The organism is Clostridium sp. ZBS2, assembly GCF_023845855.1.
In the GTDB taxonomy this organism is placed as follows: Bacteria; Bacillota; Clostridia; order Clostridiales; family Clostridiaceae; genus Clostridium; species Clostridium aquiflavi.
On record NZ_JAMQIF010000010.1, the window covers coordinates 260,054 to 317,724 of the forward strand.

55 protein-coding genes, 1 pseudogene and 1 riboswitch (1 of these 57 cut by a window edge) are annotated in these 57,671 nt (G+C 27.8%); of the genes and pseudogenes, 18 read left to right on the forward strand and 38 right to left on the reverse strand.

The features are described from left to right. Window positions 1–155: 155 nt before the first annotated feature. Window positions 156–1,202: a YdcF family protein gene (locus NG918_RS07565; protein ID WP_252212066.1), complete on the forward strand. Its 1,047-nt coding sequence runs from the start codon at window positions 156–158 to the stop codon at window positions 1,200–1,202. 343 nt (window positions 1,203–1,545) lie between these two features. Here NG918_RS07565 and surE read toward each other — a convergent pair whose 3' ends face one another. After that, entirely contained in the window at window positions 1,546–2,301 is a 756-nt protein-coding gene (surE, locus tag NG918_RS07570) for a 5'/3'-nucleotidase SurE (RefSeq protein ID WP_252225535.1), read from the reverse strand. Between the two features lie 218 nt (window positions 2,302–2,519). Next, complete coding sequence (locus tag NG918_RS07575) at window positions 2,520–4,202, reverse strand: HAMP domain-containing methyl-accepting chemotaxis protein (protein WP_252212062.1); 1,683 nt, start codon at window positions 4,200–4,202, stop codon at window positions 2,520–2,522. A gap of 461 nt (window positions 4,203–4,663) precedes the next feature. On the opposite strand from NG918_RS07575, the gene NG918_RS07580 reads away from it, so the two are divergent. Next, window positions 4,664–5,302 (forward strand): glycosyltransferase, encoded by a 639-nt coding sequence (locus tag NG918_RS07580; RefSeq protein WP_252212060.1) that lies wholly within the window; start codon window positions 4,664–4,666, stop codon window positions 5,300–5,302. Between the two features lie 187 nt (window positions 5,303–5,489). Here NG918_RS07580 and NG918_RS07585 read toward each other — a convergent pair whose 3' ends face one another. After that, on the reverse strand, window positions 5,490–6,284 hold the full coding sequence (locus tag NG918_RS07585) for an HAD family hydrolase (RefSeq protein ID WP_252225536.1): 795 nt from the start codon (window positions 6,282–6,284) through the stop codon (window positions 5,490–5,492). Between the two features lie 121 nt (window positions 6,285–6,405). Between NG918_RS07585 and NG918_RS07590 the strand changes: the two genes are divergently transcribed. Further along, window positions 6,406–7,170, forward strand: a complete 765-nt coding sequence (locus tag NG918_RS07590; RefSeq protein ID WP_252212051.1) for a DeoR/GlpR family DNA-binding transcription regulator — start codon at window positions 6,406–6,408, stop codon at window positions 7,168–7,170. A 347-nt stretch (window positions 7,171–7,517) separates the two neighbouring features. On the opposite strand, the gene NG918_RS07595 is transcribed toward NG918_RS07590, so the two are convergent. From NG918_RS07595 to NG918_RS07605, 3 genes are all read right to left on the reverse strand, one after another. Next, window positions 7,518–8,495, reverse strand: coding sequence for a diaminopimelate dehydrogenase (locus NG918_RS07595; protein ID WP_252225537.1), 978 nt, complete (start codon window positions 8,493–8,495; stop codon window positions 7,518–7,520). A gap of 182 nt (window positions 8,496–8,677) precedes the next feature. Then, window positions 8,678–9,610 carry a hypothetical protein gene (locus NG918_RS07600; RefSeq protein ID WP_252212048.1) on the reverse strand — a complete coding sequence of 311 codons (933 nt, stop codon included), beginning with the start codon at window positions 9,608–9,610 and terminating at the stop codon, window positions 8,678–8,680. 36 nt (window positions 9,611–9,646) lie between these two features. Beyond that, window positions 9,647–10,231, reverse strand: coding sequence for an RNA polymerase sigma factor (locus NG918_RS07605; RefSeq protein WP_252212047.1), 585 nt, complete (start codon window positions 10,229–10,231; stop codon window positions 9,647–9,649). 435 nt (window positions 10,232–10,666) lie between these two features. Here NG918_RS07605 and NG918_RS07610 point away from each other — a divergent pair, with 435 nt between their 5' ends. Then, window positions 10,667–11,749, forward strand: a complete 1,083-nt coding sequence (locus NG918_RS07610; RefSeq protein ID WP_252212046.1) for a VanZ family protein — start codon at window positions 10,667–10,669, stop codon at window positions 11,747–11,749. A gap of 245 nt (window positions 11,750–11,994) precedes the next feature. On the opposite strand, the gene NG918_RS07615 is transcribed toward NG918_RS07610, so the two are convergent. Then, complete coding sequence (locus tag NG918_RS07615) at window positions 11,995–12,510, reverse strand: MarR family transcriptional regulator (RefSeq protein ID WP_252212044.1); 516 nt, start codon at window positions 12,508–12,510, stop codon at window positions 11,995–11,997. 158 nt (window positions 12,511–12,668) lie between these two features. Here NG918_RS07615 and NG918_RS07620 point away from each other — a divergent pair. Next, window positions 12,669–13,247 (forward strand): annotated as a pseudogene (locus tag NG918_RS07620) (cyclase family protein). A gap of 332 nt (window positions 13,248–13,579) precedes the next feature. On the opposite strand, the gene NG918_RS07625 reads toward NG918_RS07620, so the two are convergent. Further along, the gene (locus tag NG918_RS07625; RefSeq protein ID WP_252225539.1) at window positions 13,580–14,866 is read right to left on the reverse strand and encodes an endonuclease; all 1,287 of its coding nucleotides are present in this window, start codon (window positions 14,864–14,866) and stop codon (window positions 13,580–13,582) included. A gap of 330 nt (window positions 14,867–15,196) precedes the next feature. On the opposite strand from NG918_RS07625, the gene NG918_RS07630 reads away from it, so the two are divergent. After that, entirely contained in the window at window positions 15,197–15,577 is a 381-nt protein-coding gene (locus NG918_RS07630) for a metal-dependent transcriptional regulator (RefSeq protein WP_252212035.1), read from the forward strand. A 56-nt stretch (window positions 15,578–15,633) separates the two neighbouring features. On the opposite strand, the gene NG918_RS07635 is transcribed toward NG918_RS07630, so the two are convergent. The 5 genes from NG918_RS07635 to NG918_RS07655 are packed head-to-tail and all read right to left on the reverse strand — an operon-like array spanning window position 15,634 to window position 21,189. Then, the gene (locus NG918_RS07635; RefSeq protein WP_252212033.1) at window positions 15,634–17,358 is read right to left on the reverse strand and encodes an ABC transporter ATP-binding protein; all 1,725 of its coding nucleotides are present in this window, start codon (window positions 17,356–17,358) and stop codon (window positions 15,634–15,636) included. Continuing rightward, a complete protein-coding gene (locus NG918_RS07640) occupies window positions 17,355–18,185 on the reverse strand; it encodes an ABC transporter ATP-binding protein (RefSeq protein WP_252212030.1) in 831 nt (276 codons plus the stop codon). The genes NG918_RS07635 and NG918_RS07640 overlap by 4 nt, the downstream gene beginning before the upstream one ends. Before the next feature lie 10 nt (window positions 18,186–18,195). Continuing rightward, complete coding sequence (locus tag NG918_RS07645; RefSeq protein ID WP_252212028.1) at window positions 18,196–19,209, reverse strand: FecCD family ABC transporter permease; 1,014 nt, start codon at window positions 19,207–19,209, stop codon at window positions 18,196–18,198. Next, the gene (locus NG918_RS07650; protein ID WP_252225540.1) at window positions 19,206–20,234 is read right to left on the reverse strand and encodes a FecCD family ABC transporter permease; all 1,029 of its coding nucleotides are present in this window, start codon (window positions 20,232–20,234) and stop codon (window positions 19,206–19,208) included. The genes NG918_RS07645 and NG918_RS07650 overlap by 4 nt, the downstream gene beginning before the upstream one ends. Window positions 20,235–20,259: 25 nt before the next feature. Beyond that, window positions 20,260–21,189: an ABC transporter substrate-binding protein gene (locus NG918_RS07655; RefSeq protein WP_252212026.1), complete on the reverse strand. Its 930-nt coding sequence runs from the start codon at window positions 21,187–21,189 to the stop codon at window positions 20,260–20,262. 323 nt (window positions 21,190–21,512) lie between these two features. Here NG918_RS07655 and NG918_RS07660 point away from each other — a divergent pair, with 323 nt between their 5' ends. Continuing rightward, entirely contained in the window at window positions 21,513–22,481 is a 969-nt protein-coding gene (locus NG918_RS07660) for a helix-turn-helix domain-containing protein (RefSeq protein ID WP_252225541.1), read from the forward strand. 46 nt (window positions 22,482–22,527) lie between these two features. Here the strand turns inward: NG918_RS07660 and NG918_RS07665 are convergent, their stop codons facing one another. The 8 genes from NG918_RS07665 to nadA all read right to left on the reverse strand — a co-directional run bounded on the left by NG918_RS07665 (window position 22,528) and on the right by nadA (window position 31,121). After that, complete coding sequence (locus NG918_RS07665) at window positions 22,528–23,421, reverse strand: ABC transporter substrate-binding protein (RefSeq protein WP_252212021.1); 894 nt, start codon at window positions 23,419–23,421, stop codon at window positions 22,528–22,530. 369 nt (window positions 23,422–23,790) lie between these two features. Next, window positions 23,791–24,480 carry a radical SAM protein gene (locus tag NG918_RS07670; protein WP_252225542.1) on the reverse strand — a complete coding sequence of 230 codons (690 nt, stop codon included), beginning with the start codon at window positions 24,478–24,480 and terminating at the stop codon, window positions 23,791–23,793. Beyond that, window positions 24,467–25,042: an ECF transporter S component gene (locus tag NG918_RS07675; protein ID WP_252212017.1), complete on the reverse strand. Its 576-nt coding sequence runs from the start codon at window positions 25,040–25,042 to the stop codon at window positions 24,467–24,469. Before NG918_RS07675 ends, NG918_RS07670 begins: the two co-directional genes overlap by 14 nt. Before the next feature lie 23 nt (window positions 25,043–25,065). After that, complete coding sequence (locus tag NG918_RS07680; RefSeq protein WP_252212015.1) at window positions 25,066–26,046, reverse strand: nucleoside hydrolase; 981 nt, start codon at window positions 26,044–26,046, stop codon at window positions 25,066–25,068. 271 nt (window positions 26,047–26,317) lie between these two features. After that, window positions 26,318–26,363: riboswitch (PreQ1 riboswitch) on the reverse strand. Between the two features lie 74 nt (window positions 26,364–26,437). Continuing rightward, window positions 26,438–27,319 (reverse strand): DMT family transporter, encoded by an 882-nt coding sequence (locus tag NG918_RS07685; RefSeq protein ID WP_252212013.1) that lies wholly within the window; start codon window positions 27,317–27,319, stop codon window positions 26,438–26,440. 760 nt (window positions 27,320–28,079) lie between these two features. Next, window positions 28,080–28,919: a carboxylating nicotinate-nucleotide diphosphorylase gene (gene nadC / locus NG918_RS07690; RefSeq protein WP_252212011.1), complete on the reverse strand. Its 840-nt coding sequence runs from the start codon at window positions 28,917–28,919 to the stop codon at window positions 28,080–28,082. Beyond that, window positions 28,897–30,210, reverse strand: a complete 1,314-nt coding sequence (locus tag NG918_RS07695) for an L-aspartate oxidase (RefSeq protein WP_252225543.1) — start codon at window positions 30,208–30,210, stop codon at window positions 28,897–28,899. Before NG918_RS07695 ends, nadC begins: the two co-directional genes overlap by 23 nt. Before the next feature lie 5 nt (window positions 30,211–30,215). Then, the gene (gene nadA, locus NG918_RS07700; protein ID WP_434062230.1) at window positions 30,216–31,121 is read right to left on the reverse strand and encodes a quinolinate synthase NadA; all 906 of its coding nucleotides are present in this window, start codon (window positions 31,119–31,121) and stop codon (window positions 30,216–30,218) included. A gap of 324 nt (window positions 31,122–31,445) precedes the next feature. Here nadA and NG918_RS07705 point away from each other — a divergent pair, with 324 nt between their 5' ends. From NG918_RS07705 to NG918_RS07715, 3 genes are all read left to right on the forward strand, one after another. After that, window positions 31,446–31,988, forward strand: a complete 543-nt coding sequence (locus tag NG918_RS07705; protein ID WP_252225544.1) for an NADH peroxidase — start codon at window positions 31,446–31,448, stop codon at window positions 31,986–31,988. A gap of 82 nt (window positions 31,989–32,070) precedes the next feature. Beyond that, window positions 32,071–32,388 carry a DUF1540 domain-containing protein gene (locus tag NG918_RS07710; protein WP_252211994.1) on the forward strand — a complete coding sequence of 106 codons (318 nt, stop codon included), beginning with the start codon at window positions 32,071–32,073 and terminating at the stop codon, window positions 32,386–32,388. Between the two features lie 144 nt (window positions 32,389–32,532). After that, complete coding sequence (locus tag NG918_RS07715) at window positions 32,533–33,189, forward strand: hypothetical protein (protein WP_252225545.1); 657 nt, start codon at window positions 32,533–32,535, stop codon at window positions 33,187–33,189. A gap of 128 nt (window positions 33,190–33,317) precedes the next feature. Here the strand turns inward: NG918_RS07715 and NG918_RS07720 are convergent, their stop codons facing one another. The 6 genes from NG918_RS07720 to NG918_RS07745 form a co-directional block, all read right to left on the reverse strand. After that, on the reverse strand, window positions 33,318–33,491 hold the full coding sequence (locus tag NG918_RS07720) for a FeoB-associated Cys-rich membrane protein (protein ID WP_252211992.1): 174 nt from the start codon (window positions 33,489–33,491) through the stop codon (window positions 33,318–33,320). Window positions 33,492–33,561: 70 nt separating this feature from the next. Then, window positions 33,562–35,712 carry a ferrous iron transport protein B gene (gene feoB / locus NG918_RS07725; RefSeq protein ID WP_252225546.1) on the reverse strand — a complete coding sequence of 717 codons (2,151 nt, stop codon included), beginning with the start codon at window positions 35,710–35,712 and terminating at the stop codon, window positions 33,562–33,564. Between the two features lie 267 nt (window positions 35,713–35,979). Then, window positions 35,980–36,201 carry a FeoA family protein gene (locus tag NG918_RS07730; protein WP_252211988.1) on the reverse strand — a complete coding sequence of 74 codons (222 nt, stop codon included), beginning with the start codon at window positions 36,199–36,201 and terminating at the stop codon, window positions 35,980–35,982. A 13-nt stretch (window positions 36,202–36,214) separates the two neighbouring features. Next, window positions 36,215–36,424: a FeoA family protein gene (locus tag NG918_RS07735; RefSeq protein ID WP_252211986.1), complete on the reverse strand. Its 210-nt coding sequence runs from the start codon at window positions 36,422–36,424 to the stop codon at window positions 36,215–36,217. A gap of 333 nt (window positions 36,425–36,757) precedes the next feature. Beyond that, a complete protein-coding gene (locus tag NG918_RS07740; RefSeq protein ID WP_252211984.1) occupies window positions 36,758–38,092 on the reverse strand; it encodes a CoA-disulfide reductase in 1,335 nt (444 codons plus the stop codon). 566 nt (window positions 38,093–38,658) lie between these two features. Further along, window positions 38,659–39,288 (reverse strand): HAD family hydrolase, encoded by a 630-nt coding sequence (locus NG918_RS07745; protein ID WP_252211982.1) that lies wholly within the window; start codon window positions 39,286–39,288, stop codon window positions 38,659–38,661. A 328-nt stretch (window positions 39,289–39,616) separates the two neighbouring features. Between NG918_RS07745 and NG918_RS07750 the strand changes: the two genes are divergently transcribed. Together NG918_RS07750 and NG918_RS07755 are read left to right on the forward strand one after the other, a co-directional pair. Then, on the forward strand, window positions 39,617–40,930 hold the full coding sequence (locus tag NG918_RS07750; protein WP_252211980.1) for a putative DNA modification/repair radical SAM protein: 1,314 nt from the start codon (window positions 39,617–39,619) through the stop codon (window positions 40,928–40,930). Between the two features lie 2 nt (window positions 40,931–40,932). Then, entirely contained in the window at window positions 40,933–41,673 is a 741-nt protein-coding gene (locus tag NG918_RS07755) for a TIGR03915 family putative DNA repair protein (RefSeq protein ID WP_252211978.1), read from the forward strand. A 140-nt stretch (window positions 41,674–41,813) separates the two neighbouring features. Here the strand turns inward: NG918_RS07755 and NG918_RS07760 are convergent, their stop codons facing one another. Next, a complete protein-coding gene (locus NG918_RS07760) occupies window positions 41,814–43,829 on the reverse strand; it encodes a M13-type metalloendopeptidase (RefSeq protein WP_252211977.1) in 2,016 nt (671 codons plus the stop codon). A gap of 230 nt (window positions 43,830–44,059) precedes the next feature. Here NG918_RS07760 and NG918_RS07765 point away from each other — a divergent pair, with 230 nt between their 5' ends. Genes NG918_RS07765 through NG918_RS07775 form a run of 3 tightly spaced genes read left to right on the forward strand, consistent with a single transcriptional unit; the run spans window position 44,060 to window position 45,074 of the window. Then, entirely contained in the window at window positions 44,060–44,227 is a 168-nt protein-coding gene (locus tag NG918_RS07765) for a spore coat associated protein CotJA (RefSeq protein ID WP_252211975.1), read from the forward strand. Between the two features lie 16 nt (window positions 44,228–44,243). Beyond that, window positions 44,244–44,495 (forward strand): spore coat protein CotJB, encoded by a 252-nt coding sequence (locus NG918_RS07770; RefSeq protein ID WP_205455214.1) that lies wholly within the window; start codon window positions 44,244–44,246, stop codon window positions 44,493–44,495. Between the two features lie 15 nt (window positions 44,496–44,510). After that, window positions 44,511–45,074 (forward strand): manganese catalase family protein, encoded by a 564-nt coding sequence (locus NG918_RS07775; protein WP_012450300.1) that lies wholly within the window; start codon window positions 44,511–44,513, stop codon window positions 45,072–45,074. A 158-nt stretch (window positions 45,075–45,232) separates the two neighbouring features. On the opposite strand, the gene asrC is transcribed toward NG918_RS07775, so the two are convergent. The 6 genes from asrC to NG918_RS07805 all read right to left on the reverse strand — a co-directional run bounded on the left by asrC (window position 45,233) and on the right by NG918_RS07805 (window position 50,586). Continuing rightward, window positions 45,233–46,195, reverse strand: a complete 963-nt coding sequence (gene asrC, locus NG918_RS07780; protein ID WP_252211973.1) for a sulfite reductase subunit C — start codon at window positions 46,193–46,195, stop codon at window positions 45,233–45,235. 12 nt (window positions 46,196–46,207) lie between these two features. Beyond that, window positions 46,208–47,002, reverse strand: coding sequence for an anaerobic sulfite reductase subunit AsrB (gene asrB, locus NG918_RS07785; protein ID WP_205455217.1), 795 nt, complete (start codon window positions 47,000–47,002; stop codon window positions 46,208–46,210). After that, complete coding sequence (gene asrA, locus NG918_RS07790) at window positions 46,995–48,005, reverse strand: anaerobic sulfite reductase subunit AsrA (protein WP_205455218.1); 1,011 nt, start codon at window positions 48,003–48,005, stop codon at window positions 46,995–46,997. The genes asrB and asrA overlap by 8 nt, the downstream gene beginning before the upstream one ends. A 12-nt stretch (window positions 48,006–48,017) precedes the next feature. Then, window positions 48,018–48,785 (reverse strand): formate/nitrite transporter family protein, encoded by a 768-nt coding sequence (locus tag NG918_RS07795; protein ID WP_252225547.1) that lies wholly within the window; start codon window positions 48,783–48,785, stop codon window positions 48,018–48,020. Between the two features lie 93 nt (window positions 48,786–48,878). Then, the gene (locus tag NG918_RS07800; protein WP_205455220.1) at window positions 48,879–49,571 is read right to left on the reverse strand and encodes a Crp/Fnr family transcriptional regulator; all 693 of its coding nucleotides are present in this window, start codon (window positions 49,569–49,571) and stop codon (window positions 48,879–48,881) included. 61 nt (window positions 49,572–49,632) lie between these two features. Continuing rightward, window positions 49,633–50,586, reverse strand: coding sequence for a substrate-binding domain-containing protein (locus NG918_RS07805; RefSeq protein ID WP_205455221.1), 954 nt, complete (start codon window positions 50,584–50,586; stop codon window positions 49,633–49,635). Window positions 50,587–50,850: 264 nt separating this feature from the next. Here NG918_RS07805 and modA point away from each other — a divergent pair, with 264 nt between their 5' ends. From modA to NG918_RS07820, 3 genes are read left to right on the forward strand one after another with little or no spacing between them, the layout of a single operon-like run. Continuing rightward, the gene (gene modA / locus NG918_RS07810; protein WP_205455222.1) at window positions 50,851–51,672 is read left to right on the forward strand and encodes a molybdate ABC transporter substrate-binding protein; all 822 of its coding nucleotides are present in this window, start codon (window positions 50,851–50,853) and stop codon (window positions 51,670–51,672) included. Window positions 51,673–51,694: 22 nt separating this feature from the next. After that, complete coding sequence (modB, locus tag NG918_RS07815) at window positions 51,695–52,378, forward strand: molybdate ABC transporter permease subunit (RefSeq protein ID WP_205455223.1); 684 nt, start codon at window positions 51,695–51,697, stop codon at window positions 52,376–52,378. A 1-nt stretch (window position 52,379) separates the two neighbouring features. After that, on the forward strand, window positions 52,380–53,429 hold the full coding sequence (locus tag NG918_RS07820; protein ID WP_252225548.1) for a sulfate/molybdate ABC transporter ATP-binding protein: 1,050 nt from the start codon (window positions 52,380–52,382) through the stop codon (window positions 53,427–53,429). Window positions 53,430–53,788: 359 nt separating this feature from the next. On the opposite strand, the gene gltA is transcribed toward NG918_RS07820, so the two are convergent. From gltA to rnr, 4 genes are all read right to left on the reverse strand, one after another. Further along, the gene (gene gltA / locus NG918_RS07825) at window positions 53,789–55,180 is read right to left on the reverse strand and encodes an NADPH-dependent glutamate synthase (RefSeq protein ID WP_252225549.1); all 1,392 of its coding nucleotides are present in this window, start codon (window positions 55,178–55,180) and stop codon (window positions 53,789–53,791) included. Next, window positions 55,180–56,067: a sulfide/dihydroorotate dehydrogenase-like FAD/NAD-binding protein gene (locus tag NG918_RS07830; protein ID WP_252211965.1), complete on the reverse strand. Its 888-nt coding sequence runs from the start codon at window positions 56,065–56,067 to the stop codon at window positions 55,180–55,182. The genes gltA and NG918_RS07830 overlap by 1 nt, the downstream gene beginning before the upstream one ends. 359 nt (window positions 56,068–56,426) lie before the next feature. Continuing rightward, window positions 56,427–56,897, reverse strand: a complete 471-nt coding sequence (gene smpB / locus NG918_RS07835; RefSeq protein ID WP_003373284.1) for an SsrA-binding protein SmpB — start codon at window positions 56,895–56,897, stop codon at window positions 56,427–56,429. Window positions 56,898–57,095: 198 nt separating this feature from the next. Next, window positions 57,096–57,671, reverse strand: partial view of a ribonuclease R gene (rnr, locus tag NG918_RS07840; protein WP_252211963.1) — the end only. Its footprint extends 1,656 nt past the window's final position; only the last 576 of its 2,232 coding nucleotides appear in the window; its start codon lies beyond the right edge, outside the window; its stop codon occupies window positions 57,096–57,098.

Below are 57,671 nucleotides of genomic sequence, written 5' to 3' on the forward strand. Positions count from 1 at the left end.
TTTATTTTTGTTCTTTTAATTACATAACTTTAATAATTAACTAGAATTATAAAAAATAAGAATTTCAATAATATAGTTATATTTTTACATTGACTTTTCATGTAATGCTAAATACTATCAATATAATAACTGAAAAATTTATATGGAGGTATATAATGATTATCTTATTAGGATTAACAACAATTACATTTTTAATTTTTCTATTTTCATACCTAAAAGATTCAAGAAAATTAATTAATGGATTTCTATTTAATATTTTCTTATTTTCAGCAATGATAACAACTGTTGATATTGCATTTGAAACACAAAATAGATTTTTAATACTTTTATTTCTTGTATTTTTTATAATTATGTTTATAGTTTTTGCTTTTGGTATTTATGCATTAATTGTAGGGTTATTTATAAATGCTAAAGTTGTCATAAAACGTGAAAGTAGAACTCCTGCTAACTTATTAACTTTTTTTCTTGCACTAGCATTAATACTATATTTAATTTGGTCTTTTGTAATAAGTAGTTGGAATTTTCCTGAGGAAGTAAAAGTTCTTTTAAGTGGAATAAATTTTGTTTTACTATACTATTTATTCGATGTTTTCAATTTTTTAATGATATCATTTCTTTATCAATTTAATAAGCCAAAACTTTGCCAAGATTTTGTTATTGTATTAGGCAGTGGATTAATTGGAGAGAGAGTTCCACCACTATTAGCTAGTCGTATTGATAAAGCTATTGAATTTTATAACAAACAAGGTACTGTAACTAATCCACCTAAAATTATTTTTTCTGGTGGTCAAGGATCTGATGAAAAAATTTCTGAAGCATTAGCTATGCAAAGATATGCTATCAAAAAAGGAATTCCTATTGAAGATACCATTTTAGAGGATAAATCAGTAAACACTTTACAAAACATGGTGTTTTCTAAAAAAATAATGGATAATTTAACTCCAAATACGCACTCTAGTATATTTGTAACAAATAATTTTCATTTATTTAGAGCTGGAATTTTTGCAAGAAAAGCAGGTTTAAAAAGTCAAGGAATTGGCTCTAAGACAGCATTTTATTTTTTACCAAATGCAATGATTAGAGAATATATTGCTTTTGTAGTTATGTATAAAAAAAGACATGCAATTATTACTTTATTAATATTGATTGTGAGTATACTTTTATCTCTAGTTCAATATTTCTTTGTGACACCTTACTTATAAATTTTATTTCGTACATAATTTTAATAGAACAAAATCGCTAAGGTGACTTTGGAGCCGTCGATTTTTTTAGCCATGCACCCTTTCCAAACGCAGTGCAGGAATAATGGTGCGGCATATGATTATTTTTTATTCTTTAGGGGTACTCATAATACCTTTAAAACACATTATTTTAAAAGTTATCCACAATTTTTTTAATAATATAAATTCCTAAAGAATAAAAAAATTGCACTTTAATATAGGCTCTGTTTTAAATATGTGTTAATATATGCAATAATTACTTGTTCCACTTTGCTTATGCATATATCAACACGCTACTAAAGCAGAGCCTAAAAAGTCCTTAAATTTATTCAAAAATTTTTTTAACTTCATTTAGTTCCTTAAAATTTGTAAAATCGAAATGTAATGGTGTTAATGTAACATAGCCTTGAGATAAAAAGTATAAATCACTTTCATCTTTTTCTATTTCATTTCTAACACCTCTAGTTTCATAAACTCTATCATCATCTTCTTGTAAAAGAACATATTCTGTTTTGTATGTAGATTTTCCAATCTTACATACTTTTAATCCTTTAATATCCTCTTCATTAATATTAGGAACATTAACATTTAATACTACATTCTTTTTTAAATATTTTTTCTCCGCTAAATTAACTACTTTACTTACCCAATTAGCAGCTTTACTGTAGTCCTCATCATCTCTATTCCAATCTACATCCATAGATATAGCAATGGATGGTACATCATAAATTGCTCCTTCTATTGCAGCTGAAACAGTACCTGAATATAGAATATCAATTCCACTATTAAAGCCTCTATTTATACCTGAAATAACAAGATCAATATCTTTAGCTAATAATGATATTCCAGCTTGAGTACAATCTGCTGGTGTTCCAACAATACTATAAGCCTTACAATCTAAGCCTTCAATCTTTTCTTCTCTAATTTTAATTGGTATATTAATAGATATAGAATGGCTTGATGCACTTTTTTGTTCTCTTGGTGCAACAACTATTACATTATGCTTTTCTAACATCTTTTCTGCCAAAGTTTTTATTCCTCTAGCACCTATACCATCATCGTTAGTAATTAAAATATTCATATTTCTCCTCCATATATTAAACCATATACTTTTATTAAATGGTAATTATGTTATTATTATACACCATAATTTTACTCTCATTAAATTTATTAATATTTTTTCAAAACAAATTAATATTAATGGTTTTTATTAATTATAATGTTTCAATCAATAAAGAGGCTTCATTCAATTAGAAGCCTCTTTTATTTTTTCTATATTTTAAGTTTATTATTTTAAATTTATTTTCTCAATTTAAGTCTTCTTATCATTGTATTCAAAGTTTCTGCTTGTGCTGTTAATTCTTCACTTGCAGCAGCACTTTCTTCTGATATTGCTGAATTAGATTGAATAATATCTGAAATTTGGATAATACCACTATTCACTTGTGCAATTGATTCTGCTTGTTCTTCTGATGAAGATGCTATATCACAAACTAATGCTGTAACTTTATTTACTTTATTAACTACTTCTAATAAATTTTCTGCTGTATTATTTGCTAAATTTTTCCCAGTAATTATGTTATTTATTGCTTCTTCAATTAATATAGCTGTTTGTTTTGAAGCTTGTGCACTTTGATTTGCTAACTTTCTTACCTCTTCAGCCACTACAGCAAAACCTTTTCCTGCCTCACCTGCTCTAGCTGCTTCTATTGCAGCATTTAATGCAAGCAAATTAGTTTGTGCTGCTATGTCATCAATAGCCTTAATAATATTATTTATATCATTGGATGATTTTTCTATCTTATTCATTGAGCTTAACATATTTTTCATTTCATCATTACTTTTTTGTACATCTTCAAGTAGTTTAATTGTTATCTCATTAGTATTATCTGCATTTTCAGCATTATTTTTTACTTTTTCATTTATTCTTTGCATTGATGCTGATAATTCTTCCACTGAACTTGCTTGATTTGTAGATCCTTCTGATAAAACTTGTGCAGTTGTTGAAACTTGTTCTGAGCCTCCAGTAACTTGATTAGATGCCTCTCTAATTTCACCAAATACTTCATTTAAGGATTGCAAAATATTATATAATGAACTTTTTATTTCAAGAAAGTTTCCCTTATACTCTACTTCAGTTTCTATGTTCAAGTTTCCATTTGAAACATTCTCCAAAACATTCTCTATATCATCAATATAAGCCTTTAAAGATTTAACCATTTTAGAAAATGCATCAGTTAATTCTCCAATTTCATCCTTTGATGTTGATTCAATTGAAACATTTAAATTTCCTTGTGATATTTCATTCGCAATATTTACCATGTCATTTATTGGATTACTTATCAACTTTGAAATACGCTTTGCCAATACTATAGTTAATACAAAAGAAATTATTATACATGATATTACTGCCAATATTGCAATGAATGATAATATTCTTAATCTATTTGAAACTTTATCACAATCAATAATATTATTATTTAAAAGTTCATCTGCTAAAGTAGTTATATTTGCTATAACAGGTTTACCTTCTTTTCTAAATAAATCTAATGATTCCTGATTTTTATTACCTAGCCCTAAATTAACTACTTTTGTTCTAACAGTATCATACTTTTCAACTGAATCCTTAAGATTATTAAATATTTCTTTTTCTTTATCTGTCATACTTTTATTTCCAATTTCTTGTAATAATTCACTTATTTTATTCTCACATTCATCAAGTAAGTTTTGAGATTCTAATAGTTCATCCTTATTTTCTAAAAATATAATATCACGTACAATCGCTCTAGATTTTTGAATCTCCATACCTAATTTCCCAATATCACCTTGTGAAAATCCATAATTAACCAAAGCATATTGATAATCCTTATTAGTTTTTATTAGAAAACCAAGTGCAATTAAACCTGATATTATTGAAATTATTGCTATTCCAATAAATGAAACTATTAGTTTTTTATATATTGGCATATCTTTAATCTTCATGAAATCCTCCTTAGTATTTTTCCTCATCTGTTAAGTTATATGAGCATTGCTCTTCTCAAATTTTAGAAACACAATAAATTTAGCTTGGATAAGTAGTTTGACAAAAAATATTAATTAACAAACTTATTCAACTTTCAAAGAATTAGTAGTTCTGCAAAATGTTAATCTATTTTTCATAAGAACCTAATAGAATCAGATTTGATATGATAAAATTAAATCTAAAAATAATATAACATATAATTTATCACTTGTAAATGAAAACCATTATCATATTATAGATGCTTTTATTGTGATAAATTGGATATTTTAATAGCAATATTTATAATATTATCGTATGCATACATTCATTGTCTACTTCATTTACTACTTTTAACAAATCACGCTCCATATTTAGCAGTATAAATTTATATAATCTTGAACAAACTAAAATCAAATTTTACTGTTGAAAGGACTATATAACTATGAAAGGAATTTTAAGAAATTTATTATTATCATCATTTCTATTAACTTTAATTTTAGTACCAGTTAAATCTCAAGCGTCAGAAAAAGGTATCCCTTGTAACAAGGCTACATGTGATTTAAGAATGTCAGAGCAAATTCTTTGGATAGATCATGTTTCATGGACTAAAAGCTTTATTACAAGTGATCTATCCTCACTTGAAGATAAAAAAACTGTACTAGAAAGACTTCTTAAAAATCAAGATGACATTGGAAATTCAATTAAACCTTATTACGGAGAAGCTGCTGGAAATAAACTTTCTGTACTACTAAGGGAGCATATAGAACTTGCAGGGCAAGTTACTGATGCTGCTAAAAGTGAAAATAAAGATGATTTAGAAAAATATAATAAACTTTGGTATGAAAATGCTGATAAAATATCCGATTTTTTAAGTTCTGCTAATCCTAACTATTCAAACAAAGTTTTAAAAGATATGCTATATAAACATCTACAATTTGTTACAGATCAAGTTGTAGCCAGCTTAAATAAAGATTGGAAATCCGATATTGAATCATATGATAAAGGTGAAAAACATATGATTATGTTTGCAGATATACTTACTGACGGTATAATTAAACAATTTCCACAAAAATTCAAATAGTTAATATATAAATTTATGATAAAAATAGAACCGTATCTATTTATTTATGATACGGTTCACCCCAACACCTTCTAATTTTCTATCTTTAATCTTCTAACTCCAAATCAATATTTTTATTTAATAAATTTATCATTATAATTAATATATAATTCTATTTGAAATCAATATATTAAACTTTTTTTATTCCTTAGCAAACCACATATCTTTCTATTCCTATTGCTACCCCATCATTATGTACAGTATCAGTAACTTTTTTTGCATATTTCTTAACTTCATCGCAAGCGTTTCCCATTGCTATTCCACATCCAACTGTTGATAGCATTTCTATATCATTTTTTCCATCTCCAAATGCATAGCTATTTTCAATGGGAATATCTAAGTGTTCTAAAGCTTTTAATATTCCAGTTGCTTTAGTATTTTTCTTTGAATATAGTTCAAAAGATTTCTCATCTATGCTGCTAAAATAATCATAATCAGAATTACTCTTTACTAATGATAAACATAATCTTGAAGCTTCATCATCAGTACATAGCATTTCTACTTTATGAACATTAATTTCTTCAATATCATAATCACTTTTTATATATCTTCTAGAAATCCCTAAACTGTCATAAAAATTATAAAACTCTTTATAATCTTCTTTCATATATGAGTAAAGTTCTCCTTCTAAAATATATTGGATATTATGTCTTTCAAATTTAGATATTAGATTTTTTACAAACTCTTTATTAATAGGATCACTATATATCGTTTTATTATCAATTATCACTTGAGCTCCATTTGCTAAAATAAAACCATCAAATCCAAACTCTAATATGGCTTGGCTCAAAAATGCATATGGTCTACCAGAAGCAATAAAAACATAATTTCCATTAGCTTGTAAGAAACGAATTACCTTTTTAACTTTTGGTGTAATATCTAATAATCCATTAAAACAATCTAATAATGTTCCATCTATATCTAAAAATATAATTTTTTTCATAAATCCATCCCCTATTTTCTTATTTATTCTGATTTTATATCGTTTATTCTCATTTGTCAATTGAATTTATAGTTGTTTTATATTAAAATGATAATAAATGATAATTTAAGGAGATATAAAAATGTTTATAGAAGAACGTTATAAATATATTTTAGATTTATTGGATAAAAACGGAAAAGTATTGGTTAAAGATTTAAGTAAAGAATTTAATGTAAGTGAAAGCATGATTAGAAAAGACCTTCAAGCTTTAGAGAAAAAAAATCTATTACAGCGTACTTACGGTGGTGCTATAAATGTAAAACATTCACTTGTTAATTGTCAAAGTTTTAGTAAACGTGTGGTTGAAAACATTGATTTAAAGGAAATTGTTGCTCAAAAAGCTTTTAATCAAATAAATGAAAATGATACTATTTTTTTAGATGCATCAACTATTTCATATATGATTGCAAAATTAATAGTAAAAAATGATACACCCATAACTTTAATCACAAATATGTTTGAAATATCATCATTAATTCCTGAAAATTCAAAGACACATTTTATTTTTATTGGTGGAGACTATAATGTATTTGTAGGTGGTAGCATTGGATCGTATTCTATTGAGCAAATAAAAGAATATCGTTGTAATAAAGCATTTCTAGGTTGTACTGGGATTGACCTTAGTGATGGTAGTATAAGCACTGCCATTTCAGAGGATTCATGTACTAAAAAGGCTATAATAAGCATATCTAAAGAATTATTTTTAGTAATGTTAAATGAGAAATTTAAAACAAATGGCAGTTTTATTTTTTCAAATGCTGTTGATTTTCATGGTATTATTACTGAAGATTTACCTGATAAATCTATAATTAATTTACTTGAAGAATACTATGTTAATTTAATATAATATTTTCTTTTAGTAAATAATTTATATAATAAATAAAATATTATTAGTAATATAGATTATTATATATAAATAAGACTATGTTTTAAAACAGTGTTGATATATGCAATAGGTGAAGTGGTATTGTAATTGGACTATACTCATTTTAGAATTCCTAAGTTCAATTACTCCGCCCACTTTGCTTATGCATATATCAACACTCTGCTAAAACATAGCCATAAATAAAAGAGATAAATGAGCTTATATATTAATCCATTTATCTCTTTTGTTAATTAATAACTTAATTTTTATTTACTAGATAATACTTTGCTAGCCTATATAACATTTTAGCAATTTTTAAATACTAAATATTATAATAATTCTTTTCTTAACTCTTCTGGTGATTTTGCTGAAAGATATGCTGGTGGAACATCAAATACTGTGCAAGCACCTATTTTTCCTTCTTTAGCCATCTTAACAATTGCTCTAGCATATGCAACTAATACACTTGAAGTAAACTCTGGATTACTCTCTAATGAAAGTGAAAATTCTATTTTCTCCTTATTTCCATTACCTGTAACCCCTGTTCTTATAACAAAACCTCCATGTGGCATTCCTGAATGATTTTTCTTTAATTCTTCTTCACTTATAAAGTTAACTTCCGTATCATAGTCTGAAAAATAATTTGGCATAGTCTTAATTTCATTCTCTACTCTTGTCTTATCTGCACCATCTTCTAATACAACATAACAAACTCTTAGATGTTTTTCTCTAGTTGTAAATTCTGGATTTTCACCAGTTCTAACTTTTGATAATGCTTCTTCTTTAGGAATTGTATATTGTTTTCCGTCTTTAACTCCATCTATTCTTCTTATAGCATCTGAGTGACCTTGACTTACACCTTTACCCCAAAAAGTATAATCTTTTCCTTCTGGTAAAATTGATTGACCTATTAATCTATTTAAAGAAAATAAACCTGGATCCCAACCAACTGAAATTATACTTAAAGTTCCAGCAGATTTAGCAACCTTATCAATTCTTTCAAAATATTGTGGAATCTTTGCATGTGTATCAAAACTATCTACAGTATTAAACATTTCTGCGATCTTAGGTCCTTGTTCCGGTAAGTCAGTAGCTGATCCTCCGCAAAGTATCATAACATCAATTTTATCTTTATATTCTGCGATTTTTGAAATATGTATAGCATTTAAGCCATCTTCAATAGAAACTCCTTCTCTTCTTGTAAATACAGCCTCTAACTCTATGTCGTCATTTTGTTTGATTGCCTTTAATACCCCTCTTCCTAAATTCCCATATCCAATTACTCCAACTTTAATTTTATTTTCCATATACTATAGCCTCCGTTTTTATTTTAATTAATTACTATTTTACCATATTTTATTTATATAATTTATTGAAAGTAAATTAATAGCAATAATATTTACTGAATCCAACACAATAAAAAATGAGTACCTTTTTCAGCTACTCATTTTATTAATCATATTCTACTTTTTTATATTTATATTTTATTCTATGATTGCTTCAAAATTTTTATATAATCTTCTGCAAATTGTATTGCTGCATCAACATGAGAAGAATCATTTCCAATATATAAACAATATCTTACTCCGTCATAGTTCCATTCCATATCATAACGTTCATCTATGGCAATTGGTTTATTTTCCAGATCAGTTACACCTTCACCTTCTGAATTCTTCTTCACATTATATTTAACATTTTTTCCTTGTGATATTCTACATTTAATATCATTAATATTTATTTCTTTTTCATCATCTTCAAGTTGTTTTGAAGAATTTTCATTATATTTAAATAAGGTTAATCGGAATTTGTGTCCTTGATTATCTACATATGTTAAACCAGGCATCATAGTAACCTTATAATCCTTACTAAGCTCATCAAAAGTTTTCTCATCATCTATTGCCTTCTCTAATTTGTCACGTACCTCACTTGAATCCTTATATTTTACACCATCAGCCATTATTGTTACACCTGGTTCCATAACATAATCTTCTATTTTTTCATATGAATAATTTCCTATTTTTTCAGGTAAATTAATTTTAAAACCAATTCTTCTTTCCATATCTTCCTTATTCTCATCTGTTATTGGTACAACACCAAAACCAACTGGAACCTTTTCATCTTCCGATCTTTCTACAATATTACCAGATTCATCAGTTATAAATATTGTTCTAAAGACTTCCTGTGCAGCTGCTCTAACTTCTGGTGAAACTGTAAAAACTCCAACAATAGAAAATGCTGCACAACATGCAGTAATCAACGCCGCTTTTTTTATATTTTTTATTTTAAAATAACTCATATTAGTCACTCCTTGTTCTTTTTTATTCCAAGCATCATTAAAAATATCTCTTGATGCTTTAATATTATTAGCACTATCATCCATAGCTGATTTTATTAAACTGTCAAATTTATCATTCTTATTCATTCTAATACACTCCTTTATCTATATAGTTGACTTACACTATATTTGTTTGCATTTAACTTCTGCTAGATGATTTTGGTTTTCAAAACAATCACCCAATTGCTTTTTTAAAGCACCTCTTGCATAGAATAAACGGGATTTTACTGTTGCTTTAAAGCATCCAGTTACTTTTGAAATTTCTTCTATTGACATATCATTAAAGTAATATAAAATAACAACAGTTTTTAAATTTTCACTTAAATTATTAATTGCACTTTTTACTATGTGCTTTGTTTCATAAGTATCAATTATATTTTCTTCATTTTGTTTTTCATTATAAAACAAAGCTTCATTTTCTGATGTTATATCAGTAGGAACTAGCATTGATTGTTTTTTAGACATTTTCCAGCCTGTGCGAACAAGAATTCTAAAAAACCATATTTTAAATGCTTCAGGATCTTTAAGCTTATCTATTTCCATAAAACATTTCATATAAGTTTCCTGAAGAATGTCCTCTGCAATTCCTCTTTTTCCAGATAAAAAATAAGCAGTGGCCAATGCTTTCTTTTCTACGGTTTGCAAAAGTTCCTGAAATGCCTCCTTTTCCCCTAGCTTACAACGCATTATTGTGTCTTGGATATCCAACTTTTACATCTCCTTTCTTTTTGCATTCTATAATATAAGAGCATAACTATATCATTTAGGTTTTGTTAATTTATTATTTTTTTAAATTTTAGTCTTATAACATAAAAAATCTCTTTATATTTATAATTATTTTTAATTCAATTTTATTGCAATTTTTAATCTTAGAATAGCAAAAGGAGTACCTTTTTCAGATACTCCTTTCATCGTCTATATACAAAGTTATTAAACTATAATTTATATTCAATTTTATTAACCATATTTCCTTTAGTTTATTTCTATTTATTTATGATTTGATTCTTTTTATTGTTTTATTACACTATATATTTCAAATGACTGTAAATATTAATTGTAGATGTGTTATTATGCTGATATACTTCTTAATATATAAATCGTAACTGTGATAAAATTTTACTAATGATGGAGGATAATTTAAAAATGATGCATTATGTTTTCCCTATTAAAATAGCTATGCTAACTTTTTCTATTTTAGCTATATTTATTACGATTCCTTTTAGTTTATATCAATATAGAAAATATGGATATATTAATAAATTTAGGACTCTTATTTTATATTCATTTTTACTATACTTATTATGTACTTATTATTTAATAATATTGCCACTACCTCTTACTACTGACATTCGTAGTTTACAAGCAGAAGGAACTCAGCATATTCAATTAATACCTTTTAATTTTATTATTGACATTTTTAAAGAAACTGATATTGTATTTTCCAAACCTTTTACATATATAAATATTCTTAAAGAAAGAGCTTTTTTACAAGCTGCATTTAATGGAATTTTACTTACGCCACTTGGTATTTACTTAAGATATTATTTCAAAAAAGATTTAAAGAAAACTATACTTATAACTTTTTTAGTTTCATTGTTCTTTGAACTTACTCAACTATCTGGTTTATATGGTATATACAATGCTCCATATAGACTTTTTGACGTGGATGATTTAATCTTAAATACTTTTGGTGGATTCTTAGGCTATTTAATAGCTCCATTATTTACATACTATCTTCCTAAATCAAATACATTAGATGACAATATAGATTTACAAAAACTTAAAGTGGGATATGTAAGAAGATTTTTTGCATTCTATATAGATTGGTTTATATTGGGCTTTATTCCTAATATTAATTCCAATTTGTTTGTAAAATCTTTAATAGTATTTATTTACTTTATTGTACTTGTCTATTTAACTAATGGTCAAACTCTTGGAAAATATTTGTTTAAAATAAGAATTAAAGGAAAACATGAAAAGCTATCATTTAAAGAAATTTTTATACGATATGGAATTCTTTATTATGGAGTTTTTGGTGTAAATAAAATCTTATTTACTGCTATTGACTTAAATAAAATTGACTATGCTAATTATATTATTGTCATCATGCTTATAGCTATAGTAATTAACTTATTAATATTTGTACACCTTTTACTAAGTATAATAAAGAAAGATAATATGCTGTTTTATGAAAAATTGAGTAATACAAAAAATATTATTATATAATATTAAAATAAGAAAGACTTAGTATAATAATACATCTAAGCCTTTCTTATTTATAAATTTTAATACGATATTAATTAAAGACCCTGTAATCTAATACTTCTTTCCGTATAACCCCTAAGTGAAGTTCATCTTTTTATTCCGCTGTAAACTCTAAGTTACTATAATATTTACTTATCATAATAATATATGATTTACAGTATCTCCAATTTCATTGTTTATATTCCATAATATCTATAATCTATTTCCTATATAATCTTTTTTAAATCATCTAAAAATTTTAAAATAGTAGTTATTTCTTCATCCTTATACTTATTCAAAATTTCCATTAACTTTTCTTGTTCTTTTTTATGAAAATATTCATGTAATTTAAACAAGGCCATACCTTTCACTGTTAGGCTATAATAAATTTCTTTTTTATTATTTTCTATCTTATCTGCATTAATAATCTCCTTTGAAAGAAGCTTTGAATTTATTTTTGATATACCACCTTTAGTCATATAAAGCTCTTTTGCTATGAATATATTATTAGCCATATTATTTTTACCTATACATTCAATAACATGAAACTCTGATAATGATATATCTCTTATATCATCTTCTGATATTTTACTAAGTTCCTTCCTAACCTCTTCTTCATCTTCTTTTATGTTTAAAATTGCTTGAATTAAATTTTTCTCTTGGTTTTTGTTTGAATCACTTACATGATTTATAAAAGAAATCACTTTTTCAAATAATGCCCCTGACTTATCATCTATTATCATAAATCTGCCCCCATTTAGTTTCTTAGTTAACAATATATATTATAATTCAAAAATTTTTTTATTCAATACTATCAAAATTGTTTACAAGGAAACCTTCTTTATGATATTATTAAAATAGTTTCCAAGGAAACGTTTTTAATTTAATGGAGGTTTTAAAAATGAAAATTGATTTAACATTAGAAATTAGCAAGGAAGTACTTTCCTCAACTCTTAAGAAGGCAATAAATGAGGATAAAGCCTTCGGATCTATAGGTCATATAGGAACTCATTTTGATATTATGAATAAAGAGTTTCCTCTTGATTATATAAATAGAATTGGAAAAATATTTAATGTATCTCACATAAGAAATAGTGAGATTTCATTAAAGGATATTAACCTAAACGAAATTAAGGAAAATCACTTTATTATTTTTTATACTGGCTACTTAAAAGAGATGGGCTATGGAACAGCTGAATACTTAACAGATTATCCTGAGCTTTCTAAGGAATTAATTGATTATTTAATAAATAGAAAAGTTAGTCTAATAGGAATAGATTCACCTTGAATAAAAAAAAGTTCTGAACACAGATATATAGATCAGTATTGTGCAGATAGAAATATATTTATTGTTGAGAATATAAATAATCTTGATCTATTATGGTCAGAGGCCAAGAATAATTCTTTTACTATGCACACTTTTCCTCTTAATATAAGAGGTGCAACAGGTCTTACATCTAGGGTAATAGCCGAACTATAAAATCATGTGATTCTTTATAAATAATTTTGTACAAACTACGTATTAGACACTATTTATTGATAATAATTTTTATAAAAATATATAATTAGGAAATATTATAAACTAAAAAATGATATGCTCCCTTTATAGTAGACAGTTAAAATAATAAAACTGTTTTTATAAAGGGGGTATTTTTTATGTCAAGAAAAGCCAAATGTTCTCTTGATGAATATATAGATTTTTATAATCAAAAAGATTACAGAAAAAGTTAAAAAGTATGACTCCAATAGAATATCGAAGTCATACTTTAAGTAGCATACTTTTTTACTTAAACTCCCTAAGCTTTTTTAGTTTTAATTCCAAATTTCATTTGCCCATTCTGGATGATCAATAAAAGGATTTCTATTGTGCTGATATTTTTTGTATATTATATCATTTCTCCTTTTTTCAAGTTCATCAACAGGGTCTTGGTTATTCCATTGAAGCAATGTGCTTAATTTTCCCATGTATGGATTAGCCCCATTATTAACTTTATTATTCAATTCTAGATCTACTTCTCCTCTATCACCTTCATATCTTACATCCATGTAAAATAACATTCTAGCGATATCACCTTTTACACTCTCTCTTGGTTCCCATGAATCATTATCATATTTACATAAAGTAGCTTCACTATGTGGAACTCCACCATTATCAAAATCTAAATTTCCTCTTGAACTGTTTACAGATACATCTGCTGGTCTTAAATGATGTAAATCTGTTCCTGGACCTGCTTTAGTTCCAAAATTACCATGTGACTTTGCCCAAACATGCTCTCTATTCCAATTATTCACGCCTGCTCCTTTTGTGTTTTTTCCTTGAGAACGACCTGTATATAATAATATTACGTTATTTGTATTATTAGGATCTTCATCTGTATCCATCAATGCTTCCCAAACAGCAGCGTATGATAACTTTTTATTATCATCAATTATTTCATGAAGTGATGATTTTAAAGCTTTTCCACTCTTTCCAATAGCATCTGTATAATAGGTATCATCATATGAAGTTGCTGTATCAGTAATTATTGTATCATTACTACTTACCTCGTCATTTCCACTAACATCATCCTCAATGATTACATCTGAATTATTTTCACCTGCTGATGTATTTCCACTTAAATCAGTATCAGAAGTACTTACCTCTGAAGAAGTTACTTTTGTTATACTAGTAATATTTTTTAATCCATCATGTGAAAAATATGAAGTTAAATAACCGGTAACATTAACTTGACTCCCTTGTAAATCTGGGTTTGTTTTTAGTCCAAAAGAATTTCTATATGTTGCAGGAATTTTAACATAAATCATATTTAATGTATTTGTTTCTGTTGCGCTATCTGCAATTGCAATAGCAGTATCTCCAGTATATACACTTGTTAAAACTCTATCAGTAGCTATTGGCTGTCCAATTATATATCCCTGAACAGTTTTTAATGTATTGTTTTGATTTTCTATAGCTTCAGTTACTGAATATGGCTCTGTGCTTGTTCCATTTCCAATCATAGCATATGTTGTGTTAGGTATAGAAAAAGAAAAAACTAAGACTAAACTAAGTATAAATGACAATGTAAACCTTTTGATTTTAAACTTTGCATTATTCAATATTATGCCTCCTGAAATATTTATTAATAATCCGTTTTAATGCATAGCTTCCCCCTCTTTATAGCAATGCATTTAAATATACCAGATTATTATGTTTTAATATATTCTAAATATTTAGGATATATTAATGAAAATGAAAATTTTTATATTTACATAATTCACTAAATTTTTATTTAGATAAAAGAAGAAAGAAAGCCTATTGTCATATTAAATATATCAAACTTCTTTGACCCTCTTTTATATATGATTAAAAATATGTTATTATTATTAAAAGACTTTTTATTAATATAGAGTGAATAAAATCAACTTTAAAAATCACAGGAGATTTGTATGGAAAAACTTACTTTTGTAATGGAAAATTATTTAGAAGCTATCTATGAGTTATCAGAAGAAGGCAACGGAGTTAAAATGACTCGTATAGCAGAAAAGCTTGGAGTAACTAAAGCAAGCACTAATAGCGCTATGGTAACTTTAGCTGAAAAGGGACTTATAACTAATGAAAGATATAAGGAAATATTTTTAACTCCTTTAGGCTTAGAAATAGCTAGATTTACATCTAAAAAGCATCACATTATTAAAGATTTCTTTATAAAAATTCTAAACATCGATATCTCTATTGCAGATGAAGACGCTTGTGCTATAGAACATGTTATTAGTTCAGATTCTGTTTATGCTATGCAAAAATTTCTTTCAGAACATGAGAATAAATAAAAAAATCAACGACTCAAAATTGCTTTGGCGATTTTAAGCAGTTAATTTTTTTACCTTTAAGATACCTGACTTCTATAGAGCATAGCATAAGTTCCTCCAGAACGAATCAGTTCATCATGGGTTCCCGTTTCTTTAATGCCTGTTCCTTCTAAAACTACAATTTTATCTGCATTAAGGATAGTTGATAATCTATGAGCAATTACTATAGTTGTTCGATCTTTTGAAATTTCATCTAATGCAGCTTGAATTTCTTTCTCTGTTTTTGTATCAAGAGCTGACGTTGCTTCATCTAAAATAAGAATAGGTGAATTTCTAAGAATTGCTCTAGCTATGGAAATTCTCTGTTTCTGTCCTCCAGAAAGACGTACTCCACGCTCACCTATTATGGTATCATAACCATTTTCTAAATTCTCAATAAAATCATGAGCATTAGCTGCTTTTGAAGCCTCAAGAACCTGCTCCCTAGTAGCTTCTTTCCAGCCATAAACAATATTTTCATAAATTGTTCCGTTAAATAAAAAGGTGTCCTGCAAAACCATGCTTATATTGTCCCTAAGACTCTTTAAAGTTACATCTTTAATATCTATTCCATCGATTAAAATGCTTCCATTCTGAGGATCATAAAAGCGATTTAAAAGGCTAGCTATTGTGGTTTTACCAACTCCAGTTGCCCCAACGAAAGCTACAGTTTCTCCCGGATTTACTTTTAAATTTATATTTTTCAAAACGTTTATCTCATCATTGTAGGAGAAAGAAATTCCCTTAAACTCAACTTCTCCTTTAACCCTAGGTATTTTCTTTGCATTAACTTTTTCTTTAACATCTGTAACTTCATCCATAACCTCAAAGACACGCCTACATCCTGCAACTGCGTTACCTGACATTTCCATAAGCCTTGAAAAACTCTTTATAGGTCCATAAAACATACCAAGATACATAGAAAATCCTACAATATCCCCAATATTAACTTCTCCTCTTGAAACCATAAATCCGCCAAATATTATAACTATAACAGAACCTAGAGCCGTGAAAAATGTAAGAAGTGGAAAAGTGGTTTCAAAAAAGAAGCTTGCCCTTAAGTATGTCTTACTATGTTTCATAGAAAGGTTCTTAATCCTTTTTTCTTCTCTTTCCTGTTGATTGAATATCTGTATTTCTTTAATTCCAGAAAAATTATCTTGCACAGTACCAGAAAGTTCTCCTCTAACCATAGAATTCTGCTTCCATATAGGAGAAAGATACTTACTCTGCCAAAGAGTAATTATAATAAGAAAAGGAATAGCAACAAGACTTATAAAAGCTAACTTTACATTAATAGAAAATAATAATATCCCTACACCTACGAAAGTCAATATATTAACAACAAAATCAGGAATTACGTGAGCTAAAAGAATCTCTACCTCCATAACATCATTAATAACTCTGCTAGTTAAATCTCCTGTACGACTTTTATTAAAATACTTAAGCCCCATATGTTGAAGCTTAGAGTAAAGTTCTGTTCTCATATCTGCAACATAATGCAAAGCTGCATGATGGTTTAAATATCCTGAAATAGAGCTTCCAGCTGATTGAAGTATAGTTGCAACTAAAAGCATCAATCCTATTCGTAAAGATTGAGCTCCAAAATCAGAGCTTCCTTCTGTTGCTATACTTGTAAGCTCTCTTAAGGCCCAGGGATTATAAAATCCTGCTATAGTAGAAATAATAACAGCTATTAATGCTAATATTAAATAAATCCAATATCTTCTGGCTCCTATAAAAATACGTAAAGTGGTCCTCATATACCTACCGCCTCCTTTTCCTTCAATTGCACATCCTCATTTTCATCTATAATATCATAGGTAATGCATACTGGACGATTGCTCTTAGGCTCAATAACAACATCAGCATTAATATTGAAGGTTTTTCTAAGAACCTCTGGAGTCATAACTTCTTCAGGAGTTCCATGTTTTATGATGGCTCCTTTTTGAATAGCAATAATATAGTCAGAAAATCTTGCAGCAAGATTTAAATCATGAAGTACCATAACAATAGTACACTTTTGATTACGGTTAAGCTCATATAAAAGCTTTAAAACCTCTAATTGGTGAGCAAGGTCAAGATAAGTAGTAGGTTCATCTAATAAAATTAAATCAGTTTGCTGTGCTAGAGCCATAGCAATCCAAACTCTCTGTCTTTGCCCTCCTGATAAAGTATCAACTTCTCTTCTCTCAAATTCACTTAACTTAGTTGCAGCTAAAGCCCATTTAACAATTTTTTTATCTTCCTCCGTGAGATTTCCAAAACCTTTTTGATGAGGGAAACGTCCATATGCAACTAGCTCACTTACAGTAAGTCCACTTGGTGCATTAGGAGTTTGAGGAAGTATGGCCATCTTTTTAGCTATTTCTTTTGTAGGTAATTTACTTATATCTTGTCCACTTAGATGTACTATACCCTTCTTAGGCTTTAATATACGTCCAACAGCTTTCAAGATAGTTGATTTACCGCAGCCATTTGCTCCTATAATAGAAGTTATCTTTCCCTTTGGTATCTGCATATTTAATTCTTTTACAATAAGAGTATCCTCATAAGCTATATCTAAATTTTTAGTTTCAATACTTTTCATACAAACCTCCTTAATTTGACTTTACTAATAGGTATAAGAAGTAAGGTGTACTTAATACAGTAATAACAATTCCTGTAGGAACATCGGTTCCAAGACTTATAGTTCTAGTAATAGTGTCTGATAATAGAATAATTATTGATCCTACTAAAGATGCCGTAGGAATCAATAGTTTATGATTTGAGCCTACAAACTTCCTTGCCATATGTGGTGAAATCATTCCAACAAAAAAGAAGTTTCCACCTAAGGCTACACTACCTGATGATAAAGCAACAGCTGCTACAGCTAGACCTATGAATTCACTCTTTACTGCTACTCCTAAGCCTGTTGCAGTTTGATTACCAAGGTTTAAAGTATTCAAAATACGAGATTTATAAAATACATATAAAAACAGAATCAATACCCAAGGTGCAAGAATAGAAATATACGTCCAATTGTCTCCCCAAAGACTTCCTGCACTCCATCTTTGAACAAAATCCATCTGATTTTCATCTAGCTTTAAAGTAAGCATCATAGTAACAGCACTATATCCACTTCCAACAGCTACCCCTGTCAAAATTAATCCTGTAGGTGATATATTTTTTCCTCTTCTATAGGAAAGTAAAAATATAAGCACTGCTGCTGTCATTCCACCTACAAAAGCTAGAAGTGGGAGAGCAATAGCCGAAGGTACACTATCTACCTTAAAAATAACTATAAACAATAATACAAATAACCCTGACCCAGAACTTATTCCCAAAGTTCCAGGACTAGCCATATCATTGCGAAGTAAACTCTGCATTACACATCCAGCTGTTCCCATACCAATACCTACAAGCATAGTTAATACAATACGAGGAAGACGAAAATCATATACTATAAGATTTTGTTTAGCTGTGCCTTTCCCAAGAAGAACATTAAAAACTTCCGAAGGAGAGAGATTCATTTTACCTGAATTCACACTTATTACTGCCACAACTAACATAGCAATGGTAAGTACCAAAATAATAGTTATACCACGTGAAACTGAATAACCCTTTTTCTTCATTCAAATTCCCTCCTTTGCATCCTTGTAAGATAAAGAAAATATGGAACACCTATTACAGCAAAAATAATTCCAATTGGAGTTTCATAAGGCTTATTAATAAGCCTTCCAACTAAATCTGCTACCACAGTAATCAAAGCTCCATATAATCCCGAAGCTGGAACAATGTATCTATAATCTACCCCTATAAGGTAGCGGACAATATGAGGTACTATTAATCCTATAAAGCCAACAGGTCCAACAACAATTACAGAAAGTCCTGTAAGTATTAAAACAACTACAGTAGAAATCCCTTTAACCTTCTTAGTATTAAGTCCAAGACCTATAGCTGCATCATCTCCAAGATTTAAAACCGTAATTGAAGGCGATATAACAAGGGCTACAATAATACCTACAATAAAGAATGGGAAAACTATAGCAAGTTCACTCCATTTAGCACCTGCTGTTCCTCCAGCAGTCCAATAAGCTAAAGCATATCCGAGTCTATATTTAATAGAAAGATATTGGCTAAAAGCACCAAATAACATTGATATAGAAATACCTGCTAAGACAAGTCTCTGTGGTTTCATCCCTCCTCTACCGATAGATGCAATAAAATAAGTCATACTTGTAGTAACAGCTGCACCAATGCAGGCAAAAAGCATCATCTGTCCATAACTTCCACCAGGTAAAAATGCCATACAAAAAGCTATAGCAAAAGTAGCACCGCTACTTATACCCATAAGCCCAGAATCAGCAAGAGGGTTTCTTGTAGTTCCCTGCATTATAGCACCACATATGGCAAGGCTTGACCCAACAATTATATTAGCTACTATACGAGGAAGTCTTAGAGTTTGAATAATCTGGTGTTCAGTTAAAGAAGAGTCAAAATTAAAAATGGCTCCCCAAGCTGTAGACAAATTCATATCGGCAGCGCCAAAAGAAATTGACGCCGCTGACATAATCACCAACACAACCACCCCTGCAATCATATAGATTGTAAAATTCAAAGCTCCTAATTGTCGCTTTTTATTATAGGTCTTTTGCATATTTATTTTCCTTTCTTAATTAAAATTATTTAGCTAATGGATTTATTGCATTAATCATATAGTCAAGTTGTTCAGTAAGACTTGTAATATCAGAATAATAGAAAAGACCTAAGTAATTCCCTGGTATTTCTACAACTCTGCCTGCTGCAACCGCAGGAATGCTCTTCCAAATATCTGTTTTTGCATATTCAGATTCTTTACCTTCTTGTTTGAACCACAATATATAGTCTCCAAAATACTCATGAGCCACTTCATAACTTATAGATCCACGGCCTTTTCCGGATTTCTCTATAAGTTCTTTAAGCTTGGCTGGATATTTAAGGCCAAGATAGTCATATACTAAAGTACCACCTCTAGAGCCTGTCTCATAATATATACCACTCCATTCTCCAGAAGGACCCCAATCTTCCATAATGCTGAAAGTTTTTCCTGTAAACGCATCTCCTTTAAGAGTTTTCTTCGCAACATCAAGTTTTTCTTCAAATTTCTCAACAGCTTCTTTTGCTTCAGTAGTACGTCCTGTAGCTTCTCCAATGAACTTTATTCTATCAATAGAACTTTGAGATTCTGGAATAACAAGAACTGGAGCTATTTTGCTGAATTTATCAAAGTCTGCCTCATCATATGTAATGATAAGATCTGGTTCTAAAGCCATAACTTCTTCTGCTTCCCACTTTTCTATTTTTGTTGTAGCCTTAAGTTTATTATAAAAAGGCATAGTTTCTTGTTCCCAAGCATTATATCCAACTAGATTTAACCCTAAAGTAATAACATCTCCAACATACCAGTTTGCAACCACACGCTCAGGTTTAGCAGGAACTGTAATATCTCCTTTTACAGTAGTTACAGTACGAACAGTTGATTCTTTTTTCTCTGCATTTTTAGATGAAGAGCAACCATATAAAATTGCTGTAGTCATAAATATTGCACAAAATAATGACAATAATTTTTTCATTTTATATCTCTCCTTTATAAATATCTTATATTAATCTGATAACGCCGGCACCTGCGTTATATACGAATGTAAGACTAGTCTAACTTTAAAAATCGTAGCATTTATAACTTCTCCTGTCAATCGCTTAAGAAGCTCATTTTCAGAAGTCATTTTCTATTAAAATGATGGTAATTTATTGTTTTATAAGAGTTAAATGAAAATAGTTCTCTTCGTTATGGATTGCAATTTAAATAAAACGGATTATATTTATATTGAAAATCATTCTCAAATAATGATATAATTTTCTTACTTTAAATCAAAGAAAAGAGAGGTGTGAAAGTTTTATGTATGAATATAAAGATTCTTCTTGGAAAGCTTTAGCGGATAAATATAATCTTACTAAAAGACCCTATGGCAAAGGGCAAATTTATGATTTTCCACATCATTGGTCAAATGGATGGATTGCAGAAATAAACCCTGCTAAAGGATTATTTGTTTCAAGTGCTTGGCTTACTCCAAGTGAACAGATAGTACATACAATAAATTCTAGTGATCCTTTTATGCTGCTTTTTTGTATTGACTGCGGAGAAATAGTCTATTCACAGCAAGGAAAGAAGAAGCAAGCTTTATCCCCTATCACTCATCTAATTATTAATCCTCAAAAACAATTTACCTTTACTTTCTCTAAAGACGTACACTATTGTTTTACCAGTGTTTTAATTTTTGATGACTTTATAAAACCTTTTCTCAAAGATCGCACCAATGCACCTAAAATCAGTGTTGAGGATGCGAAGCTTTGGAAAACACAACATTACAATACCCCTGATATAATGCTTATTTTGGAACAAATTAGATGGGCTGTACGAAATACAGACATGCCTTTACTTGCTTTTGAGGGTATGACTTTGCATCTATTATCTGCAATCACTAGAAATTTCCCTGATATACCTAAAATAAGAAGCAGCCGCCGTCACTATGTTACTTGGGAAAATGAGCAAAAGATTTATGAAGTGAAAACTAAAATTGATGAGGATATTTTGAACCCTCCAGCTATAATTGAACTATGCAGAATAGCTGAAATGAGCGAAAGCAAGCTTCGTGAATCTTTTAAAAACCACTATGGAATTCCCCTTTATAAATATATTCGCATAGAAACCATGAAAAGAGCCATGCAGCTTTTATCTGCTGACCATCTAAGTATTCGTAACATATCTGAACTATGCGGCTATAAAAATCCAGCAAAATTTGCTGCTGCCTTTAAAGATGTACATGGAATTACTCCTAGTTATTTTAGAAAATCTTTTAATTTATAAAAAAATTTAAGATACTTATATCACATAAGTATCTTAATCTTTCTTACTAACTTTCTAGTAATTTATTCATAATATAATCTAACTGTACATTAGATGAGTAAATATCTATATCATAAAATAATGTAAAATCAATTGGTATAACATGTCCTTCTTTAACTGCCGGAATTGACTGCCAAACTGGATTGTTCGCTAGTTTCCCAATCTCTCCACTAAATATTATGTAATCTCCAGCATAATCCTTAATTGTTTCAAGAGAAATCTCTCGATGCTGATCTTTACCAATAACTTCATTCTGTATAACATCTGGTGCTTTGAATCCTAATTGACTATAAATTAGGTCGCCTCCACGGCCCCATTTATCACCATACACCCAAACTCCTCCATTTTGGTTGCTTTCAAAAATACTGAATTTCTTATCCATAATTTTTTTAGAATCCAATTCTTTCTTTGCATTATTTATCTTTTCTTTAAAATCAGACTGTGCCTTTTCTGCCTCTTCCTTTTTATTTAAAACCTCCCCTAAAAAGGCTATTCTCTCCTCCATATTAAGAGTAGTAAAAGGAATATAAACTGTAGGAGCAATCTTAGAAAATTCATCAATCTTTTCTTCGCTTACAACAAGAATAAGGTCTGGATCATATTTCATTATCTCTTCTGGTTCAAACTTTTCCCATACAGGTAAACCCTCTACCTCTTTTTCATAAGCACTACCTTTTGCATCATATGTAGCTACTGGTTTAACTCCTAAAGCCAAAACATCACCCATTCCATAAGTAGCAATAACTCTTTTAGGATTAGCAGGAACATTAACATCACCTCTTACAGTACTTACAGTACGAACAGCTTCTTCTTTTTTAGTAGTATCCTTAGCTGAAGAACAACCAACTAAAATTAAAGTAGTCATAAATATTGTACAAAATAATGACAATAATTTTTTCATTTTATATCTCTCCCTTATAAACATCTTATTTTTAACCTGAATAACACCTATGCCCGTGCTATACAAAAATGTAAGACTAGTCTAACTTTTAAAAGCGTAGCATTTATATTTTCCTCTGTCAATTGTCAAGGAAGCTCCTTTCCAAAAGTTACTTTTTCTTAAAATAAGGGCTATTTATTGTCTTATAATAGTTAAATGAAAATTCTTCTCTTTATTATGGAGTGTAACTTAATTAAAATGGATTATGCAATATACATATCTTAAAGAGCTTCTTTTTTGTATAATTTTACTAACCCACTAATTTAAAATTCTATAAGATAAATACATAAAAAATTAGCTAGTAAAATCTACTTTTACTAGCTAATACTTTTAATCTCCAACACCAAAATCAGTATTTTCAAATAATATTTCTAATTTTTCAACATCTTTTAAGAATTGATATTCTTTTTCAAACCATTTTATTAATTCTTCATCCCTTTTTATTTCAGTAGTATTTTCAGTAAATATATTTACTGTTCCATAGTCAAAATGATGTAATACTATATCTATATCTCTTTTTATAATTTCTTTAGTTTGTCCTTTTATCCCAACCAAAAGACAAACTGATTGAAAATGCTCTTTTACTTCTTCATATGTTTTAAAGTTAGCATTTTTATTTAAGAATTTGTTTCTAAAATCATTATCGAAAGTCTCAACTCCAATTTTAAAAACTATTTCTATTCCAAAAAAATCTCTCATTTCTTGTAGTCTATTTTTATAACACCAATGACTTTCTAAAAATATTTTTTTTATACCGTTCTTATCTATTACTTCTTTTATCTTATTTAATGTTTCTTTTGGTAATTCAAAACAGCTCCCAGAATTTATTACTTCTAAAGTCTTATAGACACCTTTTACATTATCAAGAACTTCAAAATTCAATTTATTTATTTCTTCCTCTTTTGTTGAGTTATCATCTATATAATCACAAAATGTACATTTTCCCCAAATACATGGAAATCCTTTTAATAAAACAATTTCTCTCTTATTTTTTTCTTTTATAATATTATATCTGTCCATTAACTTCATTCCTAACTAAATTCATAATAAATTTCATTGGCATCGCTTTTATTACTGAAAATACTAATGCAAAACTAACGGCTTTATCTAATAAATCAGTAAATATTTGAGTAGAAAATACTGCTGTAATTGTACTTATTCCTAAATTTTTAAATATAGCAACAATTATGCTAGAACCTGATGACGTTACTCCATTAAACACAAATGCTGCTACTATTGATGCCGTTATTGATCCTAAAACAGTAATTAATATAATTGATAATACAGATCTAATACCTTCAAATTTAGAATTTTTAAAACATGCTCCCGTACTTAAACCTACAATTATTTGAACAGGCATAAAGTAAAATGAAATTGGATCAAAAGTTGCTCCATTTACTATTGAAGTTAATCCACCAACTATTCCGCCATTAATTGGACCTAGTAAAACTGCACTTAATAAAGTTCCTATTGTATCAATATATATTGGTAATTTAAAACTTAGCGCTATAAATCCCCCTACAAGATTTATAACTATACATAAAGACATAAATGTCATTACATTTAAATTTATTTTTTTCATATTTTAATTCCCCCTTTTATTGCTTAATTGCCGTACTTTGAATTATTTAATATATTAAAAATATCTTTCTTATGCTCTGGAAGTAACCTTGTTAAAAACATTTCCATGAATGCTTTTGAATTTACTTCTGTTAATACCAGGCAATTTGGTTCTTTTCTATAAAAATCCCCTTCATCTACTAAGCTCATACCAATTGCTTTTCCTTCTGTAACTATATCCACGTAATATTCTTTTCCACTACAAAGACTTGGATCTATAAAATAAGCTATTGCTAATGGATCATTTATCACGCACCCCAAAGTTCTTTCTTGCTCCCAATGAAAATCCACATAAAATCTTGTTATTTTAACTATTAAATCTGCTAATGGATTCTTAAATTGTTTTAACATCTCTATATAGTTAGGCGTTAATACAATTTCTCTTGTTACATCTAATCCAACCATGGTAATTTTTCTATTAAGTTCATTAAAAACTTTTTCTGCGCCATGTGGATCTACCCAAAAATTAAATTCAGCAACTTGCGAACAATTTCCAAAGCTCTTAAATGCTCCCCCCATTAAAATTAATTCTTTCATCTTTCTCGTTGTTTCTTTATCTTTATCTAAAGCTTTTGCAATATTAGTTAAGGGACCTATTGCTATTATTGATAATTCATCCTCTTCTTTTAAAGAATCTAAAATGAAATCTACTGCGCCTTCTTTATAATTAGCTTCTTCTACTTTCGGTAAAAATGTTTCTCCAAGTCCATCTTCACCATGAGTATCTTCTGCTGTAATTAGCTCTCTTGTTAGTGGTTCCCCATCCCCTATATATACAGGAATATCTAACCTTCCAAGTTCTTTTAATATTTTAAGAGCATTTTCTGCACCTTTTTTAGCATGTACATTACCAGAAACAATAGTTATACCTTTTACTTCTAATTCCTCAGACTTTAATGCAAACATGATTGCTAATGAATCATCAATTCCAGGATCACAATCTATTATTATTTTTTTCTTATTCATTACTACTTCTCCTTACCTTTTGTGTTTAGAACACAAATACAACGCTTACTCTTCATATCTAATTCTCCACTATTATTCTCTCTAAACACATATATTATTAGATTTTTTTAATTTAAGGCTATGTTTTAAAATACATTATTTTAAAAGTTATCCACAAATTTTTTAATAATATAAATTCCTAAAGAATAAAAAATGCCTTGAGAATAACCATCTCAAAGCATGAAAAATAAAAAAAGTCGCAATTAACCATGCGACTTATTAAATCTTATTTAATTGCCTAGTTTTTTATAGAGGGATGGTCTTCGAACCTCTCCCACTTTTTAACAAAGTGGATTTTTATTAAATTTTCTTATTGAGTATATCAAATATTATAATTATTTTCAAGTAACATTTACTTACTTTGAACCTTGTCTAATTTTTTATTGTATAGAAACATATATAATGAAGCTGTAAATATTATTAAATATCCTATAATACTTAAGTGATCTGGTAATGCTCCAAATATAACTAAACTTATTATAGCTGAGAATAATATGTTAGAATAATCAAAGATTGATATTTCCTTAGCTGGTGCATACTTATAAGCTAAAGTTACTCCAAATTGACCTACACTTGCAAAAACACCTGCTAATATCAAATAAATTAATTGCATCATAGTCATAGATTTATAGGATAGCATCATAAATGGAAATAATACTATTGATGAAAAAGTTGAAAAATAAAATACTATCGTATAATGTTTTTCTTTTCCCCCCAATTCTCTTACACAAGTATAAGCTGCTGCTGCAAATATAGCACCACCAACTCCTGCTAAAGCCGATATTACTTCAAGATTGAATGATGGCTTTATAATGAATAATGCTCCTAAAAATGCAATTATTAAAGATATGATTTGTTTTGTATTTATTTTTTCTTTTAAAAATAAAGCTGAAAAAATAATCACAAAAAATGGGCTCAATTTATTTAGCATATTAGCATCTGATAAAACTAATTTATCTATTGTATAAAAATTCAATACAATTCCCAGTGTTCCAAATAAAGATCTTAATACAAGAATCTTTTGATTTTCTCTTTTTCCAAAAAAGCTTTCTTTATGTTTAATTATTAAACTTAAAGCAATTAAACTTGCTACTAAATTTCTAAAAAATGATTTTTGTAAAGATGGTAAATCTCCTGAAAGCTTAACAAAAGCTGACATCATTGCAAATCCAAATGCTGATAATATTATAAATATTATTCCTTTACTTCTATTACTAAAATTATCTAAATTCATGATTTCCTCACTTTCTTAATTAAATAAAGTTCTATATATAATTTATATATTTTTTAAAACTTTGCTTCAATAACTTATTCATATAAAATTCTTTCCATTAACTATAATAACATATTACTCTTAGTTCTTTAAAATTTAATGTTAAATAATATATAAACATTTATTCAAAATATGGATAAAATAAAAACTGCTGATAACAATTTTATCAGCAGTTTCTATTTTAATACGTATGATTAATTATAATATATAATTTGATGAAATGTACTTTTTCTTAGGGAGAACAGAAAAAATCCAAACTAAATAATAAGGTCACGCAATTATTTATTTAGTAAATTAGTATTTTGAGTGTGTGCTTTCAATACTTGCTAATTTATTTTTTCATAGTACACTTCATAAAATCTTTGCTTTGGTAAAATTTTTATTGTGTATAGCAATAATTTGTCTCATTTGTCATTGAATGAGTTATGTTTGCTTTGAGATTGATTCTCATTTACAATATTATAATATCTCTATTTTGTACTATTGTCAATACTTTATTAGAAAAATTTAAAATTTATTTTTTAATTGTTTATAATATAAAATTTCTATTAAAATTCTATGTCTTTAACTTGCTTATATAATTTACTAAAACAGAATCTTGTTTAATTTATGAATATATAAATTTTCTGCTAAGTTGATAGGTCTTAAATCAAAAATTGATATTATAATGTAAGATTTAATTTATAGTAATTAAGCTTACATTTATAATATCAATTTTATTTTAATCTAGAATACTTAAATTTTTCATACTTAAGTCTAATATTTTAGCTGAATGAGTTAACGCCCCCACTGATATATAGTCAACTCCTATTTCTGCTATTTCTTTTATGTTATCTATATTTACATTACCTGAAAATTCTATTAAAACCCTATTATTAATTATTCTTACTGCTTCCTTTGCTGTTTTCAAATTCATATTATCAAGCATTATTATATCCACTTTAGCTTCTAATGCTTCATTAACCATATCTAATGTTTCTGCCTCCACTTCTATTTTTCTAACAAATGATGAATTCTTTTTACACATCTCAACTGCCTTTTTTATTCCACCAGCTGCACTTATATGATTATCTTTAAGCATAATTCCATCAGATAAATTAAACCTATGGTTATCTCCCCCACCAATTTTTACTGAATACTTTTCTAAAATTCTTAAATTAGGAGTTGTCTTTCTAGTATCTAATAACTTAGCCCTTGTATGCTCTATTTTGTTAACAAATTTATTTGTAAGAGTTGCTATACCACTCATTCTTTGTAGTAAATTTAATGCTACTCTTTCGCCTAATAATACATTACGTGTATCACCTTTCAATAAAGCAATTTTTTCACCAGGACATATTTTATCACCATCTTTTTTATTAAATCCAATCTGAACATTTCCTAAAATATCAAATACTCTTTTAAATACTTCTAATCCTGAAAGTATTCCCTCCTCTTTACATAATAGGTCTACTGTGCATATGCTACTTTCTTTTATTATTGAATTTGTTGTTATATCTTCATTTGGAATATCCTCTAATAATGCTTCTTTTATTATTTTATCTACAACTAAATAATTCATTTGTTACCATTCCCCCATTTAAAACAAGCAATTCTTTAACTATCTGTTCTTTTTCTTCACTTAATTCTTCTATTGATTTATTTATATTTTTTACTGATATAATATTAGAATTGATATATTTTTCTGTTGAATTAATCAAATTTGCACACCTTTTTGAAAATACAAGTCCCTCTAATAGTGAATTGCTTGCAAGGCGATTAGCTCCATGAATTCCAGTGCAACTTGTCTCTCCAACAGCATATAAATTTTTCATTGAAGTTACTGCATTAATATCCACTTCTACTCCTCCCATAAAAAAATGTTGTGCTGGTGAAACTTTAATATAGTCTTTAGTTATATCAGTTCCTCTTTTTAGACATTCTTTATATATTGATGAAAATCTATTCATAATATAATCTTTATCTAAAAATGTTATATCTAAATATACGTATTCACTGTCTGTTTTTTTCATTTCTTCATACACAGCTTTAGAAACCACATCTCTTGGCAAAAGTTCATTAATAAATCTTTCACCATTAATATTTAAAAGTTTTCCTCCTTCTCCCCTTAAAGACTCTGATATAAGAAATCTTCTCTCAAAATTACCTTCGTCATAAAATACTGTTGGGTGAATTTGAATATAATTAATATCCTTCACTTTTATATCATGCTTCTTAGCAATAGCTAATGAGTCACCTTTTAATATTCTTTTGTTTGTTGAATCACTAAATAATCCACCTATTCCTCCAGTGGCTAATACTACATTTTTAGCATAAACATTTATTTGATCATTATCTTTTAATAATATTCCACCAATACATTTATTTTCATTTTCTATAATGTCAACAAAATAAGTATTTTCATAAATCATTATATTTTCTTTTTCTTTTGCTTGTTCAATAAGTACTTTTGCTACATTTTCACCAGTGTTATCTTTTGTGTGAACAATTCTATTTACTGAATGTGCTCCTTCTTTAGTATAATTTAAAGTTCCATCATCGTTCTTATCAAAATTTACACCAAGAGATATTAAATTTTTTATATTACTCATTGATTCATTAGCTAAAACCTCTACTGCTTTTAAATCATTTTTGTATTGTCCAGCTTTTAAAGTGTCTTCTATAAAAATAGGTATGTCCTCTTTACTTATTGATGTAGATATACCTCCTTGTGCCAAATAAGTATTCGTACATGTAACACTAGATTTGCATACTACTAAAACATTTAAGTTTTCGTTTAAATTTAATGCACAGTATAGTCCTGATACGCCTGAACCTATTACTAAAACATCTACAAATTTATTTCTAACCATATTTATTACTCCCCTAACTTATGCATATTTTCTAATGAAACTAATGCTCTCTTTCTAATATCTTCATCTAGTGTTATTTCATTTTTCATATTTAGCAAAGTATAATATAAATTTTCTAAGCTTGTCTTCTTCATATTCCCACAGCATATACTTTTTCCTGGAATATAAAACTTTTTATTAGGATTTTTATTTTTTAATTCATACAAAATCCCTTCTTCGGTACAAATAATAAATTCACTGCCTTTATCCTCCGTTGCGTAATTTATTATTTCACTTGTACTTCCGATATAATCTCCTAAACCTCTTATTTCCTTTGTACATTCTGGATGAACTAATATTTTTGCTTCCGTATATTGTTCCTTTAACATTAATATATCTTCTTTTAAAATTTTATTGTGACATGGACAGAATCCATCCCATAATATAAAATCCTTCTCTTTAAAAAATTCTGATATATATTGACCTAAATTTTTATCTGGTAAAAATATTATTTGTTTATTAGGCACATTCTTTATTATTTTTAATGCACTTGAAGAGGTAACTGAAACATCACTACATGCTTTAACTTTATATGTAGAATTTATATAACATACTACATAAGCATTAGGATATTTTTCTTTTAAAGTTAATAATTCTTTTTCTTTTGCCATATCTGCCATTAAACAACCTGCATCAATACATGGCATTAATACTTTTTTGTTAGGAGATAATATCTTTGCACTTTCTCCCATAAATTTAACTCCACAAAACACTATTACCTCTTCTTTACAACTTCTAGCTATCTTACTTAAATAATACGAATCTCCAACATAGTCTGCTAATTCTTGTATTATATCTGGCTGATAATAATGAGCTAATATTATTGCATTTTTTTCATTTTTTAACTTTAATATTTTATCTATTAAATCTATAGACATAGTTACACCACTTTCAATTTTATTTTACATCTGTATATACACTTATGTAATGATTATATCACCACCATTTTTTATCTTCAATATATAAATAATCCAAATTATAATAAACAGAATTAATATAATAAATAAATATTTTTGTTTTTTGAGGGAATACTTTTATTGTGTGCTAATAATAGGTTAAAACGTACTTTAAATAGATTACGTTGAATTTACAAATTTAAATTCTAATTTAGATTAAAATTTATACTAAATTATAATATGAAATTCAGTATAAATTTTCCTTATTTTAGAATGAATAAATTTTAGGAGGAACATATAATGAAAAAGTTTGTTTGTACAGTATGTGGTTATATTCATGAAGGAGATACCCCACCTGAAATTTGCCCTGTTTGTAAAGTAGGTGCAGATAAATTTATTGAAATGAAGGATGATATGGCTTGGGCTGATGAGCATAAAATAGGAATAGCAAGCGGCATCCCTAGTGAACTTATAGAAGACTTAAGAGCTAACTTTACAGGAGAATGTACTGAAGTTGGAATGTATTTAGCTATGTCTCGTCAAGCTGATAGAGAAGGTTATCCTGAAGTTGCAGAAGCATATAAAAGAATTGCATTTGAAGAAGCAGAACATGCTGCTAAATTCGCTGAAATTTTAGGTGAAGTAGTAGTTCCTGATACAAAAGCTAATTTAAAAGCTAGAGTTGAAGCTGAATTTGGTGCTTGTGATGGTAAAAAGAAATTAGCTACATTAGCAAAAAAGGAGAATTTAGATGCTATACATGATACAGTTCATGAAATGTGTAAAGATGAAGCTAGACATGGTAGAGCATTCAAGGGACTACTAGATAGATATTTTAAGTAGAAATATCTATCTAAAATTATTTTAAATATAATACTAAAACATAGCATAAATATAAAATTTTATTTTAAGAGGAGTGTCTTTAATGCAAAAAATTAATTGTGACGTAAATAATTGTTCTCATAACTGTTCTGGTGTTTGTTACGCTAATCGTGTTGATATAGGTGGAGATTCTGCACAAAAAGATTGTGATACTTGCTGCGGATCTTTTTTAGATAAAAAAAATTATAGTGATTTAACTAATAATTCAAATAGTTCTGGTGAATGTGATTGTCTAGTTTGTACTGTTAAAACTTGTACTCACAATTGCAATAACCTTTGTGATCTTTCATCAATAAATGTTAGTGGAGCAAATCCAAACATGTATATAGAAACTAATTGCCAAAGTTTTGAAGCTAAATAAACTATTCTAATCAAATTAAAAACTTTTGAATTCATTTATATGCTGAATTTAAAAGTTTTTATTTTTATTTAATTTCTTTAATACACATCTTGTATTTGCACCTTACTCTGTTATACTTGTTATTGTCATGTAAGATTGAAAGAGGTGTTCATTATAAAAACAAATTATAAAAATGTAGAAAATAACTATGAAATTAATAACAAAATTGCTTTTATTACAATTTTAAAGAAAAATGGTGAAGAACTTACAACTAAAATAGATGTTGAAGATCTTAATAAAGTTAAAGAACTAGGTAATTGGTTCGCTGAATGGAACAAAGATCTTAATAGCTATATAGTACAAAATATAAGCTTAACTAAAATGAATAAAAAGTCTAAACCACTAAAGCAAAGTTTACAATCTATAATTTTAGATACTAATCCAAAGACTCCTATTAGACATATTAATGGAGATACTTTAGATAATAGAAGATCTAATTTAGAAATAGTTGAACGTAACATAAGAAATGATTATGAAGTGGTTAATGATGATACTATAGCTATACTTTTAAGAGATAAATATGGTAAGGTACAAAATAAAGCATTAATATCTAAAGAAGATTTAAGAAAAGTAGTAACTGATACATATACTTGGGTGCTTCACAAAAATTATGATAATTTATGTGTTATTGCAAATACACCTAATGGTAGAATACATTTAGATAGGGTACTTATGAATCCTGATGAAAACCAAACAGTTCATCATATTAATCTTAATCCATTAGATAATAGAAGAAGCAATTTAGAAACAGCAAGCATTTAATTCTATTATTCTCATAAAAATTTAGCCTATGTTTTACTAAAGTGTTAATACACTTAAAACATAGGCTAAATTTAAAATAAGCTATAAGTATACTTTTTTATACTTATAGCTTATTTTTTATATTAATATTATTTTAAAGTTATTCCTTGATTATCTTTTCCATGACAAATTGCTGCTGATGAACACCCAGAACACCCACAACCACAACCGCCTTCTCCATTTTTAGCTTTCTTTACTCTTTTGAACACTACTAATCCCATCATGAAAAATATAATACTAGCTATTATTATTGTAGCTAACATAAGTATCACCACCCCTTATAAAATTTATTAGTAGATAATTTTAAATAATTACCTACTAATATTTAACATACTATTTTATATAACTTAATTTAACATTACTATTTATATTTACTGATTTTTTATTTGATAATAGAATTCCAGCTATTATTGCTACTACTATAGCGATAGATATAAGTGCGCCTATTATATTTCCACCATAGAATAAAGCATTACCAACTTGATTTATTAATAATGCAACAAGATATGCTGTACCTGTTTGGAATCCTAATGTAATCCAAGTCCATTTCCATGAACCCATTTCTCTTTTTATTGCACCTATTGCTGCAAAACAAGGAGCACAAAGCATATTAAATGCTATGAATGAAAATGCACTTACTGCTGTAAACATTCCTGCTACATTCATAAGAAGTGTTGGATCTTCTTCTGTTGCTTCTGCAATACCAAACAGTATACCAAATGTTGCTACAACATTTTCTTTTGCTACAAGTCCAGTGATTGTTGCAACCGCAGACTGCCAATTACCAAAACCTAATGGTGCAAAAATTGGTGCAAAAACATTTCCTATACTTGCTAGTATACTGTCACCAGCATCTACCATTTCTAATGACCAATTAAATGATTGCATAAACCAAATTGCTCCACAAGCAACAAATATAATTGTACCAGCTTTTATAATAAATGCCTTTCCTCTATCCCACATATGCATAAGAACGCCTTTTAAACTTGGTATATGATATTGTGGAAGTTCCATAACAAATGGAGCTGGCTCTCCTTGAAATAGTTTAGTCTTCTTTAAAAGAATTCCACAAATAATTATCATTATAATTCCTAAAAAATATACTGATGGTGCTACCCATGATGCTCCACCAAATATTGCTCCTGCAAGCAATGCTATTATAGGAACCTTAGCACCACATGGAATAAATGTAGTTAACATAATTGTCATTTTTCTATCTCTATCATTTTCCATAGTACGAGTTGCCATAATTCCTGGAACTCCACAACCTGAACTGATAAGCATAGGTATAAATGATTTTCCTGAAAGTCCAAACTTACGGAATATTCTATCCATTATAAACGCAACACGTGACATATACCCACAATCTTCAAGTATTGATAATAGGAAGAATAATATCATAATTTGAGGTACGAATCCTAATACTGCTCCTACTCCACCAATTAAACCATCAACTACTAATCCTTGTAACCATTCTGCTACGCCTAACCCTTCAAGCCAAGTTGAAACATTTCCACTTATAATTTCTCCAAATAATGTATCATTTGTCCAATCTGTAGCTATAGTTCCAAGTGAACTTACAGCTATGTAATATACTCCCCACATAATTAATGCAAAAATAGGAAGCGCTAAAAAACGGTTTGTTACAATCTTATCAATTTTGTCTGATGTAGTTTCATCATTTTTATTATTCTTTCTTACTGCTTTAGAAACTACTTTTCCAATAAAATCATAACGTTCTCCCGTAATTATACTTTCACTATCATCATCAAGTTCATTTTCACATTTATTTATTATTTCTTCTACTTTATCTAACACATTTTTCGAAAATTTATTATTACTTAAAATATTTTTATCACGCTCAAAAAGTTTAATAGACAACCATCTAGTATCTATTTCATTCGTAAAACTGCTGTTATCTAAAGCTTGTTCAATATCTTTTATAGAACTTTCTACTTCTTGTGATAGCTCTAGCTTAAAGTTATTAGCATTTTCTTTTTTTGAAAGTTCAATTGCTTTTTCAACAACTTCTTTAATACCTTTTCCTTTTATAGCTGAAGTTTCAACAATTGGACAGCCTAATAGTTCTGAAAGCTTTTCTATCTTTAGCTTGTCACCATTTTTTTCAACAATGTCCATCATATTAAGTGCTAAAACTGTTGGAATTCCAAGTTCTAAAATTTGAGTAGTTAAATATAAGTTTCTTTCAATATTAGATGCATCAATTATATTAATTATTACATCTGGTTTATCATTCATCATAAAATCACGTGTCACAACTTCTTCAAGCGTATACGGTGAAAGTGAATATATACCTGGTAAATCTACAATTTCAACATCCTTATTCCATTTTAATTTACCACCCTTTTTTTCTACTGTTACCCCTGGCCAGTTACCTACATATTGTGTTGATCCTGTAAGGTCATTAAACATAGTTGTCTTTCCACAATTGGGATTACCTGCAAGACCTATCTTTATTGACATTTGTCTTCCCCCTTAATTTATATAGATTATCATTATCATTAAATGATTATAAAACAAAATCGCTAAAGCGACTTTAGATCTGTATCGATTTTTTACGCATCTGCCTTTTTGAACGTATGTGAGAAAAATATGGCAGGTGACTACAATTATCTTTTTTATTCTTCATGGTTCATTTGTTAACCTTTAGCTAAATTTATCTTTCAGTTATCCACAATTTTTCCAAGAATACAATTTTCTAAAGAATAAAAAAATACATTAATTTAATACTTACCCAACAATTATCATTTCTGCATCAGCTTTACGAAGTGATAATTCATAATTTCTAACTTTTATTTCAATTGGATCTCCAAGTGGTGCTACTTTACGTACAAATATCTCGCAGCCCTTAGTTATTCCCATATCCATAATACGCCTTTTAATAGGACCTACTCCTTGTATCTTAAGAACATTAACTGTTTGTCCACATTTAATATCTTTTAATGTATTCATTAATAATTCCTCCTTAAACTATTATTCTACTAGCCATAGCTTTATCTAATGCTATTCTACTTCCCTTTACTTTTATTATTAAACTTCCTGCAATTTCAGAAATAATGCTTACAGTTTCTCCTGCAATAAATCCTAAACTTGATAGGAACTTTTTAGTCTCATCATTACCTCTAATTTTTTTAATTGGCATACTTTGTCCTGTATTTGCTAATATTAATGGCATATTTTCTCCTCCTCATATTATGTACTTATACAAATATATATAGTACACCTTTTATGAAAATGAATAATCTTTTCTGTTGATAATTATTATCATGATGATATTATAACACTTTTATCCAAACTTGAAAATGATTTTCATTAATTTTGTCCTATTTTTAATTTATATTTAAAATAAAACGTTTTCTGATGATGATTTATTATGTTTTTCTTTGTTAATATATAATATCTTTATTATTTTCTAATTTTAATCTTTTATATAATTTTCTCTACATAAAAAGGATATTAACTAGATTCATTAGTTAATATCCCTAAACTTTAAACTTATCACTTTATTTTACTTGCATATATTTCCTGCTACATTTAATACATCCCAAGTTCTTGAAAATGGTGGTGAATAACATAAATCTAGCATTCCAAGTTCTTTAGTTGTTAATTTTCCAAATATGCATGCAGCAATAACATTAACTCTCTGTACAGCATCTTTATATCCTGCAACCTGTCCTCCTAATATTCTTTTACTTTTAGCTTCATAAATCAACTTAACATAGATCTTATTTTGACCTGGATAATAGTTAGTTTGATTCATATCTGTTATAAATTTAGTCTTATAATCTAATCCCATTTGTTTAGCCTTTTCTTCTGTAATACCAGTTCTTCCAGCTTCAATATCTAAAACTTTTATGCAACTAGATGATAATGAACCTTGAAATGGTAAATTAGTTCCCCCTAGATTTTCTCCAACAATACGTCCAAGTTTATTGGCACCTGTAGCAAGAGGTACATAACTTTTTTCATTTGTAACTATTTGATTTATTGTTGCACAATCTCCAGCTGAATAAACATCTTCAATTGATGTTTTGCCATATTCATCTACAATAATTGCGCCATTAGATAACATCTCTATTCCACTATCTTTAATAAATTCTGTATTAGGTTTAACTCCAGTAGCTATAATTACTATATCAGCATTTATTTCTCTTTTATTAGTACGTATCTTACTGACTTTATCATTTCCTATAAATTCAGTAACAGTTTCTTGTAAATATAAATTTACACCTTTATCTCTTAATTCCTGTTCTAATACTTCAGTAATTTCTTTATCAAAAACATCCTTTAATATTCGATCCTCCAATTGAAATACTGAAACTTCTTTCCCATTGCTTTTAGCTGCTTCTACTGCTTCTAATCCAATAAATCCTGCACCTACTATTGCTATACTCTTATTATTTTTCTCCATTAAAAGTCTTTTTAAAATCTTTCCATCATCCATACTTTTTAATGTGTACACATTTTTTAAATTAACATTTTTAATTGGAGGTATTATACTCCTTGCACCTGTCGCTATCATTAATTTGTCATATTTATCATTAAATTGAGAACCCGCCTTCAGATTCTTTACTGTAACCAATTTATTTTTAAAATCTATATTAACAACTTCATGATTAGTTTTAACATCTACTCCACTTTTTATAAATTCTTCAGGAGTTCTTGCAATCATATTTTGTGAGTCTTCAAAAAAATTTCCTACGAAGTAAGGTAATCCACAAGCACCAAATGATACTATATCTGATTTCTCATAGATTACTATTTCAGCTTCAGGATTTACTCTTCTTAATTTTGCAGCTGCACTTGTACCTGCTGCTATTCCACCAACAATTACTACTCTCATTTTTTTCCTCCTACTCTATATTAAACATTATATTTTCTACTTACTTTAACTCTTTATTACATAATAATATCTTTCTTTTAATTGGTCAATATTCTTATCTGATTACTCTTATTTACCTTAAATACTACACATACTTTAAAGTAGTGTTTATATTTTATCTTCTTTTCATTTAATTATTATGTTAAAATAATTTATATAGTAAATATTTCAAAAAGAGGTGTTAATTATGGATCGTATGAAATCAATGTTACTTACAGTCGGTATTATATTGGTATATTCAGTTGCCGTTGCACTAATCTATAAACTATATAAGAAATTCTCTGCTAAAAGAAAAAGTAGATAAGTTTTACTATAAATATCTTCAATTTAAGAAAGATATAAAATTAATGAAATCGATTAATTTTATATCTTTTTTTGCAATGTAAAAAAAATCATTGATATATATAAGTAAATTAGACTGAATTATTAAACTTAGGAATACTAAAAATGAATATAATCCAATTATGATGCACTTTATCTATTAAATATATCACTGTAACCTAAAATATAGCCCTTGTAATATCTTACTAACATTTTATATTATTAATATTTAATAACTCTTTTAAATTATTTATCTTATAATCATATTTATCTAAATCACCAAATCCATAGCTAGCATATATAAATGGCACTCCTGCTTTCTCACTTGCTATTGCATCCCATTTAGTATCCCCTACATATGCTGGATTATTTAATTTATTTCTTTGCATTACTATTTTTATATTTTCAGCTTTTTCTAATCCTGTTCTACTTGGATCTTCAAAATCCAGAAAATATTTTTTTAAATTATGCGCCTCTAAAAAACATTGTATGTAGCCATCCACACAATTGCTAACTATAAATAATTTATATTTTTTATATAATTCTTTTATTGTATCTTGCAACTCTGGATATAATTTACCCCCATTTTTTAATAAATACTTTAATTCAATTTTAGTGCATTCATCTATTACATCTTTTCTCGATTTTTCACTTAACTGTGGGAAAAACTTTTCTAATATATCATCCATTGTCATTCCCATCACACTTTGAATTTCTTCAAGAGACATTCCTTTCTTAGTTTCATCGTATTTTGAAAAAACTTCATTCCAGCATATATAAAATGCTTCTGTAGCATCCCATAAAGTTCCGTCTAAATCAAATATAAGACTATCCATATAAATTCTCCTATCTATAAAATTCTTAATATTATTTATTTTCTCTAATTAAATATTTCTTTCCTTCTTAATTTTAAAATATAATTTTTATATTTCAAATACATGGATTTTTTAATATACATAATTAAAATTTAGTTTCTTTTATGGTATGAATTTATTTAAGATTTTATTCTAAAAATAAAGTTATATATTTATTTATATAATAGTACAAAACACACATTTTTTTCCTAAAATACACTAATTCAAAACCCTTGTATGGGAACATATGTTTGTGTATAATATTATTAAGGATATATGTTTAGATTAATATATAAGGATGTGTACACAAATGGAATTAATGGAAAAGCTAAAAATTCTTTCTGGAGCAGCAAAATATGATGTCTCTTGCTCATCATCAGGTTCTAAAAGAAAAAATAAAAACAATGGACTTGGAGATGCTTCTAGTAGTGGAATATGTCACAGTTTTACTTCAGATGGACGTTGTATCTCATTGCTTAAAATATTATTTTCAAATGATTGTGTTTTTGATTGTAAATATTGCATAAATGGTTCATCTAAAGATTTTTTAAGAGTTAGTTTTACTCCTGAAGAAGTATGTAACCTTACTATTAATTTTTATAAGCGTAATTATATAGAGGGGTTATTCTTAAGTTCTGCTATTATAAAAAATCCTAATTATACTATGGAACTTTTACTTAAAACTGTGAAAAAATTAAGACTAGAAGAGAAGTTTAATGGATATATTCATTTGAAAGCGATTCCTGGCGCTGATCAAAAATTAATAAATGAAGCTGGAAAATATGCTGATAGAATGAGTGTAAATATAGAATTACCTTCAAATGATAGTTTAAAATTATTAGCTCCTCAAAAAAATAAAGATAGTATATTAAAACCTATGAATACTATAAAAAATTCTATAATTAATTATAAAGAAATGAAAAAAAACATAAAAAGTACACCTTTATTTGTTCCTGGTGGGCAAAGCACTCAATTAATTGTTGGTGCTACCCCTGAAAGCGATGCTAAAATATTAAATTTATCGCAAGCATTATATGATAACTATAATTTGAAAAGAGTTTATTATTCTGCATATGTTCCTGTTGTAAAAGATAATCCCCTTCTACCTGTGATAAGTCATCCTCCTGTTCTTAGAGAGCATAGACTTTATCAAGCTGATTGGTTAATTAGGTTTTATGGATTTAGGGCAAATGAATTATTAAAAAATAGTACAGATAATTTTGATTTAAATTTTGATCCTAAAACTTCTTGGGCTTTATCTAATTTAAATGATTTTCCTGTAGAAATAAATACTGCATCATATGAAAAATTATTAAGAATTCCTGGTATTGGTGTTACTTCTGCTAAAAAAATATTAAAGATCAGAAGAGTTCATAGATTAACTTTTGAAGACTTGAAGAAATTAAGAGTTATTTTAAAAAGATCTAAATATTTTATAACTTGTGACGGTAAATATTATGGAAATATTTCTTTTGATGATTTAATAATAAAAAATAAATTATTAGAAGATTCCTATAAACCATCTTCCAAAATAAATATTAATCAAATATCATTTTTTGATTCTTTTGAAATGAACACTAAGACCTTAAGTGATAAAATAACTTCTATAAATGGAGATTTTTAATTATGAAAATACTAATATATGATGATACTTTCTTTGGGCTTTTAAATGCTTTATATAAAAGTTTTAATTATGATCAGACAAATTTATTTATATGTAGTAAAAAAAATAATATACCCTTGCTTGGAAGCGAAATTATTAATATAAATACTAATTCTCATATTGCTGAGAAAGTTCAAAATACTATAATTTATAAAATAGACAAATTAGCTCTAAAAAAAATCTATATTGTATATTTAAGCAATTACGAAAATAAAGAAATGCTCTTACTTAAATATTTAAAAATTGCTTTTAAATTAAACAAGGATGTTCATTCTTTTTTAAATATTGATGAAATTAGGCTTATAGATACCATTAATAAAAAAGTAACTTATGAAAGTCATAGATTTAAAGGATTTATTAGATTCAACCTTATAAATAATAAATTTTTCTATTCTTCTATTGAACCTGATAATGATATATTAGAACTTATAGCTGACCATTTTAAGAAAAGATTTAAAAATGAATACTTTATAATTCATGATTTGAATAGGGAAAAAGCAATAATTTATAATAAAATAAATTATGAAATAATTCCTCTTGATTTAAGAGATTATGAAAAATTGAAAACACATTCTGATAACTACGGTACACTTTGGAGCACATATTTCAAATCTACAGCTATAGTTGAAAGAAAAAATCTAAAATTACAAAGTAGAATGATGCCAAAAAGATATTGGAAGCACATAATAGAGGTTAATGACTAAAATTTATATTCTAATCATTAACCTCTCTAGACATTAGATAATTTTGTATTTACACAGAATTATCTATACTCTCACTTCTCTAGTATATCTATAAGTAAAACTTATCATAGTAATTAAACTTAACCTACTAAAATTCTATTCTACCAAATAGATAATCTATCTTTTACTTTTATATACATATCATCATTTTCAGTTACATTATAAATTTCATAGAATTTTTCAAATTGTTGTAATACTGTATTTACTCTAATATCACTAGGTGAATGGCTGTCTATTTTTAATAATAATACTTTATATTCTTCAGTAGTTACATCTCTCCATACTCTAGCAAAATTTCTAAAAAACTCATCATAATTTACATTAGGTATTTTATCTAAAATATCTAACATACAAGTCATAGATCCAATATCCGCAATATTTTCACCTAAAGTAATTTCCCCATTCACTTTTATCCCAGGTAATGCTTCTATATTTCCATAAACCTCTTCTATTCTTTTAATTTTATCTTCATATTTTTTATAATCTTCATCATTCCACCAATTTTTTATTTTTCCATTTTCATCAAACTTAGATCCATTATTATCAAAAGCATGAGTAATTTCATGTCCAATAATAACTCCTAATCCACCTAAATTTTTTTCTTTACTTTCATTTATATCATAGAACGGTTTTTGCAATATAGCTGCTGGAATTGTAATTTCATTAGACTCAGCATCATAATATGCATTAACATCTTCTGGTGATATTTTGTTAAATGATTCTCTAGAACTTATAGGTTGTTTATATGAAAATTTCTCTAAATTTATTATATTTTCAAGAAGTGATCCATCTTCTTTATATGACTTTATTTCTAAATTTGAATAATCTGTCCATTCTTCTGGATAGCCTATATTTACTTTTATATTCTTTAACTTTTTAATAGCGTTATCTTTAGTGGAAGCACTCATCCAATCAAGATTTTTAATTCTATTTGAATAAGTATTTATAATTTCTTCAGTAATATTTTTCACATCATTTTTTATCTCTTCACTAAAGACCTCTTCTACATATAATTTACTTAAAGCTGAATTGAAATTCTTTTTTACAAGTTCTTTAGTTTCATCTTCTAATGATATACTATCTATATCATATAATGATTTTTGTAAAGCTAAATATTCATTTCTAAAATTTTCACTTAGATATTTACTTGCAGCAGAAATCATACAAACTTCAGTATAATCTTTTATTACTTGCAAATTTTCTTCACTATATAACTCATTTAATTTATTTAACCATTTAGGTTCAAATAAAATTACTTTGTCTACATTTTCATATCCAAGGTTTTTTATTATATATGATAAATCTAAATTACTTGAAAGTTCATTAACATCACTGATTTTATAAGTTTTATAGTTATTTTTTTGGTTATTATAATACTCTGCAAATTCATTAACACCTATAATAGATGGTGCTAATTGATTTTCAAAATAAAATAAATTATTAACTTTTATTATCGATTCTTCTCTAGAATATCCACTTAACATTAATATATTGACTAAGTATTTTTCCATATTTTCTCTATTATCTTTAGTTTTATCTGTTTCATTTCTATATTGATCTGAATCTCCTAAAACTAATCTTGTTGATGAAATATATAGTGCATTGTTTTTCTCATCATAAATATCGCTTCCAACACTAAAATTAATTAAATTACTAAATATATTTATCGTTGGATCGCCTAATAATTTTGTAAGCTCATTTATATTTTTAGCTTCCTTTATTTTATTTGTATATTTCTTTATAGGTTCTGCACCTTGATTATTTCTTTCTGAAATATTAATAGAATTATTATATAAATTTATTATCTTCTTTTCGTCTGTATTACTTAAATATTTATCTTCATGAATTAATAAATCATTAAATATTCTTTTTGCGTCATTATTAACCTTATCCTTTGTTTCAGTAAAAGTACTTTTAGCTTCTTCATCTTGTTTAAGTATTGATTTTTTTAGCCATTCCTTATTAACAGCTTCATAGAAGTTGTCTTGTAGCCTTATTTCATTATTGCTCTGCTTAATTACTTCACTTGCAAATACATTATAATTTATAAATGAATTTATAATAAACACAGATAATATTAAAGCTAATGTACGTGCTGTTTTTTTATACTTTATCATATTAGTCCCCTTCACATTTTATATTATATGTTAATTATATAAAAAACATCTACTTAATAATAGCATTATTAAACAGATGTTCTTTATTTAAGTATAATTTAAGATAAAATTAATATTTATTTGCATACATTTTAGACTTAAAAATATATGTTTTTCACAAGAATCACTTTATCTCTCTATATGCATATTATATTTATTAAGCAATCAAAATGAAGGGATGAAAAAATTTTATGTACAAAAATGATAATTGTACCTATAAATTAAAAGAATATGCACGTGCATATATAATGCCTCAACCTTATGAAAATCTATTCACATGTAAAGAAGGCTTTGTTAAAGGAACTATTTTTAAAGACCTTTACGAACCTTATAATGAAAAGAAAAAAAGTAAATGTTAATGTGGGGTGATATATTATGTATGAAAAAGATTTATTAGATAGTATAAGAATTTATCAATTTTCAGCTGTTGATCTAAATTTATTCCTTGATAATTTTCCTGATAATGAAAATGCAAAAAAAGACTATGATATAGTATCAGCTAAATTAACTTGTTTAACTAATGAATACGAAAAAAATTTCGGTCCTTTAACTAATTTTGGTACTTCTTTTAAAGAAGATCCACGTTATTGGATAGAAAAATCTTGGCCTTGGGAAAAAGAAAATTAGGAGGAATAAAAGATTATGTGGTATTATGTTAAAACATTAGAATATCCAATAAACTTAAAGTGTAAAGATCTTGCAATGGCAAAATATCTTATGTCTCAATATGGAGGACCTGATGGAGAATTAGGTGCCGCACTTAGATATTTAAATCAACGTTATACAATGCCTACTGGAAAATCCAAAGGATTACTTACTGATATAGGTACAGAGGAAATGGCGCATGTAGAAATGCTTGCTACTATGATTTATCAACTTATGGAGAATGCAACATTAGATGAACTTAAAGAAGCAGGTCTTGGTGGACATTATGTTGATCATGGAAAAGCATTATTCTATACTGATGCTACTGGAAACCCTTGGACAGCAACTTATATCCAAGCAAAAGGAGATGTAATTGCAGATTTACATGAAGATATGGCAGCAGAACAAAAGGCTAGAGCAACTTATGAACATTTAATTCAATTAACTGATGAACAAGATATTAAAGACGTCTTAAAATTCTTAAGAGAAAGAGAAGTTGTACACTATCAAAGATTTGGTGAAGCTTTAATGAACGTCCAAGATCATTTATGTAATAAATGATATTTCTTCAAATTTTGTGCTCTATTTTAAATTAATGTTTGCATTACAATATCAACACACATTTAAAATAATGCAAAATTTTTAAAACTTTCATAATTAAAATGAAGTTTAAAAAATCTCTACAGTTTTATTTCTGTAGAGATTTTTAAGTTGTTTAATTAAAAATGTACTCCATTCCAATAAACACATTGCTTTACTATTGTTTTTTCTGGGAATTCTATTCCGTCTAGTGCCCACTTTTTATATTCTTCAAATCCTACTCTATCGATGATATATCCTATATGTTCTTTGCCACCTGGAGCACTTTTATCTATATACTTAGCCACAAATTTATAAGTGTTCAATATTATCTTAATTATACTTTGTTCATCTGACCAAATTAAGAAATCTTCAGCAAGACGTGGGTTTCTTTTACCGCTTCTACCCATTATAACTAATTTATAATATTTTTCTTTACTTCTTGTCCACGCACCAGTAGGACAATTTATAACACATTCCCCACATCCAATACATTTTTCTTCATTTCTTACCACTTTATAATTTACTGCTTTAAGTGCATCTACTGACTTCTTCTTACAAGCTCTTACACATGCCCCACAGCTTACACATCTCTCTTTATCATACTGTGGTTCAGTCATTCCTATTATCCCAAAATCATGCATTCTAGCTTTTACACAATCGTTTGGGCACCCGGTAAGTGCTATCTTAAAGTGTAGATCATTGGGAAATATAGCTTTTTCTATTCTTTTAGCAAAATTAGTTGTATTATAATTTGCAAATGGGCAAACATTATTACCAATACATGCTGATACATTTCTAGTTCCAGCAGATGTATATCCCTTTCCTGGTATTTCTTGATTTATACCTAAACTTTCTATAATTGGCTGTAATAATTCATTTACCTTATTAATATCTTCATATTTTATTCCTGGTATTTCAAATCCTTGACGTGTTGTTATATGCACACTTCCATTACCATACATTTGCGATATTTCTTGTATCTTGCCTAATAAATCTGCTTGTAAATGTCCTCCTGGAACTCTAACTCTAGAAGCAGTTAATCCCCTTACTTTAGTAACTCTAAAAGCATTTTTCTTGATTTTTTTTGTATTTAAATCCATAATTAACTCCTCCTAGTCTAGTAAAGACTTACCTTTTGAATAATTAAAAACAGGTCCATCTAAACAAATATAAGTATCATCTATTTTACAGTGTCCACATTTTCCTATTCCACAGCACATTTTTCTTTCTTGAGAAATCCATATATTTTTTTCTTCTATTCCAAGTTTTAAAAATTCTGCAACTGTGAACTTCATCATCATAGGAGGTCCAACTACAATAACAGCAACATTATTTAAATCTTTTATATCAAGTTCTGGTATATATTTAGTAACCAATCCTACTTTTCCATCATAGCTTTCATCAGCATTATCTACTGTAATAATAGCATTTATTTTATCGTTCCAATCTTTTATATCTGATTTAAATAAAATGTCATTAGGAGATTTAAAACCTGCTATTAATGTAAAACTGTTAATTTTATCTATATTATTTGCAAAATAATCAACTACACCTTTAACTGGAGATAAACCTGTCCCACCTGCTACAATAATTAAATCTTTTCCCTTATATTCATTTACATCAAATCCATTTCCATAAGGACCTCTTAGATATAATTTATCACCTACATAATTATTGAATATTTCATTAGTAACTTTTCCAACTCTTCTTATTGTTAAGTCAACAGTATTTTCTTCAATACCACTTACTGAAATAGGTGCTTCTCCAAACTTAGGCAATGATACTTCAAAAAATTGTCCTGGTTTTACATCGCCTGAAAATTCCATTCTGAAAGTATATTCAATATCTGTATGTTTAATAACTTCCTTAATTTCTGATAAAAAAGGAATATATTCATTTCTACTCATTAGAAGACACCTCTTTCATTCCATTTTCTAATTTATTTACGCAATTAGAGAAAGATATATATTCTGGACAAATATCATCACATCTACCGCATCCAACACACATGTGATATCCCCATTTCTTTTTATAATCATATACTTTGTGCATAACTTTAAATCTCATACGTTGTCCTTTGTCAGCTCTAAAAGTATGTCCACCAGCCATCTCAGTAAATCCATCTACTTGACATGAAGCCCATACCCTACGTCTTTCACCTGCTTTTCCATTATCAGTGTAGAATATATCTTGCATTGTAAAGCAAGTACAAGTTGGACAAACAAAATTACATCTACCACATGCAATACAACGTGCACTATAATCTTCCCACATTTTTGAATTTATAATATCTAATGAAAGATTATCTGGCACTGAAACCTTTTTATTGTTTTCACTTACAAAGTCAGGCTTCACTTCTATATTTTCACCAATTGAAAATAGTTTTATGAATTCTTCTTCTTTAGCATCTATATATACTTCGTCACCTATAACTTTTAAATATGCCGCATATTCATCAGTTTTATTAGTTTCCATACTTACACAAAAACATTTTTCAAATGATTTTTCACATCCAATTAAAATGAACTTAGTTTTTTCTCTTAATCTCTTATAATAAAAATCTTCATGTCCATTTTTTAAATAAATATCATCCATACGTTTTATAGCATGTAAATCACAACTTCTTAAGAATACTAGTGCACCTTTTTTAGAAGTCTTAGCTTCTTTTATCTCATCCTCTGTAAAGAAGAACAATGTTTCAGATATTGGTAATAAAATTTCTTTAGATGAATATTCAGCTTTTTTATCAAAAACTATTTCATCTATATTTTCTACCTTTCCATACCTAATTCTATCTGTATCAGAATAAGTTCCTTCTCCTAGAAATAGCTTAGGCGCATATATATCATATTCTCTTGATAAATTATCAAAAATATTATTTACATCAGTTTTATTTAATTTATATCCCATAATGATATCCCCTTACTTCTTTTTTGATATTAAATAGTATGGAACTGCTAAAAATATAGCTCCTCCAATGATATTTCCAAGTGTTACAACTATGATGTTATATAAATATCCCATTACACTTACATCTGCTGCACCTGGTGAAAGTAATCCTACTGTTAAAAGTGTCATATTAGCTACACTATGTTCAAATCCAGCTGTTATAAACACAAATAAACACCAAAATATCATAATTAACTTAGCGACTTCATTCTTACAACGAAAACTACACCATACAGCTAAGCAAACTAGTATATTACAAAGTACACCTCTCATTAATAATGGTAAAAAAGGCACACTCATTTTCACCGCTGAAGTACTAGCAATAAACTCTCCTACTGGACCTGTTGCAAGACCTGTTAAATAAAACATAGCTCCTGTAATTATAGATCCAACTAAATTTCCTAAAAAACAAAGCCCCCAAACTTTAAGTGTATCACTCCAAGTTACTTCACCACTTAAGGATCCTGCTGTCATAACAAAATTATTTCCTGTAAAAAGTTCTGATCCTGCCATTACTACTAAACTAAGTGCTACTCCAAAAGATGCTCCCATAATTACTTTAGTAAATGGTGATCCTGCACTACTTAAAAGTCCACCTATTGTAAATATAAGTATTATTCCCATTCCTACATAAGCACCTGCAAGCATTGAGCTAATAAAATAACCTAATTTATTATTTTTTAGTAAATTAACCTTTGCTTTTGCAGCTACTACTACACTGTTAAATTCTTCACAAAACACCGTATTAAATCTCCCTTCATAATTGCGATTTTAAATTATGCTTTCCATTAATCTAAGTATATATTCTAAAGAATTAAAGCACCGTGATATTAATCACGGTGCTTTAAAAAACTGCGATAATTTTTCCTGATTCCTTACTATTATCTGCTTATTTTTATATTCAATTAAATTTTCATTACATAATATTTTTAATGCCCTAGATATTGTTTCCCTTTTCGAACCTAATAAATCTGCTAAATAGGTAATAGTTATCTTTTTATCAACTACTACTTCACCGTTTTTTTCAATTCCATAATCCTTGCTTAATTTCCACAGTTTTGCACATAATCGTTTTTCCATTTTTATAACGCCTGTTGAATTTTTAATCTGCCTATATAACCTTCTTACTTTCATTGATAATGAGCACATTACATTTTTGGTTAATGTAAAATCCACTTCCATAAGTTTCAAGAATTCCTCTTTATTGAAACTTAAAATTTCTGCTTCTTCGAAAACTTCACAATTAATGGATGATGGTAATTCCTGTATTATAACATCATTAATCATCTTACCTTTTCCTAAAATAAAGATGGCTCTCTTATGTCCACATTCATTTGATTTATACAATGATACTGTACCACTTAATACTACATATAAATTTTTCACATCTTCTTTATCTCTAAAAATATGCCTCCCTGAAGGGTATTTAATTAAAATTCCCATTTCAATAATTTTATTCAAAGAATCATCACATATATTTTTAAAAATTTCTAAATTTCTAAGTTCCTGTATGGTAACATTATTCATAATTCCTCCAAAATATATATTCTAATAATATTTAATATATTTTTTAACTTAATGCTAGCTTTTAAGTTTCGGCAAGAATCTTACCTATATCTCTTAAATCATATTCACCCAATCCTTTGATTTCTTTTTTGAATTTTTTAGATTGAATTATCTCAATTATTAACTTATAAAGTGGATATTTTAAAGAGGATTTTTTTATAATCAAATCATATCGTTCTTCTTGTATAGGTACAAAATCAATCTCACTCACTTGATGGGCAACCTTTTCTATTCCTATCCCTAAGTCTCCATCCCCCACAGCTATACTGCTTGCTACTGCTAAATGAGAAGATTGTTCAAAGTTATAACCTTTAATAGACTCGCCTTCAACATTGTATAATCTTAACTTCTCATCTAACAATACTCTAGTACCTGATCCTTTTTCTCTATTCACTATACTTATATCATTTTTTATTAAATCATTCCATGTTGTTATGTTATGTGGATTTCCCTTAGCTACATAAAAACCTTGTCTTCTATAAGCTAAATTAATTATTATGCAGGGAATTCCTGGGATTAATCGTCTTACATAAGCTGTATTATATTCATTTGTATCACCATCCCAAAGATGTGATGACGATATTGATATCTTATCATTATATAAATCACACAAGCTCGTGTAACTACCAACATTTGAACGTAAAACTCTAATATTATCAGTTTTTTCTTCAATATGACGAGCTAAAACATCTAAAATAATATCTTGTCCTGAAATTATGATATCATTTTCTACTTTAAATTCAGAATTTATATTCACATTATTATTTAAATAGTTGTTTGTGATATTCTTACTATTTCTTGAAGAAGATTTTTGATCATTTATATATTCAAAAACATCTTTTTCATCTATCCTTAATTTTTTTCCTATCTTATATCCAGGTAATTCGCCTCTCTTTACAAGTTCATAAACTGTATTTTTATTTATTTTTAATAATTCTGATACTTCAAGTGCAGTCAATGATCTTTCTGAGTCCACAATTAATCTCCCCCTTATATAATCTAGTTGTAACATTTCATAGAAAGCTATTTATCTTTCTAACGAATATTTCACTTCTTATTAATTTTATCATTAAGAAATAATAGTTGCTATAAAATATTATGTTTACCAAGGAAAATTTTGTTATTTTAGCAATTATGTTGTTGAATCAATTCTTAAATAATGGTAAAATTATTAAAAATATACAAAACAGTGTAAAACTCAATAAAACTATACAAAACAATGTTAAAAGGGGAGATATTTATGAAAAACAAAATTTTAATCGCATTATTAGCAGTTACATCTTGTATCGTATTACTTTCAGGATGTGCAAAAAAGGAAACAAAAAATAGTTCTGCTCAATCTAACAACTCTGAAAAAATAGAACTTAACATTTCAGCAGCCGCTAGCTTAAAAGAAGCTATGGCTGATATTCAAGAAAAGTTCAAATCTATTGCACCGAATGCTGATCTTGTTATAAATTATGGTTCATCAGGTTCTTTACAACAACAAATCGAACAAGGTGCTCCTTGTGATATCTTTATTTCAGCTGGTCAAAGTCAAATGAAAAAATTAGATGAAGAAAATTTATTACTTGAATCTACAAAAAAAGATTTAGTAAAAAATGAATTAGTTCTTATTGGTCCTAAGTCTACAACTATTACTAGTATAAATGATTTAAAAACCGATAAAGTAAAAAAAATTGCAGCTGGTGAACCATCAAGTGTACCTGCTGGAAAATATGCTGATGAGACTTTCAATAATTTAAACATAAAATCTGATATAGAATCAAAATTAGTATTTGCAAAGGATGTAAAAGAGGTACTAGCATGGTCAATATCCGGTAATGCTGATGTTGGATTTGTTTATTTAAGCGATGCTTTAAATAATAAAGATGCTAAAATAATTGAAACTATTCCTGAAACATGCCATTCTCCTATTACTTATCCTATTTCTATAGTAAAAAATACATCAAAATCAGATGTTACAAAACAAGTTGATACTGCAAAACAATTTGAGGATTTTTTGTTTACAGATGATGCTAAAAATATTTTTGAAAAATATGGCTATAAATCTATAGACTAATTAATTATGAGGAGGAATTAATATGGGTATGGACCTTTCACCATTATGGATATCTTTAAAAACATCTTTAGTTGCGACATCTCTTACCTTTGTATTAGGTATTATTGTTTCATACTGGATAGCAAATTTTAATGGAAAACTCAAAGGATTACTTGATGGTTTATTAAATTTACCATTAATTCTTCCTCCAACTGTTGTTGGGTTCTTTTTACTTCTTATATGTGGTAAAAATGGATTTATAGGAAAGTTATTTTTAATATTTGATAAATCTTTAATATTTTCTTGGACAGCCACAGTAATAGCTGCAGTAGTTGTCTCTTTTCCAATGATGTATAGAACAACTAGATCTGCCTTTGAACAAATAGACACTAACATCATTTCAGCTGCTAGAACACTGGGATTAAGTGAACTACAAATATTCTATAAAATTGCTATTCCATTATCTTGGCCTGGAATAATAGCAGGGTTAGTATTATCTTTTGCTAGAGCTATGGGGGAATTTGGTGCTACTTTAATGATTGCAGGTAATATCCCTGGAAAAACTCAAACTATGCCACTAGCAATATTTTTTGCAGTGGAAGGTGGTGACATGCAGAAAGCCCTTTTATGGGTTATCATAATCGTATCACTATCATTATTTATGATTATTTTATTAAATTATTGGTCAGACTTACAACTTAAACTCATTGGAAGGAGAATTAAGTAATATGTCTTTATATGTAAACATAAAAAAAGAATTATCTTCAATTTCTTTAAATGTAGAATTTAATCATAAAAAAGGAATATTAGGATTTCTAGGGGCATCTGGTTCAGGTAAAAGTATGAGTTTAAAATGTATTGCTGGTTTAGACAAGCCTGAACAAGGAAAAATAATATTAAATGATACTATTCTATTTGATTCAAAAAAAAACATATCTATTTCATGTAAAAACAGAAAAATAGGTTTTTTATTTCAAAACTATGCTTTATTTCCTAATATGACTGTTGAAGAAAATATTAAAGTTGGACTATTAAATTCAAAAAAAGCTAATGTTAATAATTTGGTTAATAAATATATAAATAGATTTGGATTAAGTGGATTAGAAAAAAATTATCCTTGGCAGTTATCTGGTGGGCAACAACAAAGAGTTGCTTTAGCTAGAGCTTTAATTACTTCTCCGGATATACTACTTTTAGATGAACCTTTTTCAGCTTTAGATCATCACCTTAGACATAACATGGAAAAAGAATTATTGTCTATTCTAAAAAATTATGATGGTACTGTTATTTTTGTTACTCATGACATAGAAGAGGCCTATAGAGTATGTGATAATATAATTGTCTATGATAATGGTACTGCTCTTAATATGAGAGAGAAAAAATCATTATTTAATGCTCCAAAATCGCTTGCCGAAGCAAGATTAACTGGCTGCAAAAATATATCTCATATAAAAATAATTGATAATAATAAAATCTATGCTGAAGACTGGGGACATGAATATATTATAAAATCTAATTGTGATATAAATAATATTAGTTACATTGGTATAAGAGAACACAATATAAAATTATGTAATGATAAAAATATTGCTAATGCATTTCCATTTATAGTTGAAAATATAATAGAAAATCCATTTGATTATACAATATATCTTAAAAATCCTAATAAAGTAACTTCTAACTTAATAAACTTTAGGCTTACTAAAGATCTCATTAATTTTCACAAAGGAGATTTAATATATCTTACATTTTCTACTGATGATTTATTCTTATTTTAAGATTATCTAAAATTAAGATATATCACTTATTTAATGATGCTTAACTAAATTTCAAGCTTTTTAGTTTAGAGTAAAGAAATTAAAATTGAAATTTTTGGTTAAAATTCTCAAAAACTTTCTAAAAATATATATTTTTAAATTCCTGCACATTGAAAAAGAGGATTCACATTTTAATGAATCCTCTTTTATAGATTAGCCTCTATTTTAAATATGTGTTTATATATAAAATAGGTAAAGTGGCATTCCTAAGTTCAATTACTCAGTCCATTTACTTATGTATATATAAACACGCTACTAAAGCACAGCCATAAGTTAAAATAAATGTAATTTGATACAACCATTTTTATTTTACTAAATATTTATTTGCTTTGTAAATATTCGTCTATAGCTTCTGCTGCCTTCTTACCAGCACCCATTGCAAGTATTACTGTTGCAGCACCTGTAACAGCATCTCCACCTGCATAAACACCTTCTTTAGTAGTTAAACCATTTTCATCTGCAACTAAACACTTCCACTTATTAACTTCTAATCCCTCAGTTGTTGAAGAAATTAATGGATTTGGTGAAGTTCCAAGTGACATTATTACAGTATCTACATCCATAATAAATTCTGATCCTTCAATTTCAACTGGTCTTCTTCTTCCAGATGCATCAGGTTCTCCAAGTTCCATCTTAACGCACCTCATACCATTAACCCATCCATTTTCATCTGTTAAGATTTCTTTTGGATTAGTTAATAAATCAAAAATTATTCCTTCTTGCTTAGCATGATGAACTTCTTCAACTCTTGCTGGAAGTTCTGATTCACTTCTTCTATATACTATATGACTTTCAGCTCCAAGTCTTAATGCAGTTCTTGCAGCATCCATAGCAACATTTCCGCCACCAACTACTGCAACTTTTTTACCATTCTTAACAGGCGTATCATATTCATCTAAATATGCTTTCATTAAGTTAACTCTTGTTAAAAATTCATTTGCAGAGAATACTCCATTTGCATTTTCTCCATTTATACCCATGAATTTAGGAAGACCTGCTCCTGATCCTATAAATACGGCTTCAAACTTTTCATCTTCAAAAAGTTCATCTACAGTTATAGTTTTTCCTATTATAACATTAGTTTCAATTTTAACACCTAATTTTTTAATGTTTTCAACTTCATTTTTAACTACTTTTTCCTTTGGAAGTCTAAATTCAGGTATACCATATTCTAAAACTCCACCAGCTTTATGTAAAGCTTCAAATATAGTAACATCATATCCCTTTTTAGCTAAGTCTCCAGCACAAGTTAATCCAGAAGGACCACTTCCTATTACTGCAATTTTTTTACCATTTGAAGGAGCTGTTTCACTTAAGTCGATATTGTGTTCTGCAGACCAATCAGCTGTAAATCTTTCTAGTTTACCAATTGATACTGGTTCACCTTTTATTCCTAATACACACTTACCTTCACATTGGCTTTCTTGTGGACATACTCTACCACATACAGCAGGAAGTGCACTATATTTTGCAATTTCCTTTGCTGCATCTTCAAATTTATTATCTTTTATGTGTGATATAAATCCTGGAATATTGATAGCTACTGGACATCCTTCTATACATTTAGGATTCTTACAATTTAAACATCTTGAAGCTTCTTTTTTAGCTTCTTCTTCATTATATCCTAAACATACTTCTTCAAAGTTTGTTGCCCTAACTTTTGCATCTTGTTCTCTTACAGGAACCTTAACCATTCTATCTTTCATATCCATTATTTATCACCTCCGCAACCACAGCCACCATGACTATGAGTATTTCCTTCTTCAACCTTTAATTGTGCTCTACCTTCCTCACTCTTATACATAGCTTGTCTTCTCATTGATTCATCAAAATCAATTAAATGTCCATCAAATTCTGGTCCATCAACACAAGCAAATTTAACTTCATTTCCAACTGTAACTCTACAAGCACCACACATACCTGTACCATCTACCATAATAGGATTTAAGCTAACAGTTGTTTTAATTCCAAGTTCTTTAGTTAATGCTGCCATAAATTTCATCATTATCATAGGTCCAATAACCACTGCATGATCATACTTCTTTCCGTCATTAACTAGGCTTTGTAAACAATCAGTAACTCTACCATTAAATCCATAACTTCCATCGTCTGTTGATATATATAAATTTCCTGCAACCTTTTTCATTTCTTCTTCTAATATTAAAAGTTCTTTATTTCTAGAACCAACTATAACGTCTACATTAATACCATTTTCGTGCATCCATTTAACTTGAGGATAAACTGGTGCAGCACCAACTCCACCTGCTACAAAAATAATATTTTTCTTTTTTAATTCTTCTAACTCTTCATGAATGAATTCAGTTGGTTGTCCTAAAGGTCCAACAAAGTCACTTACATAATCATTAACTTCATATTGTGCTAATTCCTTTGTACTTTTTCCAACAGTTTGAAAAACTATTGTTACTGTTCCTTTTTTACTATCATAGTCTGCAATAGTTAAAGGAATTCTTTCACCTTTGTCATCATTTTTTATTATTATGAATTGACCAGGTTTTGCTGATTTTGCTACTCTTGGAGCTTCTATATCCATTAAAAAAATATTATTTGTAAGCTCTCTTTTACTAACTATCTTATACATTTTTGTTCCCCCTGTTCAGATTTTATATGCATACTATAAATATACACTAATTGGATAATTTTTTAAAATGTTTTTTGAAATTTTACTTAATTAATATTTTATTTTACTAAAATGTATATTTTTTAAATATTTTCTATTTATTTATAATTTTTTGTTTTAAATATGTGTTGATATATGTAATAGGTAAAGTGGAACTATAATCATTTTAGTGTTCCTAAGTTCAATTACTCCGTCCATTTTGCATATACATATATCAACACTCTGCTAAAACATAATCTAAAAATAAAAAACTAACTTAATAAAATTCAAATAAAATTCCATTAAATTAGTTTTTTATTATATTTTAAATAAACATCTCTCTAATATCTACTTCTTTCTTTTAAAGCTCTTTGCATTTCTCTATTATGAGCTTTTTCTAACATAGAATCTCTTTTATCATAATCTTTCTTACCTTTACAAATACCCAAAGCTACTTTAACTTTCCCAGCTTTTAAGTATAATGTTAATGGAATTAAAGTATATCCATCTCGAGATACTAGACCTGCTAGTCTATGAATTTCTGATTTGTGTAATAATAATTTTTTTTCTCTTAAAGGCTCAACATTAAATATATTGCCTTGTTCATACGGACTTATATGCATACTTAATATAAAAATTTCACCATTTCTAATATCTGCATAGGATTCTTTTAAATTAGCTCTACCATTTCTAATAGATTTTACTTCCGTCCCAACCAATGCAATACCAGCTTCAATAGTTTCTTCTATAAAATACTCATGTCTTGCTTTTCTATTTTCTGCTAAAGTATTTGAACTTTTTTTTCTTACCATTTAATCACCCACAAATAATCATAAATTTTAATGTATAACTCTATTTTAACAGAGTGTTGATATGTAAATAAGTAAAGCTACTCTGATTACATATACCAACACACATTTAAAACATAGCCTAATGTATAATTTAGGTTTCATACTAACTCTTATATAAAATTATAATATAAGTAGTATTTTTAATCAATTAATAGATATTTAACTAAGAATGGGCTCTTCCTCTGAAGATAAAAGTTCCTTTATAATTTCTTTACTATTTTTCTCTTCTTTATCTTCTTTATCTTCATCTATTTTTGTTGACACTAGTTTAAAATAAATTTCTCTATTATCTATATCAACCTTAACACATTTTACTGTTACTTCGTCTCCAAGTTTATGCATATTTTTTGTCTTTTCACCAATTAACGCTAAGTGTGCTTCATCAAATATATAGTAATCATCATCTAGCTCAGTAACATGAACTAATCCTTCAATAGTGTTTGGTAATTCAACAAACATTCCAAATGATGTAACAGAGGATATCATTCCAGTAAATTCTTCTCCTATTTTATCAAGCATATACTCAGCTTTCTTTAAATCATCAACTTCCCTTTCTGCTTCTTGAGCTACTCTTTCCTTTTCAGATGATTGTTTTGATGCTACATCAACTATTGGTACTAATTTTTTAAATCTTGCATCATCAATTTCTCCATTAAGATGTTCTTTTATTATTCTATGAATTTGTAAGTCTGGATATCTTCTTATTGGAGATGTAAAGTGACAATAATACTGTGC

Excerpts from the sequence above, each read along its gene's own strand:
- NG918_RS07645 (WP_252212028.1), bottom strand. The coding sequence starts at position 19,209 with ATGAAGAAAAAGGGTTATTCAGTTTCACGTGGTATAACTATTATTTTG.
- NG918_RS07680 (WP_252212015.1), bottom strand. The coding sequence starts at position 26,046 with ATGAATAAGAAAAAAATAATAATAGATTGTGATCCTGGAATTGATGAT.
- modA (WP_205455222.1), top strand. The coding sequence starts at position 50,851 with ATGAAAAACAAAATTTTAATCGCATTATTAGCAGTTACATCTTGTATC.
- NG918_RS07615 (WP_252212044.1), bottom strand. The coding sequence starts at position 12,510 with ATGATAATAGATGATAAGTCAGGGGCATTATTTGAAAAAGTGATTTCT.
- gltA (WP_252225549.1), bottom strand. The coding sequence starts at position 55,180 with ATGGATATGAAAGATAGAATGGTTAAGGTTCCTGTAAGAGAACAAGAT.
- NG918_RS07735 (WP_252211986.1), bottom strand. The coding sequence starts at position 36,424 with ATGCCATTAATATTAGCAAATACAGGACAAAGTATGCCAATTAAAAAA.
- modB (WP_205455223.1), top strand. The coding sequence starts at position 51,695 with ATGGGTATGGACCTTTCACCATTATGGATATCTTTAAAAACATCTTTA.
- NG918_RS07610 (WP_252212046.1), top strand. The coding sequence starts at position 10,667 with ATGATGCATTATGTTTTCCCTATTAAAATAGCTATGCTAACTTTTTCT.
- NG918_RS07635 (WP_252212033.1), bottom strand. The coding sequence starts at position 17,358 with ATGAGGACCACTTTACGTATTTTTATAGGAGCCAGAAGATATTGGATT.
- NG918_RS07655 (WP_252212026.1), bottom strand. The coding sequence starts at position 21,189 with ATGAAAAAATTATTGTCATTATTTTGTGCAATATTTATGACTACAGCA.
- smpB (WP_003373284.1), bottom strand. The coding sequence starts at position 56,897 with ATGGTAAGAAAAAAAAGTTCAAATACTTTAGCAGAAAATAGAAAAGCA.
- NG918_RS07695 (WP_252225543.1), bottom strand. The coding sequence starts at position 30,210 with ATGGTTAGAAATAAATTTGTAGATGTTTTAGTAATAGGTTCAGGCGTA.
- NG918_RS07675 (WP_252212017.1), bottom strand. The coding sequence starts at position 25,042 with ATGAAAAAAATAAATTTAAATGTAATGACATTTATGTCTTTATGTATA.
- asrC (WP_252211973.1), bottom strand. The coding sequence starts at position 46,195 with ATGGATTTAAATACAAAAAAAATCAAGAAAAATGCTTTTAGAGTTACT.
- NG918_RS07630 (WP_252212035.1), top strand. The coding sequence starts at position 15,197 with ATGGAAAAACTTACTTTTGTAATGGAAAATTATTTAGAAGCTATCTAT.
- NG918_RS07565 (WP_252212066.1), top strand. The coding sequence starts at position 156 with ATGATTATCTTATTAGGATTAACAACAATTACATTTTTAATTTTTCTA.
- feoB (WP_252225546.1), bottom strand. The coding sequence starts at position 35,712 with ATGTCAATAAAGATAGGTCTTGCAGGTAATCCCAATTGTGGAAAGACA.
- NG918_RS07580 (WP_252212060.1), top strand. The coding sequence starts at position 4,664 with ATGAAAGGAATTTTAAGAAATTTATTATTATCATCATTTCTATTAACT.
- NG918_RS07750 (WP_252211980.1), top strand. The coding sequence starts at position 39,617 with ATGGAATTAATGGAAAAGCTAAAAATTCTTTCTGGAGCAGCAAAATAT.
- NG918_RS07775 (WP_012450300.1), top strand. The coding sequence starts at position 44,511 with ATGTGGTATTATGTTAAAACATTAGAATATCCAATAAACTTAAAGTGT.
- surE (WP_252225535.1), bottom strand. The coding sequence starts at position 2,301 with ATGAATATTTTAATTACTAACGATGATGGTATAGGTGCTAGAGGAATA.
- NG918_RS07640 (WP_252212030.1), bottom strand. The coding sequence starts at position 18,185 with ATGAAAAGTATTGAAACTAAAAATTTAGATATAGCTTATGAGGATACT.
- NG918_RS07650 (WP_252225540.1), bottom strand. The coding sequence starts at position 20,234 with ATGCAAAAGACCTATAATAAAAAGCGACAATTAGGAGCTTTGAATTTT.
- NG918_RS07670 (WP_252225542.1), bottom strand. The coding sequence starts at position 24,480 with ATGGACAGATATAATATTATAAAAGAAAAAAATAAGAGAGAAATTGTT.
- asrA (WP_205455218.1), bottom strand. The coding sequence starts at position 48,005 with ATGGGATATAAATTAAATAAAACTGATGTAAATAATATTTTTGATAAT.
- NG918_RS07600 (WP_252212048.1), bottom strand. The coding sequence starts at position 9,610 with ATGAATAAGAATGATAAATTTGACAGTTTAATAAAATCAGCTATGGAT.
- NG918_RS07710 (WP_252211994.1), top strand. The coding sequence starts at position 32,071 with ATGCAAAAAATTAATTGTGACGTAAATAATTGTTCTCATAACTGTTCT.
- NG918_RS07730 (WP_252211988.1), bottom strand. The coding sequence starts at position 36,201 with ATGAATACATTAAAAGATATTAAATGTGGACAAACAGTTAATGTTCTT.
- NG918_RS07755 (WP_252211978.1), top strand. The coding sequence starts at position 40,933 with ATGAAAATACTAATATATGATGATACTTTCTTTGGGCTTTTAAATGCT.
- NG918_RS07770 (WP_205455214.1), top strand. The coding sequence starts at position 44,244 with ATGTATGAAAAAGATTTATTAGATAGTATAAGAATTTATCAATTTTCA.
- NG918_RS07760 (WP_252211977.1), bottom strand. The coding sequence starts at position 43,829 with ATGATAAAGTATAAAAAAACAGCACGTACATTAGCTTTAATATTATCT.
- NG918_RS07575 (WP_252212062.1), bottom strand. The coding sequence starts at position 4,202 with ATGAAGATTAAAGATATGCCAATATATAAAAAACTAATAGTTTCATTT.
- NG918_RS07765 (WP_252211975.1), top strand. The coding sequence starts at position 44,060 with ATGTACAAAAATGATAATTGTACCTATAAATTAAAAGAATATGCACGT.
- NG918_RS07660 (WP_252225541.1), top strand. The coding sequence starts at position 21,513 with ATGTATGAATATAAAGATTCTTCTTGGAAAGCTTTAGCGGATAAATAT.
- NG918_RS07830 (WP_252211965.1), bottom strand. The coding sequence starts at position 56,067 with ATGTATAAGATAGTTAGTAAAAGAGAGCTTACAAATAATATTTTTTTA.
- asrB (WP_205455217.1), bottom strand. The coding sequence starts at position 47,002 with ATGAGTAGAAATGAATATATTCCTTTTTTATCAGAAATTAAGGAAGTT.
- NG918_RS07585 (WP_252225536.1), bottom strand. The coding sequence starts at position 6,284 with ATGAAAAAAATTATATTTTTAGATATAGATGGAACATTATTAGATTGT.
- NG918_RS07665 (WP_252212021.1), bottom strand. The coding sequence starts at position 23,421 with ATGAAAAAATTATTGTCATTATTTTGTACAATATTTATGACTACTTTA.
- NG918_RS07595 (WP_252225537.1), bottom strand. The coding sequence starts at position 8,495 with ATGGAAAATAAAATTAAAGTTGGAGTAATTGGATATGGGAATTTAGGA.
- NG918_RS07590 (WP_252212051.1), top strand. The coding sequence starts at position 6,406 with ATGTTTATAGAAGAACGTTATAAATATATTTTAGATTTATTGGATAAA.
- nadC (WP_252212011.1), bottom strand. The coding sequence starts at position 28,919 with ATGAATTATTTAGTTGTAGATAAAATAATAAAAGAAGCATTATTAGAG.
- NG918_RS07745 (WP_252211982.1), bottom strand. The coding sequence starts at position 39,288 with ATGGATAGTCTTATATTTGATTTAGACGGAACTTTATGGGATGCTACA.
- NG918_RS07685 (WP_252212013.1), bottom strand. The coding sequence starts at position 27,319 with ATGAATTTAGATAATTTTAGTAATAGAAGTAAAGGAATAATATTTATA.
- NG918_RS07705 (WP_252225544.1), top strand. The coding sequence starts at position 31,446 with ATGAAAAAGTTTGTTTGTACAGTATGTGGTTATATTCATGAAGGAGAT.
- NG918_RS07740 (WP_252211984.1), bottom strand. The coding sequence starts at position 38,092 with ATGAGAGTAGTAATTGTTGGTGGAATAGCAGCAGGTACAAGTGCAGCT.
- NG918_RS07720 (WP_252211992.1), bottom strand. The coding sequence starts at position 33,491 with ATGTTAGCTACAATAATAATAGCTAGTATTATATTTTTCATGATGGGA.
- NG918_RS07800 (WP_205455220.1), bottom strand. The coding sequence starts at position 49,571 with ATGAATAATGTTACCATACAGGAACTTAGAAATTTAGAAATTTTTAAA.
- NG918_RS07820 (WP_252225548.1), top strand. The coding sequence starts at position 52,380 with ATGTCTTTATATGTAAACATAAAAAAAGAATTATCTTCAATTTCTTTA.